General features: G+C 61.1%; 30 protein-coding genes and 5 tRNA genes. 24 read left to right on the top strand and 11 right to left on the bottom strand.

Annotated elements, in window-relative coordinates; all coding sequences use genetic code 11:
• Positions 1-518: 518 nt before the first annotated feature.
• From D8U70_RS22860 to pvdM, 5 genes are all read right to left on the bottom strand, one after another.
• Positions 519-3,002 carry a TonB-dependent receptor gene (locus D8U70_RS22860; protein WP_177433363.1) on the bottom strand — a complete coding sequence of 828 codons (2,484 nt, stop codon included), beginning with the start codon at positions 3,000-3,002 and terminating at the stop codon, positions 519-521.
• Positions 3,003-3,117: 115 nt separating this feature from the next.
• Positions 3,118-4,767, bottom strand: a complete 1,650-nt coding sequence (locus D8U70_RS22855; RefSeq protein WP_073474054.1) for a cyclic peptide export ABC transporter — start codon at positions 4,765-4,767, stop codon at positions 3,118-3,120.
• Positions 4,768-4,876: 109 nt separating this feature from the next.
• On the bottom strand, positions 4,877-5,764 hold the full coding sequence (locus tag D8U70_RS22850; protein WP_122747133.1) for a formylglycine-generating enzyme family protein: 888 nt from the start codon (positions 5,762-5,764) through the stop codon (positions 4,877-4,879).
• Positions 5,765-5,800: 36 nt separating this feature from the next.
• Positions 5,801-7,087 (bottom strand): aminotransferase class V-fold PLP-dependent enzyme, encoded by a 1,287-nt coding sequence (locus tag D8U70_RS22845; protein WP_130929782.1) that lies wholly within the window; start codon positions 7,085-7,087, stop codon positions 5,801-5,803.
• Positions 7,084-8,448, bottom strand: coding sequence for a pyoverdine-tailoring dipeptidase-like protein PvdM (gene pvdM, locus D8U70_RS22840; RefSeq protein ID WP_130929781.1), 1,365 nt, complete (start codon positions 8,446-8,448; stop codon positions 7,084-7,086). Before pvdM ends, D8U70_RS22845 begins: the two co-directional genes overlap by 4 nt.
• A 207-nt stretch (positions 8,449-8,655) precedes the next feature.
• Here pvdM and D8U70_RS22835 point away from each other — a divergent pair, with 207 nt between their 5' ends.
• Positions 8,656-10,281 carry a PvdJ/PvdD/PvdP-like protein gene (locus tag D8U70_RS22835; RefSeq protein WP_130929780.1) on the top strand — a complete coding sequence of 542 codons (1,626 nt, stop codon included), beginning with the start codon at positions 8,656-8,658 and terminating at the stop codon, positions 10,279-10,281.
• A gap of 231 nt (positions 10,282-10,512) precedes the next feature.
• Here the strand turns inward: D8U70_RS22835 and D8U70_RS22830 are convergent, their stop codons facing one another.
• Genes D8U70_RS22830 through D8U70_RS22820 form a run of 3 tightly spaced genes read right to left on the bottom strand, consistent with a single transcriptional unit; the run spans position 10,513 to position 15,049 of the window.
• Positions 10,513-11,907 (bottom strand): efflux transporter outer membrane subunit, encoded by a 1,395-nt coding sequence (locus D8U70_RS22830; protein WP_130929779.1) that lies wholly within the window; start codon positions 11,905-11,907, stop codon positions 10,513-10,515.
• Between the two features lie 7 nt (positions 11,908-11,914).
• Complete coding sequence (locus D8U70_RS22825; protein ID WP_130929778.1) at positions 11,915-13,885, bottom strand: MacB family efflux pump subunit; 1,971 nt, start codon at positions 13,883-13,885, stop codon at positions 11,915-11,917.
• Positions 13,886-15,049 carry an efflux RND transporter periplasmic adaptor subunit gene (locus tag D8U70_RS22820; RefSeq protein WP_130929777.1) on the bottom strand — a complete coding sequence of 388 codons (1,164 nt, stop codon included), beginning with the start codon at positions 15,047-15,049 and terminating at the stop codon, positions 13,886-13,888. It abuts the gene before it with no gap.
• A 279-nt stretch (positions 15,050-15,328) separates the two neighbouring features.
• On the opposite strand from D8U70_RS22820, the gene D8U70_RS22815 reads away from it, so the two are divergent.
• The 11 genes from D8U70_RS22815 (at position 15,329) to D8U70_RS22760 (ending at position 31,619) form a co-directional block, all read left to right on the top strand.
• Positions 15,329-15,811 carry a sigma-70 family RNA polymerase sigma factor gene (locus D8U70_RS22815; protein WP_016773904.1) on the top strand — a complete coding sequence of 161 codons (483 nt, stop codon included), beginning with the start codon at positions 15,329-15,331 and terminating at the stop codon, positions 15,809-15,811.
• Between the two features lie 133 nt (positions 15,812-15,944).
• A complete protein-coding gene (locus D8U70_RS22810; protein ID WP_016773905.1) occupies positions 15,945-17,282 on the top strand; it encodes a SidA/IucD/PvdA family monooxygenase in 1,338 nt (445 codons plus the stop codon).
• A 673-nt stretch (positions 17,283-17,955) separates the two neighbouring features.
• The gene (gene mgtA, locus D8U70_RS22800) at positions 17,956-20,655 is read left to right on the top strand and encodes a magnesium-translocating P-type ATPase (RefSeq protein ID WP_130929776.1); all 2,700 of its coding nucleotides are present in this window, start codon (positions 17,956-17,958) and stop codon (positions 20,653-20,655) included.
• A 230-nt stretch (positions 20,656-20,885) separates the two neighbouring features.
• Positions 20,886-21,320 (top strand): chemotaxis protein CheY, encoded by a 435-nt coding sequence (locus tag D8U70_RS22795; RefSeq protein ID WP_122706867.1) that lies wholly within the window; start codon positions 20,886-20,888, stop codon positions 21,318-21,320.
• 125 nt (positions 21,321-21,445) lie between these two features.
• Positions 21,446-22,078, top strand: a complete 633-nt coding sequence (locus D8U70_RS22790) for a response regulator transcription factor (RefSeq protein WP_016773908.1) — start codon at positions 21,446-21,448, stop codon at positions 22,076-22,078.
• Positions 22,079-22,088: 10 nt separating this feature from the next.
• Positions 22,089-25,295: a transporter substrate-binding domain-containing protein gene (locus D8U70_RS22785; protein ID WP_130929775.1), complete on the top strand. Its 3,207-nt coding sequence runs from the start codon at positions 22,089-22,091 to the stop codon at positions 25,293-25,295.
• Between the two features lie 157 nt (positions 25,296-25,452).
• The gene (locus D8U70_RS22780; protein ID WP_130929774.1) at positions 25,453-26,319 is read left to right on the top strand and encodes a pirin family protein; all 867 of its coding nucleotides are present in this window, start codon (positions 25,453-25,455) and stop codon (positions 26,317-26,319) included.
• Between the two features lie 243 nt (positions 26,320-26,562).
• Positions 26,563-28,005: a mechanosensitive ion channel family protein gene (locus tag D8U70_RS22775; RefSeq protein ID WP_130929773.1), complete on the top strand. Its 1,443-nt coding sequence runs from the start codon at positions 26,563-26,565 to the stop codon at positions 28,003-28,005.
• An 83-nt stretch (positions 28,006-28,088) separates the two neighbouring features.
• Positions 28,089-28,883 carry an exodeoxyribonuclease III gene (gene xth, locus D8U70_RS22770; protein ID WP_024012373.1) on the top strand — a complete coding sequence of 265 codons (795 nt, stop codon included), beginning with the start codon at positions 28,089-28,091 and terminating at the stop codon, positions 28,881-28,883.
• A gap of 100 nt (positions 28,884-28,983) precedes the next feature.
• Positions 28,984-29,817, top strand: a complete 834-nt coding sequence (locus tag D8U70_RS22765; protein WP_130929772.1) for an arylamine N-acetyltransferase — start codon at positions 28,984-28,986, stop codon at positions 29,815-29,817.
• A gap of 278 nt (positions 29,818-30,095) precedes the next feature.
• Complete coding sequence (locus tag D8U70_RS22760; protein WP_122747145.1) at positions 30,096-31,619, top strand: nucleobase:cation symporter-2 family protein; 1,524 nt, start codon at positions 30,096-30,098, stop codon at positions 31,617-31,619.
• 113 nt (positions 31,620-31,732) lie between these two features.
• Here D8U70_RS22760 and D8U70_RS22755 read toward each other — a convergent pair.
• Positions 31,733-31,808 (bottom strand) — tRNA-Asn (locus D8U70_RS22755).
• 219 nt (positions 31,809-32,027) lie between these two features.
• Here D8U70_RS22755 and D8U70_RS22750 point away from each other — a divergent pair.
• Complete coding sequence (locus D8U70_RS22750; RefSeq protein ID WP_122706879.1) at positions 32,028-32,258, top strand: hypothetical protein; 231 nt, start codon at positions 32,028-32,030, stop codon at positions 32,256-32,258.
• Here D8U70_RS22750 and D8U70_RS22745 read toward each other — a convergent pair.
• Positions 32,255-32,455: a hypothetical protein gene (locus tag D8U70_RS22745; RefSeq protein ID WP_016773917.1), complete on the bottom strand. Its 201-nt coding sequence runs from the start codon at positions 32,453-32,455 to the stop codon at positions 32,255-32,257. The two genes, D8U70_RS22750 and D8U70_RS22745, sit on opposite strands and share 4 nt — an antisense overlap.
• A 228-nt stretch (positions 32,456-32,683) precedes the next feature.
• Entirely contained in the window at positions 32,684-33,880 is a 1,197-nt protein-coding gene (locus D8U70_RS22740) for an amino acid aminotransferase (protein WP_130929771.1), read from the bottom strand.
• A 337-nt stretch (positions 33,881-34,217) separates the two neighbouring features.
• Between D8U70_RS22740 and uvrB the strand changes: the two genes are divergently transcribed.
• The 11 genes from uvrB (at position 34,218) to D8U70_RS22685 (ending at position 42,393) form a co-directional block, all read left to right on the top strand.
• Positions 34,218-36,233: an excinuclease ABC subunit UvrB gene (gene uvrB / locus D8U70_RS22735; protein WP_071171644.1), complete on the top strand. Its 2,016-nt coding sequence runs from the start codon at positions 34,218-34,220 to the stop codon at positions 36,231-36,233.
• A 197-nt stretch (positions 36,234-36,430) separates the two neighbouring features.
• On the top strand, positions 36,431-37,912 hold the full coding sequence (gene gltX, locus D8U70_RS22730) for a glutamate--tRNA ligase (RefSeq protein ID WP_071171803.1): 1,482 nt from the start codon (positions 36,431-36,433) through the stop codon (positions 37,910-37,912).
• Positions 37,913-38,100: 188 nt separating this feature from the next.
• Positions 38,101-38,176, top strand: a tRNA-Ala gene (locus D8U70_RS22725).
• A gap of 79 nt (positions 38,177-38,255) precedes the next feature.
• Positions 38,256-38,331 (top strand) — tRNA-Glu (locus D8U70_RS22720).
• 53 nt (positions 38,332-38,384) lie between these two features.
• Positions 38,385-38,460, top strand: a tRNA-Ala gene (locus tag D8U70_RS22715).
• Between the two features lie 80 nt (positions 38,461-38,540).
• Positions 38,541-38,616, top strand: a tRNA-Glu gene (locus D8U70_RS22710).
• A gap of 182 nt (positions 38,617-38,798) precedes the next feature.
• Positions 38,799-39,338 (top strand): TetR/AcrR family transcriptional regulator, encoded by a 540-nt coding sequence (locus tag D8U70_RS22705; RefSeq protein WP_016773921.1) that lies wholly within the window; start codon positions 38,799-38,801, stop codon positions 39,336-39,338.
• Positions 39,339-39,368: 30 nt separating this feature from the next.
• Positions 39,369-40,202: an alpha/beta fold hydrolase gene (locus tag D8U70_RS22700; RefSeq protein ID WP_016773922.1), complete on the top strand. Its 834-nt coding sequence runs from the start codon at positions 39,369-39,371 to the stop codon at positions 40,200-40,202.
• 46 nt (positions 40,203-40,248) lie between these two features.
• Positions 40,249-40,692 carry a thioesterase family protein gene (locus tag D8U70_RS22695; RefSeq protein ID WP_016773923.1) on the top strand — a complete coding sequence of 148 codons (444 nt, stop codon included), beginning with the start codon at positions 40,249-40,251 and terminating at the stop codon, positions 40,690-40,692.
• Between the two features lie 175 nt (positions 40,693-40,867).
• The gene (locus D8U70_RS22690; protein ID WP_016773924.1) at positions 40,868-41,827 is read left to right on the top strand and encodes a tRNA-dihydrouridine synthase; all 960 of its coding nucleotides are present in this window, start codon (positions 40,868-40,870) and stop codon (positions 41,825-41,827) included.
• Between the two features lie 119 nt (positions 41,828-41,946).
• Positions 41,947-42,393 carry an Hsp20 family protein gene (locus tag D8U70_RS22685; RefSeq protein ID WP_016773925.1) on the top strand — a complete coding sequence of 149 codons (447 nt, stop codon included), beginning with the start codon at positions 41,947-41,949 and terminating at the stop codon, positions 42,391-42,393.
• Positions 42,394-42,532 lie beyond the last annotated feature (139 nt).

Genomic DNA, 42,532 nt, shown 5'->3' with positions numbered 1-42,532 from the left:
GCCGCCCGCCCAGCCCTCTCCCGAGGGAGAGGGAGCCGATTTGCGGGCTTTTCAGTATCTGCATTCGACTCGATATCGCAAGTCGGCGTATTTCGCCTGAACACCTCGGTCAGTCCCCTCTCCCTCCGGGAGAGGGCTAGGGTGAGGGGCTTTTGCTCTGGCTTTTGATCTTTTGCCCCTTCGGCAGGCTTCGTTATGGGATCGATCCGGGCGTGGGAGCGCAGCGACCGTACGACGCAGTCGTACACAGCGAGTGCAGGTGCAGCGAAGCCAACCGTAGACGCTGCGCCAGGATCGGTTCCGTAACGAAGGTACCCCGAGCCCCAGCGAGCGGGCCGTACGCCGGGGCAAAGCCTTTTTGGTTACTTTTCGCTGGGCCGGCATTCCGGCGTTTGGAAAAGGTGACCCGCCGTAAGGGCGGAACCTTAAGTAGCCTTCACCGCAGCAAAGGATATGCCCCCAATCCCAAAAATCAAAAAGCCCCGCCAAAGCGGGGCTTCTAAACAACATCAGACCAATCAGAAATCAGCCTTCACCGACATCACAAAATTGCGCGGATCCCCGTAGAAGTTACCGAACCCCTCGGTACCAATGGTCGCGTAATAACGCTTGTCGAACAGGTTGTTGCCGTTCAACGCCACCGACCAGGTGTCATCGATCCGATAACCGATGCGACCGTTCCAGACCGCATAACCCGCGCCGTCGACATTGTCCCCGCCCAGAGGCGAGACACGGTAAGTGCCTGTCTGCGCATTGACACCCGCACCAATGGTCACACGGTCCAGCGGTCCGCTCAGGGCGTAATCACCCCAGACGCGCAACAGGTGACGCGGCACGTAGGAGTTGTAGACCGCGCCATCCTGAGTGGCGTCGGCATCTTCCAGCACCTTGGTCTGGGTGTAGGTATAACCGGCCAGCAATTGCAGGCGGTCGATCACTTCACCGCTGACTTCAGCTTCAAAGCCCTGGGCGCGGACCTTGCCGGAGTTGATCTGGCACGAACTGTCTTCGCACCGCAGGTCATCCTGGGCCGCATCTTTCTGGATGGTGCGGAACAGGTTGAACGTGGTGTTCAAGCGACCGTCGTACCACTCACCCTTGATCCCCAATTCGTAGCTCTGGCCAATCAGCGGCTTGAGCGTGCTGCCGTCGATGGTTTTGTACGAGCCTTGCGGGGTGAAGATGTCGGTGTAGCTGGCGTAGGCGGTCAGGTTGTCGTTGAGGTCGTAGAGCAGGCCGGCGAACGGCGTGACCTGGCCGGTTTCGGTGGATTGGGTGTTGACCTCGGTGCCTTCGCCGCGGAAGTACTGCACCGAGTCGGTGTCGGATTTGTACCAGCTGACCCGGCTGCCGAGTACCAGGGTCATCGGGTCGGCGAGTTTCAGGCGGGCGATCGAGTAAGCGCCGTATTGCTTGATGTGCATGTCCACCGGGCCGCCACGGGAGGCGTTGGCCAGGTAGTAGCTTTCATCCGGCTGCGGGATGTTGTGGTTCGGGTTGAACACGTTCTGGCGCTGTGGCAATGCCGCCACCGCGTAGAAGTCGTCCTTGTGCGAACGGCTGGCGTTGGCGCCGACGATCAGTTCGTGCTGCTGGCCGAAGGCGTCGAATTTGCCGTCGACGTAAGCATCGAAACCGTAGTCGCGCTGGTCGTAGTCATAGGTACTGCCGAGCATCAGCGTATTGGTGGCTGTGGCGCCCAACGGCACTGTGCCGCTCGGGAAGGAATATTCCATGTCCTGGGTGTTGCGCGAGTAGACACCGGCAACTTTCAGCGACCAGTCGTCGTTGAACTGGTGTTTGACGTCGGCGAAGTAGGTGGCGCGTTTGCTGCGCTGGTTGTTCCACGAGGTGTTCAGGCAGGTGGAGCGTTTCAAGTGCAGGTCGGAGCCGTCGGCGTAGCGCGGCAGGCCGCCCCAGCACGGGGTGGCGTCGACGTCTTCATAGGCCATGCCCAGACCGAGGGTGGTGTCGGGGCTGAGGTCGAAGTCCAGGGCGCCGTAGTAGATCTGGTCGCGGCGTTCAGCCACGTCGTAGAAATACTTACGGGTCTGCTGCGTCACCACGGCGCGGCCACGGACAGTGCCGGCGTCGTTCAGCGGGCCGCCGGTGTCGACCTGGCCGCGATAGTTGTCCCAGGTCCCGGCCGACAGCGACAGCTGCGTGTGCGGGGTGTCCTGGCCGCGCTTGCGCACGAAGTTGACGCCGCCGGCGGTGCCGCCCGCGCCCTTCATCATGCCGGCCGCGCCGCGGAGGATTTCCACGCGGTCGTAGATGGCCATGTCACTGTTGAAGCTGTCCGCCTGCACGTAGCTGCTGCCGATGTCCAGCGGCACGCCGTCGTACTGGTACTGGCCGGTCATGCGGAAACCGCGCGAGTAGAAATACTTGCCGCCCATTGGCGAGTCGTAGACGGTGATGCCCGGGGTCTTCTCCATCACCTGTTCGATGGTGTTGAGGTTCTGGTCATCAAGCATCTTGCGGGTCATCACCGTGACCGACTGCGGCGTTTCCTTGAGCGAGTGCACGCCCTTGCCGATGGTCACGCCGCCGGTGGTGTAGGAGTTGCTGCCTTCGGTGGTGGCGCCGAGGCGGTTGGCGTTGACGTTGGTCGGCGCCAGTTCCATCGCGCTGCCGCCAGTGGCCGGGCCGAGCACGGTGACGGTGTTGCCGTCACGCTGATAGCGAATGCCGGTGCCACTGAGCATGGCCTTGAGCGACTCGTCATCCTGATAGCGGCCGTTGAGGGCGCTGGAGCGCAGGCCTTGCAGGCTTTCCGGGCTGTAGACGATTTGCAGGCTGGTCTGCTGACCGAGGGTTTGCAGGGCCTGGGCCAGCGGTTGGGCCGGGATGTTCAGGGTCCATTCCTGGGCCTGGACATACGGCGCTGCCGCGAGGGTCAGTGCCAGACCCAGGCCGCTACCAGCCAGGCGTGTGCGGGTCGCGCCGTGCATCAGCAGGGCTCGAGTCAGAGGGCGAAGCATGAAACGGGATGCGGACATGAGGTTAAGACCTTGGCAGGTATAGTTGTTAATGGTTCTTATTCATCTCATTAAGACGAGGAAGCCGCGGCAAACCGGAAAAGTTTTTTCTCCGGCCCGGTCGCGGCTGCCTCGATCAAGCGGTTTGCAGTTCGCTTTTGACCTTGCCGGCCTCCATGCGCACCAGTTGATCGGCGACGTCGAAGTAACGGTCGTCGTGGGAAATCACGATGATGGTTTTGCCCAGGCGCTTGAGGTCGGGCAGCAGCTCGGTATAGAAGATCCGCCGGAAGGTCGGGTCCTGATCCGCCGCCCATTCATCGAACACCAGCACCGGGCGCTCTTCGAGCCAGGCGTTGACCAGTGCCAGGCGTTTGCGCTGACCGGTGGACAGGTCGGTGGTGCTGAAGGCGCCGTCGCGCACGCTGACCTTGTGCGCAATCTCCAGACGCTCGAGGTAGCGGGTGGCATCCTGCGGCACTTCACGATCGCCCTGGATCAAGTCATCGAACAGGTAGTAGTCGGCGAAGATCGTCGTGAAGTTCTGCCGGTAATCGTCGCGGTTGACCGCAGTGATGGGCTTGTCGTTAACGCGAATTTCGCCCTCGGTCGGCGCGTACAGGCCCAGCAGCAATTTGATCAGCGTGGTCTTGCCGCAGCCGTTCTCACCGACGATGAACACGATGTCGCCCTGTTCGATACGAAGGTTCACCGGCCCGAGGCGGAACGGTTCGCTGCCTTCCACGGGAGGGAAGGCGTAGCGCACGTTGCGCAGTTCCAGGCTGTTGACGGCGGCTGGCTTGCTGCCCTGATCCTGCAGCAACAGGTGCGGCTCCGGTGAGGAGAACTGTTCGCTCAGTTCGGCAATGCGGCGGAAGGCAATCTGCGCGCGGCTGATGATCGGCAGGGTGCTGATCAAGTGTTCCAGCGGCCCCTTCATGTACAGCAGCACCAGAACGAATCCGCTCATCACCGCTTTGTCGGCACTCGGCCACAGCGATTGCAGGGCCAGGGCCATGCCGATGACCACGAAGAACAGCATCGAGCCAAACGACTTGGCGATGACGAAGGTGTTGATCGATCTGATCTGGGTGTCGCAGATTTTCTCGGCGGTTTTCTGAATGCCGGCGACGAACATGCGCTGGCGACGCGGCCGGTGGATACGCAGTTCCTTGGCGCCTTCGGCAATTGCGTTGTAGTGCTTCTGCAGTTCGTCTTCGGAATCGCGCGCGGCGTAGAAACCGCGCATGCCCTTGGCCCGCGCAATCGCCTGGATGGTGGTGCCGATGGCGATGGCCACCAGCATCATCAGGAACATCGGCCACGACAGCATGGCCAGATAGCCGAGACAACCAAGGGTCACGGTCATGGAGATCGCCAGCGGCGCGAAGGCGAAGGCGAAGTCGCTGATGGTGTCGACGTCGTGGGTCAGCACCGGAATCAGGCGATGGCTGCGATAGCGTTCGATCTGGTCGATCGGCGCCGACAGGACTTTCTCCCCCAGCTCTTTGCGCAGTTTGGCGATGATGTGCTGGCCGACGTAGTTGGTGCCGATGTCCGACAGGATCGTGGTCAGCAGGGCCAGGGCACAGAGGCCGGCAAAGATCATCACCACGGTGCGGGTCAGGCCGTCATCGGAATGCAGGGCGTTGTTGATGGTCGCCAGCAGCACGGTGACGCTCAGGCCGCCGAGCATGCCGAGCACGATGGACGCCGAGACGATCAGGCGGAAGGGCTTGAGCAGGGCGAACAATTCGTTGATCGCCCCACGCGTAGGCTTGGTCATGGAGGATTCCTGCTTCGATGCGGAGGGAGTGCCGGTACTTAAGGAAAACGAATGGTCGCGGAGTTTCTTTAACCGAGCGCAGGCGTGGCTGCGCTCGTCGAGGGCGGGATCAGAGGTCGCGTACTACGCGAAAGCCCAGCCAGTCGCCCTTGCTGGTCGGCCAGCTGCTGTTGCGGTTGCCCGAGCGCGAGAAGATCGGCGCCTCGCCCCAGTCATTGCCGCGCATGACCTGGCGTTCGCAGTTTTCCTGGGTCCATGGGCGACCGTCGGCGGGCACGCCGGAGTAGTCCGGGTGATAGCAATCGGCGGTCCATTCGTAGACGTTGCCGTGGGCGTCGAACACGCCAAACGCATTGGCCGGGAAGGTGCCGGCCGGCGAGGTGAAGTTGTAGCCATCGGCTGCGCCGTAAGTGTTGGCGTGCCTGGAAATCTGGTAATCCTTGCCCTCATCGAACGGGAACGGGAAAGGCCCGGCGCTGCCGCCCCGGGCGGCGTATTCGCGGATCGATTCGCTTTGCAGGCGATAGGCGTGGCCGGTCTTTTTCGACAGCCAGTCGATGTAGCCCTGGGCTTCGGCGACGTTCATGCATACGGCCGGATCGCGTGGCGTCTGTTTGAATTCCGGCTTGCCGGCGGTGCAGCGGCGGCCGGGGCGGTCATCGAAGTCGTAGGGCTTGTTGCCGGTTTCGCGGACATAGGCGTCCCATTCGCCCACCAGCACCTGCGAGCGGCTGATAGCGAATGGTTTGCTGAACGTCACCGTGTGCAGCGGGCCTTCGTCGGGTTGGCGGCCGACTTCATCATCCGGCGTGCCCATGGTGTAGCTGCCGGTCGGCAGCACGACCATTTCCGGGCAGTCCTTGCAGTCCTTGAACACTTTGCCCGCAGCAGGCGCGGTCGCCGCCAGCGCGCTGCCGGGCAACAGCGCAGCGCAGAGGGCGCTTAGCGCCAGTGCGGGCAGGGCTTTGGAGAGGAGTGACGCGTGAGGCTTTTTCATGGGTCGTCTCTTTAAAAGGAAAACGGCAGTCGAGGGTCAGGCGCGCAGCTTGGTGCCGAGGATGTCCATGAAGCGATCCACTTCGGCTTCGCTGTTGAGCAAACCCGGGGCGGTGCGAATCACCGGCCCGACATCGCGGCTGACCGCGTCGCAGATCACCCGGTTTTGCATCAGCCAGGCGGCCACTTCATCGCTGTCCTGGCCCTTGATCCGGAAGAAGGTGAAACCGGCGGAGAACTGCGAGTCGAGCGGGGTCACCAACTCGATGTTGCGGTGCTCCTGCAAGCGTTGCTTGAGGTAACTGTTGAGCTGATGAATGCGCGTCTGCACTTCGGCCTTGCCCAGTTGCAGGTGCAACTTGAAGGCTTCGTCCAGCGCCCAGCGATGCTCGAAGGCGTGGTAGCCGCCCGGGGTCATGATGGTCGAGAACGCCGTGGCCTCGGAGAAGGTCGGCACGCTGGGGCTGACGTATTTCAGTTCTTCGGTGCGGCTGCAGACGATGCCGGTGCCGCGCGGGCCGAACATCCACTTGTGCGTGCCGGCGATGAAAAAGTCGCAGTTCATCTGCGGGAAACTCACGTCGTCGACGCCAAATCCGTGCACGCCATCGACCACGTAGATCAGCCGATCCTGATCGGCACGCTGGCGGTTGTGCTCGTCGACCAATTGCGAGATTTCGCGGATCGGCAGCTTCACGCCGCTGCCCGAATGCACCCAGGTCATGCCCAACACGCGGGTTTCGGGGCGGATGTTGCGATTGATCGTGTCGAGCACCTGATCCATAGAAATGCTCTGCGGGGTTTCGAACAGCTTGAGTTTGCGCACGGGCGTGCCGTCACGCCGGCTGCGGAAATCGAGGATGTTGCGCGTCGAATAATGCTCGTGAACCGTGGTGAGAATTTCCTGATCCGCGCGCACCTGCACGCTGCCGTAGATCATCGCCAGGCCTTCGGTGGTGCTGCCGGTCAGGGCGATTTGCGCGGGTTTGGCTTGCAGATACTGGCCGGCCCAGTGGCGCACGTTTTCTTCGCGCTTCTCGGTGACGCCCAGATCCCAATCCATCGCCAGACCCGGATTCAGATCCAGCGCTGCGCGATGGCGTTCGATGGCTTCGCGCACCGGTTTGGGGTGCGATGTGACGAGGAAATTGGCGAAGTGAATCGCCTGAGGATCCTGCTCGAACAACTGACGCAACTGCGCCCATTTGTCCCGCGACGCAGTCGGCGCGGCAGCGATGGCCGCCGGAGCACTCAGGCTGGCGCCCAGGGGCAGGGCGGCGGCGAGCAGGCCGGCCTGTTTCAGAAAAGTGCGGCGATCAGTCATGGCCGGGCCACCTCCTGGCGCGACGCCAGCGCTGGTTTCGCGGCTTTTTGCACCTGATCCCAGACGCGCATGAAGTTGCCGCCCCAGAGCTTGGCGATATCCGCTTCGGAGTAGCCGCGCTGCAGCAGTTCGGCGGTGACGTTGCGGATTTCGCCGACGTTTTCCCAGCCCTTGATGCCGCCGCCGTCGTTGAAGTCCGAGGCGATGCCGACGTGGTCGATACCGATCTTGCGCACCGTGTAATCGATGGCGTCGCCGAAGTCCTTGAGAGTGGCTTTCGGTTCTTCTTCGAGGATCGCGTAGAGGCCGCTGGCGTATTGGCCGAGCTTCTGTTCCGACCAGGCGGTGATGATCGGATCGCCCGGCATCAGCGCCATGGCCAGATTAGGCAGTGGCGGCAGATCGAAGCGCGCACGCAGCGCATTGAGTTTGTCCTGCGTGCCCTGGGTCAGCGGTTTCAGGTACTGCGAGAAGGCGACGACCTGCACCACGCCGCCACTGTTCTTGATCAGTTGCAGCTCTTTATCGCTGAGGTTGCGCGGGATATCCACCGCCGCCCGGGGCGCCGAGTGCGAGGCCACCAGCGGTGTACGGCTCAGTTCGGCGACTTGCTCGAGGGCCTTGGTCGACATCTGCGAAACATCGATGATCACGCCCAGATCGTTCAAGCGCTGCACCGCTTGTTTACCGATGTCCGACAGACCATTGAGGGCGTCGGGCGAATCATTGAAAAACGGTAGCGGCCGCGACGAGTCGGCCCAGCTGTTGTTACCGATGTAACTGAAACCGAACATGCGCATGCCGCGCCCGGCCCACAGGTCGAGCTTGCTCAGATCATTACCCAGCGGGTAGGCGTTGAGCATGCTGATGAAAATCGCAAACTTGCCTTCGCCGTGCAGGCGGCGGAAATCATCCGGTGTGTAGGCGATGCCGGCCTGATTGGGGAAGTCGCGGACAATCCCGGAAATGATCTTGTAGCGCACCTCCTGCTGATTGCGCGCTTCTTCGACAAAACCTTCGGTCGGACGGTGCGGGGCGTTCGGGCCGTTCCACATTTCCGGCCAGCCGAACACCGTCAGCGCCGCGCCGGACAGGCGTCCGCGATTGGCCTTGATGAGGTCGAACTGGCCCGAGCCATCCTTGTCAGCTTCGTGGTCGTGGCTGCCGAAACTCAGCGGCACGGTGATGTGGCTGTCGAACGACAGCAGGCGATCCTGCAACTCCGTCGCCTGTTTCATCACCTTCACCGGATAGCCGGGGTTGTTCCAGTAATCCCAGGCCAGAAATCCTGCGCCGGCACTGATCGCCAGGGCCAGCGGCAGGCCGATGAATAGAGCCTTTTTCCAACGCGGTTTTGTCATTGCCATCTCATTCAGGTTCGCCGTCGAGGTACAGGCGCAGGGGCCTTTGCTATCTGGGAAGAACGAGTGGCTGCACGGCTAATTTAGGTGTGCGTTACAAATGCCCGGCAGCGGCGCGGGTGATGTTTGCCGGCAGCGTAAATTTCCCCGCCGAGCAAACGTTCTAGCTTGGATAAAGCCTGCTTCATGGCTGACACAGGTAGGGCAATGACGATCTCTCGACGCTGGTTCATGGCGGGCATGGCACTCACGGGCGCCGCGCTGCCTGCCGCTTTTTATGCACATCGTGAACTGACTCGCGAGGAGTTTCCGATCACCCCGGACGAGGCCACGGTCGATCTGGCGGACACCGCCGGGCAACAGCTGGCGGACAATTTGCGTGGGGTCTGGGACATTCGCTTTACCGGTGCGGCGGCGGGGCTTGATGGTCTGCCGGCGCAAGGCCTGGAGCTGTTTCTCGACATTGCCCATCGTGGGCGCGGCTTGCGTGGTTATCTCGACACCGGAGCGAATCTGCGTGCCGAAGGGCCTGTGCGTTATCAAGTCATTGGCGATCTGGCACCGGGCAACGGCGCCGAGATGTATTGGCGCCTGCTGCGCACCTATGCGCCGCTTGCGCCGCCGGTGTATGAATTCAAAGTCAAACTGGATGAAGTCTGGGCTGCGTTCGGCAATGCCGGCAGCGCCACGTTCACCGGGCAAGTGCTGCGTCTGGACCGGCCGTTGGCGTTGCCCGAGCTGGACAATCATTTCATCGCTATCAAGCGGCGTTTTCCCGAGGCCCGTGAACGCACCGGTCTGAATCCGCAACTGTTGGCCTGGCTGGTGGCGCCCGAGCATCGGTTGTTCCACCAACTCTGGCACGCTACCCGCGACAAGTGGCACAAGCTCTCGGAGAAAAAACGCGAAGCCTTGCGCGGCATCGGCTGGCAGCCCGGGCCACGTGACAAGGAGCGCGACGCCCGTGGGCCGAGCAAGGATCGCAATGGCTCGGGCGTGGACTTTTTCTTTATGCATCGGCACATGCTCGGCATCGCCCGCTCGATGCAGGATCTACCTTCCTGGCCGGCGTTCCCGCAGCCGCAGCCTGAGCTGGAACGTGACCGCCAGGGCTTCGCGCGTTATTTCGACAACCACGACGGCAACTCACTGCCGCCGACCTGGCTGGCCCAGGGTGATGACGAGTACACCAAATGGGTCAGCGACATCAAAGCGGCGGAGACTTTCCAGAGCAATTTCCTGGTATGGGAATCGCAGTACCGTGACCCGCGCTACTTGTCGAAATTGACCCTTGGCCAGTTCGGCTCGGAAGTCGAACTGGGCCTGCACGACTGGCTGCACATGCGCTGGGCTTCGGTGGCGCGTGATCCGTCCAACGACATTCCGGTGCCGATGGCGCGCGATCAGGCGGACTTCGCTGCGCGCTGGTATGCGCCGGAAAACGACTTTCTCGGTGATCCGTTTTCCTCCCATGTGAACCCGGTGTTCTGGCGCTTTCATGGTTGGATCGATGATCGCCTGGAAGACTGGTTCCGCGCCCATGAACGTTTTCATCCGGGCGAAGTGAGCCGTCTGGAAGTCAACGGCGTGCCGTGGTTTGCGCCGGGACGCTGGGTGGAAGTCGCCGACCCCTGGCTCGGCCCCGACACCCACGGCTGCAGCACCGTGCCCGGCCTGCAAGCGGGGCGATCCGTGGAGATGGACCCGGAAACCATGAAACTGGCGCTGCGTATCACTTTTGGCGACGAAGACAACATGACCGAACTGTTCCGCAAAGTGCCACAGCGCCCTTGGTATGCGCGGCACCTGAAGGTCAAGGGCCGACAGCTCTAGATTGGTTCAACACACACATATTCAGAATAGTTCGCAATCCCCTTGTGGGAGCGAGCCTGCTCGCGAAGGCGGTGTGTCATTCAGATGCATCAGTGCCTGACAGGACCCCTTCGCGAGCAGGCTCGCTCCCACAAATGAAATTCGGTCTGGACAGAAATTTTCGGCACGACCAAGGCTCCCTGTGGGAGCGAGCCTGCTCGCGAAGGCGTCAGTTCAGTCGACGCGTTGCCCTCAGATCACCTCCCAACCACCCCCCAACGCTTTGTACAAGGCAATGCTCGCCTGCAATCGCGACAGGCGCAGTTGTACGTTGAGGTCTTGCGCCGCATACAGCGTGCGCTGGGTTTGCAGGACGGTGAGCAGGTCTTCGGCGCCGGCCTGGTAGCGACTCTGGGCGATGTCGAAGGCGGTTTGTGCCTGGTTCAGTTCTTCGCTTTGCCATTGCCGTTGTTCGTCGAGGCCACGAATGCTGCTGAGGGCTTTTTCGACGTCGGCGAAGCCGTTGATGATTGCCCCGCGATAGGTCTCCAGCAATTCGTCCTGCCGCGCCTTGGCCTTGTCGCGTTCGGCGCTGAGGCGGCCGTTGTTGAAGATCGGCGCGGTCAGCCCCGAGGACAGGTTGTAGAACGTCGTGCGCAGCAAATCGGCGGCCAGATCGGCGCCGCTGCCGAGGCTGGCGGTCAGGGTGATTTTCGGCAGCATCGCGGCGCGGGCGACGGTGACATCAGCCTGGGCTGCCGCAAGCTTGGCCTCGGCGCTGGCAATGTCCGGACGCCGACTCAGCAAGTCGCTCGGCACGCCGCTGGCGATGTCCGGCCAGTGCAATTGGCCGAAGGATTGTGTGGGCAACGGTAACGTTTGCACTGGTTGGCCGAGCAGGGCGGCGAGGCTGATCAGTGCTTCGCGGGCCTGTTGTTGCACCAGCGGCAGGCGACGCTGTTGTTCGGCCACCAGGCTTTTCTGCTGGGCCAGTTCCAGCGCGGTGGCGCTGCCGGCGTCGAAGCGGGTCTGCACCAGCTGCAGCACATTCTGCGCATTTTTCAGATTGAGTTCGGCAATGCGCGCCTGCTCACGCAAGGCCAGGGCCTGGGTGTAACTGTTGGCGACGCCGCTGAGCAAGGTCAGCTCGACGGTGGCGCGATCGAATTCGCTGGCCTGCACGCCGAACACCGCACTGTCGCGGGCGGCACGCTTGCCGCCCCAGAAATCGATTTCGTAACTGGCGCTGAGCTCGGCATCGTAATAGTCCAGCGAGCGATTCTCGGGACTGACATCCAATTGGCTGTAGCCCTTGCCGTGGATCAGTTTCTGCCGATTGGCATTCAGCCCGGCCTTGAGTTCCGGCAGCAGCGGGGCGCCGGCAATGGTTGCGCTGGCCTCGGCCTGTCTGACCCGCGCCACGGCGGCGGCGAGGTCGTAGCTGCCCAGCCGCGCCTGTTCCACCAGTCGCTCCAGCTCGGGGCTGCCGAATTGCGTCCACCATTGCCGATTGCTCTGCAGCGCGCCGGGGGTGTCGGCGGACTGCCACGCGCTCGGTGGCTGCACGCCGCTGTCCAGGCGCGGCGCCGGGCTGCTGCAGGCCGCCAGCAACAGGCTGGCGGCGAGGAAGGTCAGTCGCACTTTCATAGGTCGATCATTCACTGGTAAGGGCCGTGACCGGGTCAAGCCGGGCAGCTTTGCGGGCCGGCATGAAGCCGAAAATGACGCCGGTGACCAGCGCACAGGCAAACGCACCGGTCACCGCCAGCCCTTGAAAGGCGATCGCCACGCCGCTGAGCAACAACACGCCGCCGACCAGCAGCGCCAGGCCGATTCCGGCGATTCCGCCGACCACCGAGAGCATCAGCGCTTCGGTGAGAAACTGACGGAGGATGTCGCGCTGACGGGCGCCGGTGGCCATGCGAATACCGATCTCGCGGGTACGTTCGCGTACGGTCATGAGCATGATGTTCATCACGCCGATACCGCCGACCAGCAGGGAAATCGCCGCAATTGCCCCCAGCATCAGCGACAGCGTGCCTTGCGTGCGCGCTTCGGCCTGGATCATCGCGGCATTGTTGGTCAGCTCGAAATCCCTCTTGCCGTGGTGCCGACGCAACATTGCCTGTTCGATGGCCTGTTCGGCGTCCTTGACCTTGCGCGCATCCTTGGCCGCGATGACCACGTATTGCGGATTGCGGCTGCCGAACAGGCGCGTGCTCGCCGCCGAATACGGCACGGCGATGCGGTTGTCGCTATCGGAGTCGCCGGAGCTGGCGCCTTTTTCCGCAAGCACGCCAAGGATCTGGAACGGCACGTTTTCGATGAGGATGTATTGGCCGATGGGGTCGTCGACATCCTTGAGCAACTTGTCGCGGACCTTGGTGCCGATCACCGCGACGGCGGCGGCGCTGTCCTCGTCGGCCTGGGTGAAGTAGCTGCCCTGGATCACCGGCCAGTTGAAAATCTGCGGAAAGTTGGTGTCATTGCCGCCGACGTAGCTGCTGTGGTCGGCGTTGCCAAAGCGCACCGCGGCGGTCGAGCCGTTGACCGGCATGATGCGCTCCACCTGGGGCAGGGCGGACAGTTCGGCGACGTCGTCGAGGGTGATGATGCCCTCCGGCGTACGCGGGTTCGGCGCCGAGCCGCTGAGGTAAATGATGTTCGAGCCGAACGCACCCATTTGCGCCATGACCTGACGCTTGCTGCCTTCGCCGACGGCGAGCATGACCACCACCGAGGCCACGCCAATGACGATGCCCAGCAGGGTCAGCGCCGTGCGAAAGCGGTTGATCCACATCACCCGCCACGCCGCTTGTACAGCGTCGAGCAGTTCACCTTTCCAGGCGCCGGTCTGGCTGCTGCCGTTGCTCAGGCGCTGGCGCAGGTCGACCGCTTGCAACGCGCCGGGATTGGCCGCAGGCGGCGCGCACGCGTACTCGGCGCTGTCGCTGATGATCAGGCCGTCGCGGATTTCGATGATGCGTTTGGCCCGTTGCGCCACTTCGCGGTCGTGGGTGATGAGGATCACCACATGACCCTGATCGGCGAGTTCGTCGAGCAGGCTCATGACCTCGGCGCCGCTGTGGCTGTCGAGGGCGCCGGTCGGCTCGTCGGCGAGGATGATATGGCCGCCATTCATCAGCGCACGGGCGATCGACACCCGCTGTTGCTGGCCGCCGGAAAGCTGATGCGGACGATTGCCGGTGCGAGTGCCGAGGCCAAGACGTTGCAGCAGCGCGTGAGCTCGGGCATGCCGCTCGGCGGCCGGGGTGCCGGCGTAGATCGCTGGCATCTCAACGTTTTCCTGGGCCGAGCCGGAGGGAATCAGGTGGTAGCCCTGAAAGACAAAACCGAAGGCTTCGCGGCGCAGCCAGGCCAGTTCATCGCTGTCCAGATGCGCGACATTTTCCCCGGCGAACAGATACTCGCCGCTGGTGGGACGGTCGAGGCAACCGAGGATATTCATCAGCGTCGATTTGCCCGAACCGGAGGCGCCGACAATCGCAACGAACTCGCCGGCATGGATCGACAGATCGATCCCGCGCAGCACTTCCACCAGCGGGCTGTCATCACCGCCATAGGCTTTGCGGATCTGCCGCAGGTCGATCAGGGGCGTGTGCATTCAGCCTCCATGACCAGTGGCCGGCGCGCTGAGAACATGCTCGCCCTCGGCCAGACCTTCCAGCACCTGGGTGCGCAGGCGATCGCTGATGCCGGTGCGTACTTCACGCGCCTGAATATCGCCGTTGGCAGCGACGATCTGCGCCCGCTGCCACTGCGGACGCGAACCCGGTTGCAGGGTGGCAGTCGGCACGGTCAAAGTGTCTTGCGCCTGTTCGGCGACAAAGAACACCTGGGCGGTCATGTCGGTCATCAGGCTGTGATCGGCGTTGTCGACGTCGAGCAGCACGGTATAAAGAACCACGCGTTCGCTGCCGCTGCGGCCGCTGGTAGGACTGCCGCCCTGATTCTGTTCAAGCGGACGCGGCGGCACCGGCAGGATCTGCCGCACGGTGCTGCTCCAGCGCCGAGTGCCGCCGCTGAGGGTGGTGAAGTAGGCGGTCATGCCGGGTTTGACGTGGCCGATGTCGGCCTCTGAAACCTCGGCCCACACCGTCATCGGCGACAGCCGGGCGATGCGCAGGATCAGCGGGGTCTGTTGTTGCGCGTTGAGCGTCTGGCCTTCCCGCGCACCGACGGCGACCACGGTGCCGCTCATCGGCGCGTAGATGCGCGTGTAACCGAGTTCCGCCTCGTCACTGCGCAGGCTGGCCTGGGCCTGACGGATCTGCGCCTGGAACATGTCGATGCGCGCCTGGGTTGCGCGAACCTCGGCGCGCGCGGTCTGCACGTCTTCCTCGCGGGTGGCGCCACCGGCGGCGAGTTTCTGCTGGCGCTGGTATTTCTGCTGCGCCAGATCGTGCTGGGCGCGTTGCTCCTGCAGCTGCGCCTTGAGGTTTTCGATGGAAAAACGCCCGGCATCGAGCTTGGCTTTCTGTGTCGACGGGTCGATTTCCACCAGCAACTGGCCTTCCTTGACCGTATCGCCGGCCTCGACGTGAATCTTCTGAATCTGCCCCGAAGCCTGTGCGCCGACATCCACATAGCGGCGCGGCTGCAAGGTGCCGAGCGCTGTCACGCTGTTTTCGATATCGCCGCGGCTGACCTGCACAGTGGCAACGGCGTCGCGACCGGGTGGCAAGACTTGCCAGGCAGCGACGGCGATCACGGGTATCAGACAGAGGGCGGCAAACAGCGCGCGACGGGCGGGGCGGGGACGATTCATGCAGGGTTCCGGCCAGTGGTTGCGGCCCGTCGCAAGGCACGACAGACACAGGGGCTGTCCTGTAAACGAGGCATGGGCGACGGAATTTAGCCGCAGACACATTGAGTTACCGCAGCCGGGCCACGACTATTTGTCCGGGATATGGAATCAACTCTTTAAATCTATATGAGAATTACTATAAATTACGCACCTCAAGTTGCCACTATCTTGCTACTGCGTGATTTGCAGGTCTGATCAGTGCGCTCAAGGACAGAAACGGCATCGATGCGGTCGGGAGTCATGTTGGAAAACTACTATCGTGAGCTGGTGTGTTTCCTCAACGCCAGACTGGGCAACCGTCAGGTCGCCGAGGATGTGGTGCATGACGCCTATGTACGGGTGCTGGAGCGCTCCAGCGAGGTGCCGATCGAACAACCCCGGGCCTTCCTTTATCGCACCGCGTTGAACCTGGTTATCGACGATCACCGCCGCAACGCGCTGCGCCAGGTGGAATCGCTGGACGTGCTGGATAACGAAGAGCGCTATTTCACTCCATCGCCTCACGGCACCCTTGATCACGGACAGCGCCTGGAAATGCTTCAGCGCGCACTGGCCGAGCTGCCGCCGCTGTGCCGCGACAGTTTTCTGCTGCGCAAGATCGAAGGAATGTCCCATCCGGAAATCGCCCAGACCCTCGGCATCTCCCGGGCGCTGGTGGAAAAACACATCGTCAACGCCATGAAACATTGCCGCCTGCGCATCCAGCAATGGGATGGCCAGTGAGCCGCGCCGGTTAAATTTCCTTTCATCGTCCTCGTTCCTACTCAACAGACGACCTGCTGACCTGATTCAGGCCGGTCAGGCCACCCAGGCTTTATTTCCCCGCGTTGAGGGGTTCATCCAGAGGACACTGGAAATGACACAGGCAATTGCATCGCCCATCGTTCACGACCTGATCGGCGTCGGTTTCGGCCCTTCGAACCTGGCACTGGCCATCGCCCTGCAAGAGCGGGGCCGGATCCAGGGCGAACTGGATGTGCTGTTCCTCGACAAGCAGGCCACTTACAGCTGGCACGGCAACACCTTGTCGACGCAGAGCGAGTTGCAGATTTCCTTCCTCAAGGACCTGGTGACCCTGCGCAATCCGACCAGCCCGTATTCTTTCGTCAATTACCTCAAGCACCACGGGCGTCTGGTCGATTTCATCAACCTCGGCACCTTTTATCCATGCCGCATGGAGTACAACGACTACCTGCGCTGGGTGGCCGGGCAGTTCACCGCGCAGAGCCGTTATGGCGAAGAAGTGCAATTCATCGAACCGGTATTGCACAACCAGCAGGTCGAGGCATTGCGGGTGATTTCCCGGGGCAGCGACGGCCAGCAATTCGTGCGTACCACACGTTCGGTGGTGGTCAGCGCTGGCGGCACACCGCGCATTCCAGAGGCGTTCAAGGCGCTGAAGGGCGATCATCGGGTGTTCCACCATTCGCAGTATCTGTCGCAAATGGCCAGACAGCCGTGCGTGAACAATCAACCGATGAGCATCGCCATCATCGGCGGCGGGCAGAGCGCGGCGGAAGCCTTTATCGACCTGAACGATTCATTCCCGTCGGTGCAGGTCGACATGATCCTGCGCGGCTCGGCCTTGAAGCCTGCGGACGACAGCCCATTCGTCAACGAAGTGTTCTCGCCGGAATTCACTGATCTGGTGTTCCAGCAGAACAGCGTCGAGCGCGAGCGTCTGGTCAACGAGTACCACAACACCAACTATTCGGTGGTCGACATCGACCTGATCGAACGCATCTACGGCATCTTCTACCGGCAGAAGGTTTCCGGGATTGCCCGCCATGCGTTCCGCACCCTGACCACCGTCGAGAGCGCCACTGCCACGGCAAACGGTATCGAACTGGCAGTGCGCAACAATGCCACCGGCGAAGTCACGGTGCGAATCTATGACGCCGTGGTGCTGGCCACCGGTTACGAGCGGCAGATGCACCGCAAGTTGCTCGCGCCGCTGGAGGAATACCTCGGCGAATTCGAAGTCGATCGCAACTACAAACTGATCACCGACGAGCGCTGCAAGGCCGGCATATATATGCAGGGCTTCTGCCAGGCCAGCCATGGCCTGAGCGATACGCTGCTGTCGGTGCTGCCGATTCGCGCCGATGAAATCGCTGGCTCGCTGTACGAGCATGGCAAACAGCGCGGGCACAGCCGCTCGGTGGCGGAGCTGTTGTTGGCGACTGCCAGCTGAAGTATGCGGCGCCTGTCACACCGCTTTCGCGAGCAGGCTCGCTCCCACAATGGTTCTGTGAATGCAGGCCAAAATCTGAGAGCGAGCCTGCTTGCGAAGGGGCCATGGAAAGCCCCACATATGATCGTTCCCACGCTCTGCGTGGGCATGCAGCCCGGGACGCTCCGCGTCCATTTCAGAAGCCGAACGCGGAGCGTCCGATGAGGCGTTCCTACGCTGAGCGCAGGAACGATCGCGGGGAAATTCTGAACCCTTCCTGAACACCCCCCACATTCCCCGAAAACACCTCTTCCAGCCGTTTAGCTGCGGGCGTAAGCTGCGCGCGTTTTCATCAATTGCGGAGACCCACAGTGGGTACTTGTTCGAGTGACAGTTGTCGGCCGGTCTCGATCACCGGCAGATTCTCGGCAAGATAACGCGCAGCCTTTCCCTGCCGTTGTCTCGCCGTAACAGCGAGCAGCGGCATCCCGTGCACGGCCAGTTCCGGAACGTGTCTCGACGTCCTTCTCATCGACGCTGAACCAAGCGTGATGGCGACCTCAGTCGTCATCGCAGCCTATCGACACGCCTATTCCTGACTGGCGTGCCACGCCTTGCCGTGCCGGTTTTCCCGGTGCCAGGGCGCGGCGGTACCTGCTCGACGGTTTCCCGGCTGACCACAGGGGACACAGCCATGAAACTCACGCTCAAGGAATTTTTCGCAGGCTTTCTGCGCAGCCGCCACATCGCCCGGCACTTCCGTCGACTCGCGTTGCTGGATTCGATCAATGACACATCGGTCAACCGTGAAGTGCCGCCGACGCTGGCCAACACGCTAGTCGCTGCCGCCCATGAAGACAGCGCTGCGTTGCTGTCAGCGCTGGGCACGCACGGCGAGGGGCTTACCGAAGTCGAGGCCGATGCACTGCGCGCGCAACATGGCCTCAACGAGGTCGAACACGAGCAGCCGCTGCCGTGGTGGACCCATCTGTGGCACTGCTACAAAAACCCGTTCAACCTGCTGCTGACCTTACTCGCGGTGATCTCCTGGCTGACCGAAGACCTCAAGGCGGCCGTGGTGATTTTCTCCATGGTGGTGCTGTCGACGCTGCTGCGCTTCTGGCAAGAGAGCAAATCCAATCAGGCCGCCGATGCGCTCAAAGCCATGGTCAGCAACACCGCCACGGTGCTGCGCCGCGATGTGCCACGGCGGGAGCTGCCGATCAAGCAACTGGTGCCCGGCGATCTGATCGTACTCTCGGCCGGCGACATGATTCCCGCCGATTGCCGCTTGCTCAGCGCCAAGGACCTGTTCGTCAGCCAGGCAGCAATGACCGGTGAATCGATGCCGGTGGAGAAATTCACCCGGCAGACCGATCGCGACACGCGTAACCCGCTGGAGCTGGACAACATTCTGTTCATGGGCACCAACGTCGTCTCCGGCAGCGCGATTGCACTGATTCTCACCACCGGCAACAGCACCTACTTCGGTGCGCTGGCGCAACGGGTCGGCGCGACGGACCGGGCGGTGACCTCGTTCCAGCAGGGGGTCAACAAGGTCAGTTGGCTGCTGATCCGCTTCATGTTCGTCATGGCGCCACTGGTGCTGTTCATCAACGGTTTCACCAAGGGCGACTGGAGTGAAGCGCTACTGTTCGCGCTGTCGATTGCCGTCGGCCTGACCCCGGAAATGCTGCCGATGATCGTCACCTCGACCCTGGCCAAAGGTGCCGTGTTTCTGTCGCGCAAAAAGGTCATCGTCAAACGCCTCGACGCGATTCAGAACTTCGGCGCCATGGACGTGCTGTGCACCGACAAGACCGGCACCCTGACTCAGGACAAGATCTTTCTCGCGCGTAATGTCGATGTCTGGGGTGAGGATTCTGACGCTGTGCTGGAACTGGCCTACCTCAACAGCTACTACCAGACCGGCCTGAAAAACCTGTTGGATGTCGCCGTGCTCGAACACGTGGAAGTCCATCGCGAACTGAAAGTCGGCAGCGTGTTTCGCAAGGTCGATGAGATCCCGTTCGACTTCAATCGCCGGCGCATGTCGGTGGTGGTGGAGAGCCGCGGTCAGCCCCATCAACTGATCTGCAAAGGCGCGGTGGAAGAAGTGCTGGCGGTGTGCAGTCGGGTGCGTCACGGCGAGGTCGATGAAGTCTTGAGCGATGAATTGCTGGCGCGGATTCGCCAAGTCACCGGCGCCTTCAACGCTGAAGGTCTGCGCGTGGTGGCGGTCGCGGCTCGCTCAATGCCAGCAGGGCGCGAGATTTACAGCCTGGCCGATGAGCAGGAACTGACGCTGATCGGTTACGTGGCGTTCCTCGATCCACCGAAGGAAAGCACCGCGCCAGCGCTCAAGGCCTTGGCCGAGCATGGCGTAGCGGTCAAGGTGCTGACCGGTGACAACGAACTGGTGACGGCGAAAATCTGCCGTGAGGTCGGCCTCGCCCCACAGGGTTTGCTGCTGGGCAATGACATCGAGCGCATGAGCGACGCCGAGCTTGCGGTGGCGGTCGAGACGACCAACGTCTTCGCCAGACTGACGCCATCGCACAAAGAGCGCATCGTCGGCATTCTCAAGGGCAACGGCCATGTGGTCGGGTTCATGGGCGACGGCATCAACGACGCGCCGGCGCTGCGCAGCGCCGACATCGGCATTTCCGTGGACAGCGCGGTGGACATCGCCAAGGAAGCGGCGGATATCATCCTGTTGGAAAAAAGCCTGATGGTGCTGGAGGAGGGCGTGCTCGAAGGGCGGCGCACCTTCGCCAACATGCTCAAGTACATCAAGATGACTGCCAGCTCCAACTTCGGCAATGTGTTCTCGGTGCTGGTTGCCAGCGCGTTCATCCCGTTCCTGCCGATGCTGCCGATGCACCTGCTGGTGCAGAACCTGCTCTACGATATCTCGCAGATCGCCATTCCGTTCGATAACGTCGACGACGAGATGCTGAAACAGCCGCAGCGCTGGCAGCCGGCTGACGTCGGGCGCTTCATGCTGTTTTTCGGCCCGATCAGTTCGATCTTCGATATCACGACGTTCGCCTTGATGTGGTACGTGTTCGACGCCAATACCCCGGATCATCAGACGCTGTTCCAGTCCGGCTGGTTCGTGGTCGGGTTGCTGACCCAGACGCTGATCGTGCACATGATCCGCACGCCGAAGATCCCGTTCCTGCAAAGCCGCGCCGCCATGCCGCTGCTGGTGATGACCGGGGTCATCATGGCGGTCGGCATCTTCCTGCCAATGGGGCCGCTGGCGCATTACTTCAAGTTGCAGGCGCTGCCGTCGCTGTATTTCGTGTTTCTACCGGTGATTCTGCTGGCGTACATGACGCTGACCCAAGCCGTTAAAGGCTTCTACATCCGCCGGTTCGGCTGGCAATAACCGCCATGGAATGCTTTCCCCTGTGGAAGCGAGCCTGCTCGCGAAGGCGTCGTGTCAGTCAGTACATCTCTGACTGGTATAGCCCCTTCGCGAGCAGGCTCGCTCCCACAGGGGATATTGGTGCGTCAGGGCCGCCGGATAAATGAGCGGGTTTTTAGGAAAAGTCCTACAGAGCTATCCCCGACGCTTGCGTAGTCTTGCCCTCCCCAAACCTCACCGGGAGAATGACCATGAGCAACAAAGCGTTGCGCATCCTGATCGCCGACCCGCAGCATTTTCATCGCATGAAAATCGAGCGCCTGTTCAACGCGCTCGGCTACTACCGCGTCGCCCCGGTGCAGACTCTCGGCGAACTGTTGACCCTGGTTGACTATGGCTGCGAGCCGTTCGATGTATTGGTGATCAATGCCGAGCTGGCGGCAGGCTCCCTGGATCTGTCGGGCTTTCTGCTCGATCACCCACAGGTTCGCCACGCTCTGATCTACAACGAACCGTCGGCGCCCTTGCTGGCGGTTGCGGGGTTTGCTCAGGAAAACGCGCAGATCAGCCCGACGCCATTGCCCAATTCACAGCTCATCGGGCAGGTGATGGCGAGAGTCGAAGCTTGCGACGAACGCCAGGCAGCGCCCGACTCTCACGCGTCGTTGCGCCATGCCAATGCATAAAAAACCACTCTGCACAACTGTCAGACCTGACAGGTGATTCTCTTGCTCATCCATGTAACAGTGCCGGCGCGGCCACCGACTCCGGGACAGACTGTTGCGGTGTCTTCGATTTTGCAGGAGTACCAATGAAGTCAGCGCTGATCGTCGATGATCACCCAGTCGTGCGCGCGGCCATTCGAATTGTCCTGCAGGCTCAAGGCTTCACGCAGATTCATGAAGCGTCCAATGGCAATGAAGTCGTGCCGTTGATCTGCGCGCATGATCCGCACCTGGTTGTGCTCGATCTGGGGCTGGGATCGATGGACGGTCTGGAAGTGCTGACGCGAATCCAGATCAAGGCGCCAACGGCGCGTTGCCGGGTGCTGGTGTTCAGCATGCATGAGCCCACGCATTATCAAGAGCGTTGTCTGCGCGCCGGCGCGAGGGGCTACGTGACCAAGAGCAATCAACTGACTCTGCTGCACGAAGCCATCAAGGCATTGATGTCCGGCCACACTTATTTCTCCGCATTGCCCAATACCAGCGGTCTGTACAACGCCGTGCAACGCACGGAAAAGGAGCTGATCGCGCAGCTGTCCGATCGAGAGTTATGCATTTTCGTGAATCTGGCGCTGGGCAAACCGAACAAGGCCATCGCTTTGGAAATGCACCTGAGTCACAAAACCGTCAGCACCTACAAGACCCGCATGATGGCGAAACTTGGCCTGGGTTCGCTGGTGCTTCTGCGTGAGTTCGCCAAGCGCAATCACTTGATCTGAGTACCCCGACATGATGCAGGGACTGCGGGTTTTATTGCTGTGGCTGGGGCTTGTTGCCTCGGTCGGGGCGAATGACCAGCCGCAGACGCTGGAGGTGCTGGCGCGCCTCGAACCGGGAAGTATCCAGGTCCGCCTCGATGATCGGGAGCGCCAGTGGTTACGTGAGCATCCAGTCTTGCGCATGGGCATTTCCGGCCCGGATTACCCGCCCTTCGAAATCACCCGCAATCAGCATGAGCTGGAAGGGCTGACCGCCGATTACGCCGATCTGCTGGCGCAACTGCTCGGCATCAGGATCGAAGTGCGGCGTTTCGCCGATCGTCCCGCACTGATGGCCGCACTCAAGCGCGCTGACGTCGAACTCCTGGGCACCTCGAACAGTTTCGAAGCGGCGGATCCGGCCTTTGTTCTGTCGCGGCCGTACGCTGAAGATCAGCCAATGCTGGTGACGCGTCATGACGAGAAACTGCCTGCTGACCTTGCAGGCAAACGCATCGCCATGGTCGAGGATTACCTGCCGCTGACCCATGTTCAGGCGTTCTACCCCGGCGCCCACGTACAGCTTTATGCTTCGGCCATGGATGCACTCGGCGCGGTCGCCTTCGGTGCCGACGACGTGTACCTGGGCGACTTCATCAGCGCCAACTACCTGATCAACACCAATTATCGCAACGACCTGCAACTGGCCGGGCCGTCGGGGCTTGATGCCAATCCGTTCGCCTTTGCGTTGTTGCGCAGCGATGTGGTGCTCAAACGCATCGTCGACAAGGCCTTGCTGGCCGTGCCGATGGAGCGTCGCCATCTGATCGAACAGCGCTGGAGCGTCGGCCTCGCCGAGATGGCCGAACAGTCGCGGGTACACCTCAGCGCCGCCGAGCAGCAGTGGCTGGATCAGCACCCGGTGGTGCGGGTCGGCGCTGTCGAAGACTTCGCGCCGTTGGCGTTTTTCGATGCCGATGGACGCTTCAACGGGCTGGCAGCGCAGTTGCTGAGCCTGATTGCACAGCGCAGCGGGCTGAATTTCGAGATCGTGCGTGGCACCTCCTTGAACGATCAGTTCGAGCAGCTCCAGGCCGGCGCACTCGATGTTCTGCCGGTGGTGACGCCGAGCACCGAGCGGGAAGCGCAGCTGCAATTCACCCGCGCCTATCTGAACAATCCGTTCGTGCTGGTCAGCGCAGCGAACGGACCACATCCATTGCCGCTCGACGAACTGGCGGGCAAACGCCTGGCGATCTATCGAGGGCATCCGTTGCGCGATTATTTGCTGCAACGGGTGCCCGGACTGCGTCTGGTCGAAGTCAAAAGCCCCGCCGAAGGCATGGCGCTGATTGCCCGTGGACAGGTCGACGTGACGGTAAGTTCGTTGCTGGTGGCGCGTTTTCTGATCGCCCGCCAATACCGCGACCGCCTGCGTATTACCGGCACCGTAGGCGATCAGCCGGCGCGCATCGCTTTGGCCACGGCGCCGCAGTCGGCGCTGCTGCACTCGATCCTGAACAAGGCGTTGCTGAGCATCGCGCCGCAGCAAATGGATGAACTGGTCGAGCGCTGGAGCCACGATGTGGTGGTGGAGGACAGCTATTGGTCGCGCCATCGCCGCGAGATTCTGCTTGGTTTTGCCGGCGCCGCAGGCTTGCTGCTGCTGGCCTTGATCTGGATCGGCTGGCAGCGTCGGCAGATCCATCAGCGCCAGCAATGGTTGTTGCAACTGCAACAGGCCAAGGACGTAGCGGATGAGGCCAATCGGGCCAAAAGCACTTTCCTGGCGACCATGAGCCACGAGATCCGCACACCGATGAACGCCTTGATCGGCATGCTCGAACTGGCGCTCAAGCGCGCAGAGGAGGGCGTGACCGATCGACTCGCCATTCAGGTGGCGTCGAATGCCGGCCAGCAATTACTGGCGTTGATTGGCGACATTCTCGACATCGCCCGTATCGAGTCGGGGCATTTGTCCCTCTCGCCCGAGCGGGCCAATTTACGCGAGACGGTGTTATCGGTATGCCGAGTGTTCGAAGGGCTGGCGCGGCAGAAGCGCTTGTTGTGGCGCATCGATCTTGATCCGCGCGCCGACGTGGATGTGCTGATTGATCCGACGCGCTTCAAACAGGTGCTGTCGAACCTGTTGAGCAATGCGATCAAATTCACCGAGGCGGGCGAGGTGAGTTTGCGCTTGCAGGTCATCGCCATGACCGACGCTGAAGTGGACTTGCTGTTGCGCATCGAAGACAACGGCATCGGCATCAGCGGCGAAGATCAAAAGCGCCTGTTCAGCCCGTTCGTTCAAGCGAGCAATAGCCTTCAAGCGGCGCGCAGCGGTTCCGGCCTGGGGCTGGTGATCAGCCGTAACCTCTGCGAAATGATGGGCGGCACACTGGGTCTCGATAGTGATCTCGGGCAAGGCACGCGAGTAAAAATCAATATCCAGTTGCCGCTGTTGACGTCGGTGACGACCGCACTGGCAACGCCCGAGGCGGCAGCCGCGACCTGTGTATTAAGCGTGTTGGTGGTCGACGATCACCCGGTCAATCGCTTGCTGATGTGCTGGCAACTGAGTGAATTGGGGCATCGCACGGTAGACGTGGGCGACGGAGAACAGGGGCTGGACCGCTGGCGAACCCAGGCCTTCGATGTGGTGATCACCGACTGCAACATGCCGCGCCGCAATGGCTATGAGCTGGCGCAGGCGATTCGCAACGAAGAAGCCGCCAGCGGCCGCAGGCCCTGTCTGATCCTCGGTTTTACGGCCAATGCGCAGGTCGAAGAGCGCCTGCGCTGTCTGGATGCAGGCATGGACGGTTGCCTGTTCAAACCGATTCGCTTGCATGATCTGGCTGAAGCCCTGAAAGGCGCTCATCGTTGCGAGCGCCACGAAGATGAAACGCCAAGTGCCGAGCCCGTCGAGATTGATCTGAGTGCCCTGGAGCAGATGGCCGGTGCCGATCACTCGTTGATCAAGCGTTTGCGCAAGGAAGTCGGCAATAGCTTGCGCGACGATCTGCAGGCTTTGGATCAGACCCGCGTCGGCGACCGCAACGGCCTGCGTGAGCTGGCCCATCGCATCAGGGGCGGTGCGCAAATGGTTGGGGCAGCGCGGGTTGTTGCGGCGTGTGCAGATCTGGACACGGCATGCCGAGACGGTGAAAACGCGTTTATCGAGCGTGCCATCGACAAGTTGCGCGAAGCCATGCACGGCCTCGCGCGCTGCCTCTGAGCCAACGCAGTCTCCTGTGGGAGCGAGCCTGCTCGCGAAATGCGCGCCGCTGCTCAATTGTTCTGCATATGGAACACTCAAGCCGATTTCCACCCTCTAGTCGAATATTCGATATGCCTTTAGGCTTAATCCAATGCATTTACCCATTGGAGACCCCATGAAAAACATCATCGGCATTTACACCAGCCCGCGCGGCCATTGGGTCGGCGATGGTTTCCCGGTGCGCACGCTGTTTTCCTACGACAATCTGGGCAAGCACATCAGCCCGTTTCTGCTGCTCGATCACGCCGGTCCCGCCGAATTCACCCCGACCACTGAACAGCGTGGCGTCGGCCAGCACCCGCACCGTGGTTTCGAAACCGTGACCATCGTTTACGACGGCGAAGTGCAGCACCGCGATTCCACCGGCAGTGGCGGCACCATCGGCCCGGGTGATGTGCAGTGGATGACCGCAGCTTCCGGCATCCTCCATGAGGAATTCCACTCGGAAAACTTCGCCCGAACCGGCGGCAAGCTGGAAATGGTCCAGCTGTGGGTCAACCTGCCGGCCAAGGACAAAATGGCCGCGCCGGGTTACCAGACCATTCTCGACCGCGACATTCCGAGCATCGCGCTCAAGGACCACGCCGGCAGCCTGCGTCTGATCGCCGGCGAATTCGATGGGCACACCGGACCTTCGCGGACTTTTACGCCAATCGACGTGTGGGATCTGCGCCTCAATGCCGGCAAGTTGCTGACGCTTGATCTGCACGAAGGACGCAACACCGCACTGGTGGTGTTGAAGGGTTCGGTGCTGGTCAACGGTGCGGAATCGGTTGGGGTAGGGCAGTTGGCGCTGTTCGAACGCGACGGTGATCGACTCACCCTCCAGGCCAGCGAAGACGCGGTGGTATTGCTGCTCAGTGGCGAGCCGATCGACGAACCGATCGTCGGCCATGGCCCGTTCGTGATGAACACCGAGCAGGAAATCCATCAGGCCTTCGCCGACTTTCAGTCCGGGCGCTTTGGCCGGATGCACGCCTGACCCCGAGCTTTACTGGCAACTGAAACTCCCACAGGTTGTTCAGCGTCTGATCGTTCCCACGCTCTGCGTGGGAATGCAGCCGGGGACGCTCCGCGTCCCACAGCCTCAAGATCGCAGCCTTCGTCAGCTCCTTCAGGGTTTTGCAGTGTTTGTAAGCCGGTGCTCATCCACCGAAATCAATTGCTCCTACACTGTGCCAATCTGTGCGATCTTCTCGCGATTGGCCTTTGTCGGAGTTGTTTGATGCTGTCTCTGCTGACCGAACACCCGTTGTTTAGCGCGTTGATCCTGATCCTGCTCGATCTTGGCCTGTGGCGGCTGATCAGCTCTCGCGGCAGCGAATGGAAGCTGTTGGTGCGGGTGCTGATTTTCGCCTTGTTCAGCATTGTGCTGTTCAACGAAGGCCTCAACCCGATGGAACCGGCGCCGTGGGCCGACAACGTGCCGCTGCATCTGGCGGCAACCGGGCTGCAGATCGGCTGGTGGCTGTTTGGTGCGCGGACCCTGACGGTGCTGATCGGCGCGGTGATGATGCAGCGGGTCGGCCACACCGGCCGGCTGTTGCAGGACTTGCTCGGCGCGGTGATTTTCCTCATCGCGATCATTGCGGCGCTGGCGTACGTGCTCGATCTGCCAGTCAAAGGCGTGCTGGCGACGTCCGGCGCGTTGGCGATCATTGTCGGCCTGGCTTTGCAGAGCACATTGAGCGATGTGTTCTCCGGCATCGTCCTCAACACCACCAAGCCCTATCAACTCGATGACTGGATTTCCATCGACGGCACCGAGGGCCGCGTCACCGACATCGACTGGCGCGCCACGCGTCTGCAAACCAGCCAGGGCAGCATGGCCGTGATTCCCAACTCGCTGGCGGCGAAAGCCAAAATCATCAACTTCAGCCGACCGAGCAATATGTTCGGCGTTTCCGTCAGCGTGCCCGTCAGCCCCCATGCCCGGCCCAGCTCAGTGATCGAGGCGTTGGAGCGGGCGATGCAAGGCTGCCGGCAATTGCTCGACACACCGGCGCCGAGCGTGTCATTGAAGAGTTCTGCCAGCGGCGGCGTGGAGTACGAAATCAGCGGGTTTGTCGCCTCGATGGGCGAGAAGCGCGTGGTGCGCAATCAGTTGTTCGACCTTGCTTACCGGCATTTGCAGGCGTCCGGGGTCAATCTGCTGTCGAGCAACGAGACCAGCGCCGCGCCGCAGTTGTCGCGGCCACGGGCGCTGCTGGAGAGCTCGCCGATCTTCTCGACTCTGCGCGAGGAAGAAAAAGACACTTTCAGCCAGAACATGACCCTGCAAACCTTCCGCGCCGGCGAAACGATTCTGGCGGGCGGCGAGGTCAGCGATCATTTGTTCATCATTGAGTCCGGCGTGGTTTCGGTGACGCTCAAGCGCCATGGTGCGCCACTGGAATCCGGGCGCATGGGGCCGGGCGAGGTGATCGGCGAGGCCGGGATTCTTTCCGACACCGCGCTGCCGGCGGATTTTTCCGCGAAGACTTTCTGCGGCCTGTATCGCATCGAGAAGTCCTACCTGAAACCGTGCCTGGACGCGCGCCATGACATCCACGATGCGATGCAGGCATTGCTCGATTTTCGTCTGCACAAGGCGCAGTCGCTGACCGAGGAAACGCCCGTGGTCGTGCCGAAAAGAGGCTTTTTGCAATGGCTGCGTAATCGCGTCTGACCTGTCGCATTGCCATTCGATGCAACCTGCGCGGCGTTCTCAGGGTCACAATTTGCAATCCCACCGGGCAGGAGTTGCAGACGATGAAAAACCTGCGAATCGCCACCTTCAACGTCAACGGCATGCGCGCACGGCTGCCGAATCTGCTGGAATGGCTCAAGCGCGAGCAGCCGGACATCGTCTGCCTGCAAGAGCTCAAATCAGTCGACAGCGCATTTCCCGCCGCCGAACTGGAGGCCGCCGGTTACGGCGCAATCTGGCAGGGCCAGGCGTCATGGAATGGCGTGGCGATTCTGGCGCGTGATGCGCAGCCGTTGGAGAGTCGACGCGGTTTGCCCGGCGATGCCGATGACACCCACAGCCGTTATATCGAAGCGGCGGTGCACGGCGTGCTGGTCGGTTGCCTGTATCTGCCCAATGGCAACCCGCAGCCGGGGCCGAAATTCGATTACAAACTGGCCTGGTTCGAGCGTCTGATCAATTACGCCAAAGACCTGCAAAGCAGCGATCACCCGGTGGTCCTGGCCGGTGACTTCAATGTCGTGCCCACCGACATGGACATCTACAACACCCGATCCTGGCTCAAGGATGCTTTGTTGCAACCCGAAAGCCGCGAGTGCTACCAGCGGCTGCTGGATCAGGGCTGGACCGATTCCCTGCGCCACGTGTATCCCGAAGAGCGCCTCTACACCTTCTGGGATTACTTCCGTAACCATTGGCAAACCAATTCCGGCCTGCGCATCGACCACCTGCTGCTCAATCCGGCATTGAGCCCGTATCTGCATGATGCCGGCGTCGACGCCTGGGTACGCAACGAACCGCACGCGAGTGACCATGCACCGACATGGATTCGTATCGCTTCGCGGAAAAAGCGCTGAACGGGCGATTGGCCAAATCAATTGTCGAAAGCCGTGCCTGATCCCGTATACAGGGCAATAACCACGCAGTGTTCTGCGGCCCATGCATAAGGATCGAGCAATGAGTGCGCCACGGCTGACCAATACCAATCTGTACCTGCAACGTCTGGGTTTCGATGCGCCGCCGCCACCGACACTGGATACGTTGCGTCACTTGCAACTGCGCCACACCGCTCAGTTTGTTTTCGAAAATCTGGCGACGATCAGTGCAGAGCCGGTGTTGATCGACTTGGTCTCCATCGAAGACAAGGTGTTGCAGCAGGGGCGGGGCGGCTACTGCTATGAGCTCAATCATTTGTTCTATGCGCTGCTGCTTGAATTGGGCTTCGACGCACGGGCGATCAGCGGGCGCGTGGTGATAAATCAACCGGAAGGCAGCTGGACGGCGCGAACCCATCGTTTGAGTCTGGTGACCATCGACGGAGTGCGTTACATCACCGATGTCGGCTTCGGCGGCATGGTGCCCACCGCGCCGCTGTTGCTCGACAGTGAACATGAGCAACCCACCCCGCACGAACCCTACCTTATCGACAAGCAAGCTGATGGCTACCTGCTGCGCGCCAAAGTCGCAGGCGAATGGCGGCCGATGTACCTGTTTGATCTGCAACGCCAGGAGGACATCGATTACACCGTTGGCAACTGGTACGTCTCCACCCATCCCGAGTCACCTTTTGCCCAGCGCCTGATGGTCGCGCGCACCGGCGCTGGCTGGCGCAAAACCCTGAACAATGGCAGTTTTGCCATTCATCACATGGGCGCGGACAGTGAGCGGCGCGAGGTGGCGGACGTCGACGAGCTGATGAAATTGCTGCGGCGCGAGTTCGATCTTCAGGTGCCTGATTCACCGCGTGTGCGACAAGCGCTGGCTCGGGTCATCGCGCCAGCCTCCATCTAAGGCTTTACATCAGGCTCCAATACGCGACGGATTTCGCCGATGGCCGCTGACAGAGTGCGACTGCACCGTCGGTCGCCGTGAACACTTCAGCCTGGTGGGCACTGGCGCGGACGCAGCGGGGATGTGTTGCCGGATTTGTTGGGGCAAGAAGCGCAGGCTAGAAGGTTGGATGGCTACCTAACCATTATGTGACTGACAAGTTGTATACAACTCTATGGACATTTGTCCTGAGTATTGAATACAGTGTGCGCATAACAAAAACCAGGGAACCCCCCACCATGAAAACGCCCCATGTTTCACACCAACGGCCCGAGGACGAAAACCTCGGGGTCGGCGCGAATATGGCTTACGGCCTGCAACATGTTCTGACCATGTACGGCGGTATCGTTGCGGTGCCACTGATCATTGGCCAGGCGGCCGGTCTGTCGCCGGCGGACATTGGTCTGTTGATTGCTGCTTCATTGTTTGCGGGGGGGCTGGCGACGTTGCTGCAAACCCTGGGTCTGCCGTTTTTTGGCTGTCAGCTGCCGCTGGTCCAGGGCGTATCGTTCTCCGGCGTGGCGACCATGGTTGCGATCGTCAGCAGCGGCGGGGAGGGCGGTTTCCAATCGGTGCTGGGTGCGGTGATTGCCGCCTCGTTGATCGGCTTGCTGATCACGCCGGTGTTTTCACGCATCACCAAGTTCTTTCCCCCGCTGGTCACCGGCATTGTGATCACCACCATCGGCCTGACGCTGATGCCGGTGGCCGCACGCTGGGCGATGGGCGGCAACAGCCACGCGCCGGACTTCGGCAGCATGCAGAACATCGGTCTGGCGGCGGTGACGCTGGTGCTGGTGTTGCTGCTGAGCAAGGTTGGCAGCGCGACCATTTCTCGGCTGTCGATTCTGCTGGCCATGGTCATCGGCACGGTGCTGGCGGTGTTCCTTGGCATGGCGGATTTCTCCAGTGTCACCACCGGCCCCATGTTCGGCTTCCCGACACCGTTCCACTTCGGCATGCCGACCTTCCATTTCGCCGCGATCCTGTCGATGTGCATTGTGGTCATGGTGACGCTGGTGGAAACCTCGGCGGACATCCTCGCCGTGGGCGAGATCATTGACACCAAGGTAGATTCCAAACGCTTGGGCAACGGCCTGCGTGCCGACATGCTGTCGAGCATGTTTGCGCCGATCTTCGGTTCGTTTACGCAAAGTGCTTTCGCGCAAAACGTCGGTCTGGTGGCGGTGACCGGGATCAAGAGCCGTTTCGTGGTGGCCACCGGCGGTCTGTTCCTGGTGGTGCTCGGCCTGCTGCCGTTCATGGGCCGGGTGATTGCTGCCGTGCCGACTTCGGTCCTTGGCGGCGCAGGGATCGTGCTGTTCGGCACCGTGGCGGCGAGCGGCATTCGCACGTTGTCGAAGGTGGACTACCGCAACAACGTCAACCTGATCATCGTGGCCACTTCGATCGGTTTCGGCATGATCCCGATCGCCGCGCCGAACTTCTACGATCACTTCCCGAGCTGGTTCGCGACGATTTTCCATTCGGGCATCAGTTCGTCGGCAATCATGGCGATCCTGCTCAACCTGGCATTCAACCACTTCACGACCGGCAATTCGGATCAGCAATCGGTGTTCGCCGCCGCCGAAGAGCGCACCCTGCGTTATCGCGATCTCGCCGCGCTGCGTGAAGGCGATTACTTCAGCGACGGCAAGCTGCATGACAGCGATGGCAAGGAAGTGCCGGTGATCGAGCCGGATGACCACGACCATGGCCACGGCGCGCCTAAGGTTCAGGTGAAAAGCAGCGAACATGTCTGACCGCTGCGTCTGAAACAGAAAAGGCCGATCTGCCCAAGCAGATCGGCCTTTTGGCATTTTTCGAGTGTCCACAAAAAAGCCCCTGAATCTTGCGATTCAGGGGCTTTGCTATTTGGCTCCACAACCTGGACTCGAACCAGGGACCCAGTGATTAACAGTCACTTGCTCTACCAACTGAGCTATTGCGGAATTGGTGCGTATGTTACTGATTCAAAAAGAGAAGTCAAGCATCGCCTGGCAACTTTTGCGATTCGTCGGGACGGACGGCATTTTGTCAGCGATTGGCGGTTACCAGAAAGGCCTCAGAGGTCTACCATGGCAGCCCGGAAGTGGTCACACGCGCTGCCGGCCATTCGCCGCAAAGGTACGCGCCATGAATCAAATCACCCGTAACACCGAGGTGCTCGCATGAGCACTGCACAGATCAGCCTGCCCAAAGGGATCGGCCCGCACGCCGAAAAACTTTTCGATGCAATCACCGGGGCAAGCACCGCCGAAGAATTGAACCGCGCTGGCGGCAAGGCCGAAGGTTTCGTCCTTGGTCTTGAAAGCAGCAAGGCCATCAAGAGCCAGGTCGCCGAATCGCTGTATGTGATTTACGACGATGCTGCCACTCAACGCTCGGTCGAGCTGGCTTAACTGCCGAAGGTAATCGTGCCGAGCATCAGCTTGGCATAGGCCGCCGTCGCCGCCAGTTGCACCAGCCACAGGGCCAGGCCACCGAGGAATACCCCGGTGGCGACTTGCAGCACCAGGCTCTTTTCACGCTTGGCCGGAGCGCGCGGGATGAAATCATCCAGGTCGTCACGGTCAGCGCGCAGGTTGTCGTTTTTCATGTGGGTTCTCTTCAAATATCTCGGGTGTACACAAAACCGGTAGGAGCTGCGGAACGCTGCGATCTTTTGATCTTGATCTTAGAAACAAGATCAAAAGATCGCAGCCTCGTTGCATTCGTCAGTTCCTACACTTTGAATTGTGTGCAGTCTAGAGGTTGCAAGGCGTTTCCAGAGACAAATAAAAACGGGAAGCCCAAAAGGCTTCCCGTTTTTCATCACTCGCCGAAATCAGATGACCTGAACGATCGCGTCCGTCACAGCCTTGATGTTGCTCTGGTTCAGCGCGGCCACGCAGATGCGGCCGGTGTCCAGGGCGTAGATGCCGAACTCGTTGCGCAGGCGATGCACTTGTTCAGTGGTCAGGCCGGAGTAGGAGAACATGCCGCGCTGACGACCAACGAAGCTGAAATCGCGGCCCGGGGCTTTTTCCGCCAGCAGGGCAACCATCTGCTCGCGCATGCCGCGAATACGCAGGCGCATCTCGGCCAGTTCGGCTTCCCACTGCGCGCGCAGTTCCGGGCTGTTCAGCACCGCAGCAACGATGCTGGCGCCGTGGGTCGGTGGGTTGGAGTAGTTGGTGCGGATCACGCGCTTGACCTGCGACAGCACGCGCGCGCTTTCTTCTTTCGATTCGCTGATGATCGACAATGCGCCAACGCGTTCGCCGTACAGCGAGAACGACTTGGAGAACGAGCTCGAGACGAAAAAGGTCAGGCCGGAGTCGGCGAACAGGCGCACAGCGGCGGCGTCTTCGTCGATGCCGTCGCCGAAACCCTGGTAAGCCATGTCGAGGAACGGCACGTGACCTTTGGCCTTGACCACTTCCAGCACCTTGTTCCAGTCCGCCGGGGTCAGGTCGACGCCGGTCGGGTTGTGGCAGCAAGCATGCAGGACAACGATCGAGCCGTTCGGCAGGGCATTGAGGTCGTCGAGCATGCCGGCACGGTTCACGTCGTGGGTGGCAGCGTCGTAGTAACGGTAGTTCTGCACCGGAAAACCCGCGGTTTCGAACAGCGCGCGGTGGTTTTCCCAGCTCGGGTCGCTGATCGCCACGACGGCGTTCGGCAGCAGTTGCTTGAGGAAGTCGGCACCGATTTTCAGTGCGCCGGTCCCGCCGACGGCCTGAGTGGTGATGACGCGACCGGCGCTGATCAGCGGCGAGTCGTTGCCGAACAGCAGTTTCTGCACGGCCTGGTCGTAGGCAGCGATGCCATCGATCGGCAGGTAACCGCGCGAAGCGTGTTGCGCGACGCGAATCGTCTCGGCTTCGATCACCGCGCGCAGCAGTGGAATTCGCCCCTCTTCGTTGCAGTACACGCCCACGCCCAGGTTGACCTTGGTGGTCCGGGTATCGGCGTTGAATGCTTCGTTGAGGCCCAGGATTGGATCGCGGGGTGCCATTTCGACAGCGGAGAACAGGCTCATTATTACGGCGGCTCTGAATGGAGAGTGGAGGGACGTGTAGCGCTCCAGCCGAATGCACTAGAGCGGTGCACAAACGGGGAGCTAGTATAGAGGCCATCACCGCGCAATGGCGACAGGCGAATCGGCTTTTGGGGTAAGTTTTTCCGATTATTTCTGGACCGTTAGTCGATCGACTTTGTCAGACTCTTTACCGGATGTAGGACGTTTGCCTTGAAAGGTCAGGCAATCGCCACCACATTCAGCACAATCCAGGTTTTTTCTTGCGCGACATCGGTCGTTTGCGGTCGTCCTCGTGGTGCTCCGTCTGACGCGGAGCGCCGCGAATCCAGAGGTGTGTATGTCGGAATTCCAGCTAGTCACCCGCTTCGAGCCTGCCGGCGATCAGCCGGAAGCCATTCGCCAGTTGGTTGAGGGCATTGACGCCGGGCTGGCGCACCAGACATTGCTCGGTGTGACCGGCTCGGGCAAGACCTTCAGCATCGCCAACGTCATCTCCCAGGTACAGCGTCCGACGCTGGTTCTGGCGCCGAACAAGACCCTGGCCGCGCAGTTGTACGGGGAGTTCAAGGCGTTCTTCCCGAACAACGCCGTGGAATATTTCGTTTCCTACTACGACTACTACCAGCCCGAAGCGTATGTGCCGTCGTCCGACACCTTCATCGAGAAGGACGCCTCGATCAACGACCACATCGAGCAGATGCGTTTGTCCGCGACCAAAGCCTTGCTGGAGCGCAAGGACGCGATCATCGTCACCACGGTCTCGTGCATCTATGGTCTGGGCAGCCCGGAAACCTATCTGAAAATGGTCTTGCACGTGGATCGCGGCGACAAGCTCGATCAGCGCGCGCTTCTGCGGCGCCTGGCTGACCTGCAATACACCCGCAACGACATGGATTTTGCCCGGGCGACGTTCCGCGTGCGCGGTGATGTGATCGATATCTTCCCGGCGGAATCCGATCTGGAAGCGATCCGCATCGAGCTGTTCGATGACGAGGTCGAGAGCATTTCCGCGTTTGATCCGCTGACCGGCGAAGTCATCCGCAAGATGCCGCGCTTCACTTTCTATCCGAAGAGCCACTACGTGACGCCTCGGGAAACCCTGCTCGACGCCATCGAAGGCATCAAGGTCGAATTGCAGGAGCGCCTCGAATACCTGCGCAGTAACAACAAACTGGTGGAGGCCCAGCGCCTGGAGCAGCGCACCCGTTTCGACCTCGAGATGATTCTCGAACTGGGTTACTGCAACGGCATCGAAAACTACTCGCGCTACCTTTCCGGGCGTCCATCCGGCGCGGCGCCACCCACGCTTTACGACTATCTGCCTGCCGACGCCTTGCTGGTGATCGACGAATCCCACGTCAGCGTGCCGCAGGTCGGCGCGATGTATAAGGGCGACCGTTCGCGCAAGGAAACGCTGGTGGAGTACGGCTTCCGCCTGCCTTCGGCGCTGGACAACCGGCCAATGCGTTTCGACGAGTGGGAAGGGGTCAGCCCGCAGACCATTTTCGTTTCGGCAACGCCCGGCAATTACGAAGCCGAACACGCCGGGCGGGTGGTTGAGCAGGTGGTGCGGCCGACCGGCCTGGTCGACCCGCAGGTTGAAGTGCGGCCGGCGCTGACTCAGGTCGATGACTTGCTCTCGGAAATCACCAAGCGTGTGGCGATTGAAGAACGTGTGCTGGTCACCACGCTGACCAAGCGCATGGCCGAAGACCTGACCGATTACCTCGCCGACCACGGTGTGCGCGTGCGCTATCTGCACTCGGACATCGATACCGTCGAGCGCGTCGAGATCATCCGCGATTTGCGCCTCGGCGTGTTCGATGTGCTGGTCGGGATCAACCTGCTGCGTGAAGGCCTCGACATGCCGGAAGTGTCGCTGGTGGCGATTCTTGATGCCGACAAGGAAGGCTTCTTGCGTTCCGAGCGCTCACTGATCCAGACCATCGGCCGCGCGGCGCGTAACCTCAATGGCCGGGCGATTCTCTACGCCGATCGCATGACCGGTTCGATGGAGCGCGCGATTGGCGAGACCGAGCGCCGTCGCGAGAAGCAGATCGCCTTCAACCTTGAGAACGGCATCACCCCGAAAGGTGTGATCAAGGACGTCGCCGACATCATGGAAGGCGCCACCGTGCCCGGTTCGCGCAGCAAGAAGCGCAAAGGCATGGCCAAGGCCGCCGAAGAGAACGCCAAGTACGAAGCCGAGTTGCGCTCGCCAAGCGAAATCACCAAACGCATCCGCGCGTTGGAAGAGAAGATGTACCAACTGGCGCGGGATCTGGAGTTTGAAGCGGCGGCGCAGATGCGCGACGAGATTTCCAAACTGCGCGAACGATTGCTTACGGTATAAGGGATCGTTCCCACGCAGAGCGTGGGAACGATCATTGTGTTTCCCTGTGGGAGCGAGCCTGCTCGCGAATGGGGGCGACTCGGTATAAGCGAGTCCCGGTCTCCGGCTTAAATACCCTGCCCGCTGGAGCGGGGCGGGTGTCGCCTGTTACCATTCGCCGCTTGATTGTTCTGCTCTTCATTTTTTCGAGACAAGCCATGACCACCGTCCGCACTCGCATCGCGCCATCGCCTACCGGGGACCCCCACGTAGGTACCGCTTACATCGCATTGTTCAACTACTGCTTTGCCAAGCAGCACGGCGGTGAGTTCATCCTGCGCATCGAAGACACCGATCAGTTGCGTTCGACCCGCGAGTCCGAACAGCAGATCTTCGACGCCCTGCGCTGGCTCGGTATCGACTGGAGCGAAGGTCCGGACGTCGGCGGCCCGCACGGCCCGTATCGGCAGAGCGAGCGCGGCGACATCTATCAGAAGTACTGCCAGCAACTGGTCGACATGGGCCATGCGTTCCCGTGCTTCTGCACTGCTGAAGAACTCGATCAGATGCGCGCCGAGCAAATGGCTCGCGGCGAAACCCCGCGCTATGACGGCCGTGCACTGCTGCTGTCGAAGGAAGAAGTCGCGGCGCGTCTGGCCGCTGGCGAACCGCACGTGATCCGCATGAAAGTGCCGAGCGAAGGCGTCTGCGTGGTGCCGGACATGCTGCGTGGCGACGTCGAGATCCCGTGGGATCGCATGGACATGCAAGTGCTGATGAAGACCGACGGCCTGCCGACGTACTTCCTCGCCAACGTCGTCGACGATCACCTGATGGGCATCACCCACGTGCTGCGTGGCGAAGAGTGGCTGCCATCGGCACCGAAACTGATTTTGCTGTACGAATACTTCGGCTGGGAACAGCCGGAGCTGTGCTACATGCCGCTGCTGCGTAACCCGGACAAGAGCAAGCTGTCCAAGCGCAAGAACCCGACCTCGGTAACGTTCTACGAGCGCATGGGCTTCATGCCGGAAGCGATGCTCAACTACCTCGGGCGCATGGGCTGGTCGATGCCGGACGAGCGCGAGAAGTTCTCGCTGCAGGAAATGGTCGACAACTTCGACCTCAAGCGCGTATCCCTCGGCGGGCCGATCTTCGATATCGAGAAGCTGTCGTGGCTCAACGGCCAGTGGCTGCGCGATCTGCCGGTGGAAGAGTTTGCCGCCCGTGTGCAGAAGTGGGCGTTCAATTCCGACTACATGATGAAAATCGCGCCGCACGTGCAGGGTCGGGTTGAAACGTTCAGCCAGGTTGCGCCGCTGGCGGGATTCTTCTTTGCTGGCGGCGTGAATCCGGATGCCAAGCTGTTCGAGTCGAAAAAGCTCTCCGGCGATCAGGTTCGCCAGTTGATGCAGTTGATCCTGTGGAAACTGGAAAGCCTGCGGCAGTGGGAGAAGGACAGCATCACCGCGACGATTCAGGCGGTGGTCGAATCCCTCGAGCTCAAACTGCGCGATGCGATGCCGTTGATGTTTGCTGCGATCACCGGGCAGGCGAGTTCGGTGTCGGTGCTCGATGCGATGGAAATCCTCGGCCCGGACCTGACCCGTTTCCGTCTGCGCCAGGCGATTGACCTGTTGGGCGGCGTGTCGAAGAAAGAAAACAAAGAGTGGGAAAAGCTCTTGGGCGCCATCGCCTGATTGCTTTTGCTTCTCTGCAGGACTGCCGAAGGCTGCGATCTTTTGATCCTGCCTTCGGCGTTTCTCCCGAATTTACGGGGGAGGGCGGTAAGTGATTGTTATCCCGGCAAAAAATTTTGAAATTTTTCAAAAATAAGTTTGACAGGCTTTCGATACGCCCTTAAGATTCGCCCCGTCCTCAGCGATGAGGGGCTATAGCTCAGCTGGGAGAGCGCTTGCATGGCATGCAAGAGGTCGACGGTTCGATCCCGTCTAGCTCCACCAATTTACACTTCGAGGTCTGGCCACACCGGCCTTGAAGCGATCAACACTCAGCGTTGATCAGTTGTATAGAAGGGTTTGCGTCCCCTTCGTCTAGTGGCCTAGGACACCGCCCTTTCACGGCGGTAACAGGGGTTCGAGTCCCCTAGGGGACGCCAGTTTTACAGAAGTGATGTTGCAAGAGATCACTCCGCCGCGAGGCGAAAAATCCGGGGCTATAGCTCAGCTGGGAGAGCGCCTGCATGGCATGCAGGAGGTCAGCGGTTCGATCCCGCTTAGCTCCACCAATTTTACAGTTCAAGGTCTGGCCACACCGGCCTTGAATAGATCAGCTCTCAGCACTGATCAGTTGTATAGAAGGGTTTGTGTCCCCTTCGTCTAGTGGCCTAGGACACCGCCCTTTCACGGCGGTAACAGGGGTTCGAGTCCCCTAGGGGACGCCACGATTACCCGCTCTGCGGGATTTTATAAGGGTCATTCAATTATTGAATGGCCCTTTTGTTTGTCCGGCGTTTGGCCAACTCTCCTTTTTCCTTACACTGTGCTTCAGACCAGCGGTCATATTCATGACTTGCGGAATATTATTATGCGAATAATATTCTAGTCGTAATATTCGGAGGCAACGATGAACGATAAAAAAGCTCAAACCCGCGAACGCATCCTCAAGGCTGCCAGCGCCGCATTGATTCAGCGCGGCCCGGCTGACCCGAGCGTGGGCGAAGTGATGGGCGCCGCCGGCCTGACGGTTGGCGGTTTCTACGCCCACTTCGAAAGCAAGGACGCGATGATGCTCGAAGCGTTCAAGCAACTGCTGGGCCGGCGTCGCGACCTGATTGCCGACATGGACGCCGATCTGACCGGCGAAGAGCGTCGCGCTTTGGTCGCTGCGTTCTACCTGTCGCGCAAACACCGGGATTCCAGCGAAGCCGCATGTCCGATTCCGGCCTCGATTGGCGAATTGGGGCGTTTGCCGGAGTCGTTCCGCATCGCGCTGAACGAGCATCTGGAGCTGATGGTCGCGCAACTGGCCGCCAGCCCTGAAGACACCGACAAGGCTTTGGCCGATGTCGCGTTGATGGTCGGTGGTCTGGCCTTGGCCAGGGCGCTGGGTCCGGGAGAGTTATCCGATCGATTGCTGCGCGCCGCCAAGTCGGCGGTGCGTTGACCTGAAGGCAACAAGCCTGAGGAGAGTGCGATGAACGCGTTGAAGTGGGTTCGTGGCGTTAACGGTACCTTGGGCTGGTTTGCACCGAAACTGGTGGCAAGCAAAATGCGTCTGGCGTTCATGACGCCCCGCGCGCTACCGCTGCGGGATTGGGAGCTGCCGCTGTTGGCCAGCTCCGAACGCATCACGTTGCGCTTCGGCCTGTCGGCGCTGCGCTGGGGTCAAGGCCCTACGGTGTTGCTGATGCATGGTTGGGAAGGGCGGCCAACGCAATTCGCCTCGCTGATCAATGCTCTGGTCGATGCCGGTTATACCGTCGTCGCGCTCGATGGTCCGGCTCACGGTCGCTCCCCTGGGCGCGAAGCCAATGTAGTGCTGTTCGCCCGCGCCATGCTTGAAGCGGCTGCCGAATTGCCGCCGCTGCAAGCGGTTATCGGCCATTCCATGGGCGGCGCCAGCGCGATGCTCGCCGTGCAATTGGGTCTGCGCACCGAAACCCTGGTCAGCATCGCCGCACCGTCGCGGATTCTCGGCGTGCTGCGCGGTTTTGCGCGAATGGTTGGCATGCCGCCGCGCGCGCGTTCGGCGTTTATCCGCCAGGTCGAGCAGGACGTCGGCATGCGCGCCGCGACGCTCGACGTGGCTCACTATCAACTGGATATGCCCGGTCTGATCGTGCATGCCGAGGACGACAATTTTGTCTCGGTCAAAGAATCGCAATTGATTCACGAAGCCTGGTTCGACAGCCGCCTGCTGCGCCTGGAAAGTGGCGGTCATCAACGGGTACTGGCCGACCCTCGAGTGATTGATGGTGTGTTATCACTGCTTGCCGGTCGCAGCCTTCAGGCGCGCCAATCGGCCTGAGCTCCGTTACACTGCCCCGGTTGAATACTTTGACCGGGAGTGGGGCATGGGCTGGGATCGGGCAACGCCGTTTACCATTGATCTGCAAGTAGGCGCCGAAGACATCGACGGGCTCGGGCACGCCAATAACGCGGTGTATGTGACCTGGCTCGAGCGCTGTGCATGGCGCCATTCGCAGCGCCTCGGCCTGGACCTGGTCGAGTATCGGCGGCTGGATCGGGCGATGGCCGTTGTCCGCCATGAAATCGATTATCTGGCCGCAGCCTATGAAGGCGATGAACTGCAACTGGCGACCTGGATCGTCGACTGGGATCAGCGCCTGAAAATGACCCGGCATTTCCAGCTCAAACGCCCCAGTGACAACGCCACCCTGCTGCGCGCGCAGACCACATTTGTCTGCATCGAGCTGTCGACCGGCAAGCCCAAGCGCATGCCGGCGGAATTTATCGAAGGCTATGGCCCGGCGATCCAGATTGCAGAGGCGATGTAAATCTCACCCTGTGGGAGCGAGCCTGCTCGCGAAAGCATCGGGTCAGTTACGCATGCGTCAACTGACAGACCGTCTTCGCGAGCAGGCTCGCTCCCACAGAGAGATGTGTTGTCCTGCGGTCTTCCACGATATCCAGTAAACTGCCGCACGTTTTTTCTTCAAGTAGTGTTTCCCCATGCAAATTGCTCTGGCGCCCATGGAAGGGTTGGTCGACGACATCCTGCGCGACGTGCTGACTCGCGTTGGCGGCATCGACTGGTGCGTGACCGAATTCATTCGGGTCAACGACCAGTTGCTCACCCCGGCGTACTTCCACAAGTTCGGCCCCGAGCTGCTCAACGGCGCTCGCACCGCGTCCGGCGTGCCGCTGCGCGTGCAATTGCTCGGTTCTGATCCGGTATGCCTGGCGGAAAACGCTGCGCTGGCCTGCGAACTCGGTTCTGAGGTGATCGACCTCAACTTCGGCTGCCCGGCCAAGACCGTCAACAAATCCCGCGGCGGCGCCGTGCTGCTCAAGGAGCCGGAGCTGCTCAACCAGATCGTCGAACATGTCCGTCGCGCCGTACCGGCGCACATCCCGGTCACCGCGAAAATGCGCCTGGGTTTCGACAGTCCTGACGGCTCGCTGGTCTGCGCCACGGCGCTGGCGGAAGGCGGGGCAGAGCACATCGTCGTACATGCGCGGACGAAAATGGACGGTTACAAACCGCCGGCGCATTGGGAGTGGATCCCGCGTGTGCAGGATGTGGTCAAGGTGCCGGTGTTCGCCAACGGCGATATCTGGAGCGTCGAAGACTGGCGCCGTTGCCGCGAAATCAGTGGCGTGGAAGACATTATGCTCGGTCGGGGTCTGGTCTCCCGCCCGGATCTCGCTCGGCAGATCGCTGCGGCGCGCGCTGGCGAAGAGGTCGTCGAGATGACCTGGGCCGAGCTGATGCCGCTGATTCAGGACTTCTGGCTGCAGGCCAAGGCGCAAATGACCGCGCGCCAATCGCCCGGTCGCCTCAAGCAATGGCTGGCCATGTTGACACGGAACTACCCGGAAGCCGCCGAGCTTTTCACCGTTCTGCGCCGCGAAACCGAGCCGGATCAAGTCTCGCGTCTGCTCGGACTGCCGCTCGTCGAGGCCGCATAAAAAATCTCAAAATAATCTCTTGAAATCAAAACAGCGGTCCCTATCTAAGGGTTACGCGATGCCGAATTCGGGTCGCGGAGACACAAAACCTTGCTGATAGTTTTCAGGAGATTTGAATCATGAGTACTGCATTTTCTCTCGCGCCACTGTTCCGTTCCTCGGTAGGTTTCGACCGTTTCAACGACCTGTTCGAAACCGCCCTGCGCAACGAGCCAGGCAGCAGCTACCCACCTTACAACGTCGAAAAACACGGTGATGACCAATACCGTATCGTCGTTGCGGCCGCCGGTTTCCAGGAAGAAGACCTGGACCTGCAAGTCGAGAAGGGTGTGCTGACCATCAGTGGCGGCAAGCGTGACACTGACGAAAGCGTCACGTTCTTGCATCAAGGCATCGCCCAGCGAGCCTTCAAGCTGTCGTTCCGTCTGGCCGATCACATCGAGATCAAGGACGCTGCCCTGCGCAACGGCCTGCTGAGCATCGACCTGCTCCGTGTGATCCCGGAAGAAGCGAAAGCCAAGCGCATCCCGATCAATGGAGCGCAGCAGCCGGCGTTGCAGCATTGATTCATGTGCTGACACACAATCGCCCGAACCGGCGATAAGCCGCTGAACGAAAGGCCCCGATACGTCGGGGCCTTTTTTGTGGGCCCCCCCGTGTCAGCCTACCTGTCACCTCTGTTGATTGACTCAACCATTCATGGGG

The sequence above is a fragment of the Pseudomonas sp. Sample_20 genome, from assembly GCF_004307585.1.
Lineage (GTDB): Bacteria > Pseudomonadota > Gammaproteobacteria > Pseudomonadales > Pseudomonadaceae > Aquipseudomonas > Aquipseudomonas atacamensis.
Note: the sequence above shows the minus strand (reverse complement) of the source record. Positions and strands in the feature narration are given on the sequence as shown.

Bases quoted from the DNA above. Each gene is read 5' to 3' on its own strand.
- D8U70_RS22860 (WP_177433363.1), bottom strand. From the start codon at position 3,002: ATGTCCGCATCCCGTTTCATGCTTCGCCCTCTGACTCGAGCCCTGCTG.
- D8U70_RS22855 (WP_073474054.1), bottom strand. From the start codon at position 4,767: ATGACCAAGCCTACGCGTGGGGCGATCAACGAATTGTTCGCCCTGCTC.
- D8U70_RS22850 (WP_122747133.1), bottom strand. From the start codon at position 5,764: ATGAAAAAGCCTCACGCGTCACTCCTCTCCAAAGCCCTGCCCGCACTG.
- D8U70_RS22845 (WP_130929782.1), bottom strand. From the start codon at position 7,087: ATGACTGATCGCCGCACTTTTCTGAAACAGGCCGGCCTGCTCGCCGCC.
- pvdM (WP_130929781.1), bottom strand. From the start codon at position 8,448: ATGACAAAACCGCGTTGGAAAAAGGCTCTATTCATCGGCCTGCCGCTG.
- D8U70_RS22835 (WP_130929780.1), top strand. From the start codon at position 8,656: ATGACGATCTCTCGACGCTGGTTCATGGCGGGCATGGCACTCACGGGC.
- D8U70_RS22830 (WP_130929779.1), bottom strand. From the start codon at position 11,907: ATGAAAGTGCGACTGACCTTCCTCGCCGCCAGCCTGTTGCTGGCGGCC.
- D8U70_RS22825 (WP_130929778.1), bottom strand. From the start codon at position 13,885: ATGCACACGCCCCTGATCGACCTGCGGCAGATCCGCAAAGCCTATGGC.
- D8U70_RS22820 (WP_130929777.1), bottom strand. From the start codon at position 15,049: ATGAATCGTCCCCGCCCCGCCCGTCGCGCGCTGTTTGCCGCCCTCTGT.
- D8U70_RS22815 (WP_016773904.1), top strand. From the start codon at position 15,329: ATGTTGGAAAACTACTATCGTGAGCTGGTGTGTTTCCTCAACGCCAGA.
- D8U70_RS22810 (WP_016773905.1), top strand. From the start codon at position 15,945: ATGACACAGGCAATTGCATCGCCCATCGTTCACGACCTGATCGGCGTC.
- mgtA (WP_130929776.1), top strand. From the start codon at position 17,956: ATGAAACTCACGCTCAAGGAATTTTTCGCAGGCTTTCTGCGCAGCCGC.
- D8U70_RS22795 (WP_122706867.1), top strand. From the start codon at position 20,886: ATGAGCAACAAAGCGTTGCGCATCCTGATCGCCGACCCGCAGCATTTT.
- D8U70_RS22790 (WP_016773908.1), top strand. From the start codon at position 21,446: ATGAAGTCAGCGCTGATCGTCGATGATCACCCAGTCGTGCGCGCGGCC.
- D8U70_RS22785 (WP_130929775.1), top strand. From the start codon at position 22,089: ATGATGCAGGGACTGCGGGTTTTATTGCTGTGGCTGGGGCTTGTTGCC.
- D8U70_RS22780 (WP_130929774.1), top strand. From the start codon at position 25,453: ATGAAAAACATCATCGGCATTTACACCAGCCCGCGCGGCCATTGGGTC.
- D8U70_RS22775 (WP_130929773.1), top strand. From the start codon at position 26,563: ATGCTGTCTCTGCTGACCGAACACCCGTTGTTTAGCGCGTTGATCCTG.
- xth (WP_024012373.1), top strand. From the start codon at position 28,089: ATGAAAAACCTGCGAATCGCCACCTTCAACGTCAACGGCATGCGCGCA.
- D8U70_RS22765 (WP_130929772.1), top strand. From the start codon at position 28,984: ATGAGTGCGCCACGGCTGACCAATACCAATCTGTACCTGCAACGTCTG.
- D8U70_RS22760 (WP_122747145.1), top strand. From the start codon at position 30,096: ATGAAAACGCCCCATGTTTCACACCAACGGCCCGAGGACGAAAACCTC.
- D8U70_RS22750 (WP_122706879.1), top strand. From the start codon at position 32,028: ATGAGCACTGCACAGATCAGCCTGCCCAAAGGGATCGGCCCGCACGCC.
- D8U70_RS22745 (WP_016773917.1), bottom strand. From the start codon at position 32,455: ATGAAAAACGACAACCTGCGCGCTGACCGTGACGACCTGGATGATTTC.
- D8U70_RS22740 (WP_130929771.1), bottom strand. From the start codon at position 33,880: ATGAGCCTGTTCTCCGCTGTCGAAATGGCACCCCGCGATCCAATCCTG.
- uvrB (WP_071171644.1), top strand. From the start codon at position 34,218: ATGTCGGAATTCCAGCTAGTCACCCGCTTCGAGCCTGCCGGCGATCAG.
- gltX (WP_071171803.1), top strand. From the start codon at position 36,431: ATGACCACCGTCCGCACTCGCATCGCGCCATCGCCTACCGGGGACCCC.
- D8U70_RS22705 (WP_016773921.1), top strand. From the start codon at position 38,799: ATGAACGATAAAAAAGCTCAAACCCGCGAACGCATCCTCAAGGCTGCC.
- D8U70_RS22700 (WP_016773922.1), top strand. From the start codon at position 39,369: ATGAACGCGTTGAAGTGGGTTCGTGGCGTTAACGGTACCTTGGGCTGG.
- D8U70_RS22695 (WP_016773923.1), top strand. From the start codon at position 40,249: ATGGGCTGGGATCGGGCAACGCCGTTTACCATTGATCTGCAAGTAGGC.
- D8U70_RS22690 (WP_016773924.1), top strand. From the start codon at position 40,868: ATGCAAATTGCTCTGGCGCCCATGGAAGGGTTGGTCGACGACATCCTG.
- D8U70_RS22685 (WP_016773925.1), top strand. From the start codon at position 41,947: ATGAGTACTGCATTTTCTCTCGCGCCACTGTTCCGTTCCTCGGTAGGT.